The organism is Mycobacterium nebraskense, from assembly GCF_002102255.1.
GTDB lineage: Bacteria > Actinomycetota > Actinomycetes > Mycobacteriales > Mycobacteriaceae > Mycobacterium > Mycobacterium nebraskense.
The window spans coordinates 1-56,343 of sequence record NZ_LQPH01000122.1; the positions used below are offsets into that span (position 1 = coordinate 1).

Genomic DNA, 56,343 nt, shown 5'->3' on the forward strand with positions numbered 1-56,343 from the left:
CCCCTGACCCAGCAACCACGACCGTAAGCCCCCACCCACCCCCACGCACAACAATCACACGAATCAGGCTGGGCGGCTGGGTACGCTCTTCCAGCACGATGAACCCCGGCCGATCGCCTAGCCCTCGGTGTCCGCGGCGATCTGAAACGTGAACTCGTGGTCGCAAATGCGGACGTGATCGCCGTCGCGCAGCGTGGCGGCGGAGCGGATCCGCTCGTCCTGGACATGGACCCCGTTGGACGACCGGAGGTCGTTGATGATGAAGCTGGTGCCCGTGTCGACGATGACGGCATGGTGGCGGCTGACTTTTGGGCTGTCGAGGACGATGTCGTTGTCGGGAAGGCGCCCAATTCGGGTCGCCGCCGCCCGTAGCGGGTAGCTGCGCCCGCTGGTCTCATGCAGATAAGCGATGGCTTTTTGCCCGGACACCATGGTGTGCTGTTCGAGCACTGTGACCGTGTCGACGGCGGCGGTCTTAGCAGTTCGCTTGACGTCCAGCGGTTCCTGCCGCAGGATCCGCTCGTTGAGCGACCGCAGGGTCGGGCCCGGGTCGATCCCCAGTTCATCGGCGAGTGTTGTTTTCACGCGGCGGTAGGCGGCCAATGCGTCGGACTGACGGTCGGTGAGGTAGTAGGCCGTGATCAACTGAGCCCATAGCGGTTCGCGATAGGGGTGTTCGGCGGTCAGCGCCTCCAGCTCCGTGATGACGGCAGACGCACGCCCGCAAGCGATTTCGGCCTCCGCCTTGGCGCCGTGGACCAGGATCTTCTCCTCGACAAGGGAAGTCGCGAAGGTGTCGACGAACTGGAACTCTCGCAAGTCCTCGAGCACCGGCCCGCGCCATTCCGCCAATGCGGACGCCAGGTGCCGGCTGGCCTCTTCGAATTTTCCCGAAGCTGCCGCGTGCACGCCCGCGGTCTTTTCTGCGATGAACCGCCCGAGATCGTAAGCGTTTTCGGCAATGGTGAGCCGGTATCCCGGTGGTGCCGCGGCTAACACCACTCGCGGGTCGATGCCGGCGCCGCTGAGCAGCTTACGAAGATTGGACACGTAAGAATGGATGCTGGCCCGCGCGCCCGACGGGGGCTCGTCGTCCCATAGCGCCGTGATAAGCCTGTCGACGCCCACCGGACTGTTGCGGTTCATCAGCAGCATGGCCAGCACCGCCCGCTGTTTGGGGGTGCCCAAGGCCACCAGGGTGCCGTCGACACTCATCTCCAACGGTCCGAGCAGACCGAGTTCGAGACGTTTGTCCACCATCGCTTGTCGGTCCTTCCGGTCCTGCGCAGCGCACCAAAGAAATGTCCTCACTTGTCATTGTGATATCAATCCCGGCGATTTCGGTAGTAATGCGCGAATAGTGCGCGGTTGATGTCACGAGATTGGCTGTCCCGCGCGGATGAATGAAATGCCTTCCCCGCCAGAATGACGTGTGGTACCTGGCGTGAACAGGATTGGCGCTCAGGCGAACACGCACACGGCGGACAGCCCGTGGCTGCCCGCCGCGAAATGGGAATTCAGTTGCGCCTTACATGGTGGCGACAATCAGCTCGTGGCTGGCTTCCCAGGCTCGCATGAAGAGCGCCATCGGGATTTGCGAGTCGCGGCCGTTGGGGTCACCGCTGTCGTTCAGGTGGACGATGTTGTAGGCGGCGTCCACACCGGTCACCACCACGGCGTGGTCACCGATCGGGTTGCCGTTCTCGTCCTTTGTGTCGACCGGGATGTTCCAGATCAGTTCGGCGTTGACGCTGACCATCACCTTGTGACCGGTGCCCAGTAGCTGCTCGATTCCTTCGATGCCCGAGGGGACGCCTGTCTTTGCCGCGTGGGCCTCGTCACTGACTACTCCGTAGACGTTGTACAGCTTCAGCAGCGTCGGGACGTCGCCGAACATGGTGCCCTGGCCCGAATTCAGGTCCTTGGTGTCGGACGGCTTGATGTAAATCGAGCCGGGGTGGATCGTGCTGGGGGTGGACTGCGCCTTTTTGATGATGGCGTCCTCCGAGGGCTCCTTGCCGGTCATCTGGCCGATCACGTCGGCGGCGGCCATCAGCACGCAGTCGTCGTACTTTTGGTGGCGCCACCACTTGGCGGCGGCGCCGGGGTCGCCGTAGGTGGTGCCCGAGGCCGCTTCGGCCGGGCCGGCCAATCCCAGCGGGATGGCAGCGGCTGCCACTGCGAAGATGACGGTCTTCGCGATGCTGCCGATCTTGATGGTTTTCATGGTTTGTCCTTCTCTCGTCGCGTCCCGTGGCGGCTTTGGCTTGTCTGAGAGAAGGTTCCGATGTTGGCCTTTTCGTTACCTCAATGAATTCTCAAAGTGATCTGGATAGCGATGCCCGGATAACGCGACGCACGCGCGCCAGCGACAGATCGGCCCGCCCTGGTATCTCGGGTTACGCCCGAGTCATGGCGTAGTAGGCGCCTCGGCGGGCCAGCAGCTCGGCGTGACTGCCTTGTTCAACGATCCGGCCTTCCTCGACCACAACGATGCGATCCGCGTCCCTGATCGTCGAAAGGCGATGCGCGATAATGAAACTCGTGCGATCCCGGCGGAGCTCGGACATGGCGCGGGCAATGAGCGCCTCGGTGCGGGTGTCGACCGAGCTGGTCGCCTCGTCCAGGATCAGCAGCCGCGGCCTGGCAAGGAATGCGCGCGCGATGGTGATGAGTTGCTTCTCGCCGGCGCTGATGTTGCCGCCACCGCCGCTGACCAGCGTCTCGTACCCGGCGGGCAGGGTGTGCACAAACCGGTCGACGTAAGCCGCCTTGGCGGCCTCCACCACCTCGTCCGCACTGGCCCCGGGCCGCCCGTAGGCGATGTTCTCCGCGATCGTCCCGTCGAAGAGCCAGGCGTCCTGCAAGACCATGCCGATTCGCGACCGCAGCGACTGCCTGCTCACCGTGGTGATATCGACCCCGTCGACCAGAATCCGGCCGGAGTCAACGTCATAGAACCGCATGAGCAGGTTCACCAATGTGGTTTTGCCAGCCCCGGTGGGCCCGACGATCGCTACCGTGCTCCCCGGCTCGGCCACCATCGACAGGTCGTGGATCACCGGAATATTCGGGCGATATCCGAAGCTCACGTGCTGGAACTCGACTCGTCCGGCCGGCTGCGGGACCCCGCCGCGGGGCCGCGGCGGGATGGGCTCGGGGTCCGGCGATTCCTCGGGTTCGTCGAGCAGATCGAACACCCGCTCCGCGCTGGCCACGCCGGACTGCAGCGTGTTGTACATACCGGCCACCTGGCTCAGCGGGGCGTTGAACTGGCGTACGTACTGGATGAAAGCCTGGATATTCCCCAGGGTGATATGCCCGGTGGCCACCTGCAGACCGCCCACCACGGCGACGGCCACATAGCCGAGGTTGCCGATGAACGCCGTCGCCGGTGCCACGAGGCCGGAGAAGAACTGGGCGCCGAAACTGGCCTGGTAAACGCCATCGTTGCAATCGCGGAACTGCGCCCGCGCCGCGGCCTGGTGACCGAACGTTTTGACCACCGTGAAGCCGCTGTAGGTCTCCTCGATATGGGCGTTGAGGCGACCGATGCTCGTCCACTGCGCCACAAACAGGCGCTGGGCCCGTCGCGCGATCGCGCGCGTCGCCACCAGTGACAGCGGCACCGTCGCCACGGTGATCAGAGCCAACAGCGGCGAGATGGACACCATCATCGCCAGCACCGCGACCACCGTCAGCATCGACGTCACCAGCTGGCTAATGGTCATCGACACCGACGACTGAACGTTGTCGATGTCGTTGGTCACCCGGCTCAGCAGCTCACCGCGTAGGCGTCCATCGAAGTACGACAGCGGCAGCCGGTGGATCTTGTTCTCGACATCGGCACGCAGCGCGACCATGGTGCGCTGCACGGTGACGTTGAGCAGCCGAGCCTGGGCCCAAATCAGCAGCGCCGAAACCAGATACAAGCCCAACGCCAGCGTCAGGGTTCGCACCACCGCGCCGAAGTCCACGCCTTTGCCCGGCACCACACTCATCCCCGACAGCAGGTCAGCGAAGGTGCTGTCACCCCGAGCGCGGGCCGCGGCGACGGCCTGCGCCTTGGTGATGCCCGCGGGGAGCTGTCGCCCGATGACGCCATTGAACAGCAGATCTGTGGCGTGCCCGAGGATGCGCGGGACGACGACGCCGATCGCCGTCCCGGTGATGCCCAGGCCGATCACCGCGATGCTCAGCCGGCGCTGCGGCGCAAGCCGTTTCACCAGCCGGGCGGCCGAGCCCCAGAAGTCGCGGGACCGCCCGGCCGGGGCCGGGGTCAAGCCGCGGGTGGCCGCCACGGTCATGGCGCGCCCCCGATTTGACTCGATCGCAAGGCGCTCACCGACTGCGAGTCGGCGAACTCCGCGTAGGTGGCGCAGTCGGTCAGCAGCGATTCGTGCGTGCCGGTGCCCACCAATTTCCCGTCATCGATGACGATCACCTCGTCGGCCTGGGCGGCGGTCGAAACCCGTTGCGTGACAATGATGACCGTGGCCTCGCCCGATATCTGTTTCAGCGATGCGCGCACCCGTGCGTCGGTGTGCACGTCGAGCGCGCCGAACGAGTCGTCGAAGAGATAGATGGCCGGGCGACGGATGACCGCGCGCGCGATCGCCAGTCGTTGCCGCTGACCGCCGGAGAAGTTGATTCCGCCCTGGCCCACGCGCATCCGCAACCCGTCGTCGTGTGCGCGCACGAATCCGTCGGCGTCGGCCACTCGCAACGCTTCCCACATCTCGTCGTCGGTCGCATCCGCCTTGCCGTAGCGCAGGTTGTCGGCCACCGTCCCGGAGAACAGATAGCCGCGCTGGGGAACCAGCCCGATCGAGGACCAGAGCTGCTCGGTGTGGTAATCGCGGACATCGACATCGTCGATGAGGACGGCGCCGCCGGTCACGTCGTAGAGCCGGCAGATCAGCGACACCAGCGTCGATTTGCCCGAACCGGTGCTGCCGACGATGGCCGTGGTGGTGCCCGGGTGTGCCGTCAGCGAAATGTCCTGCAGCACTGGGCGGTCGGCGCCCGGATAGGTAAACGTCGCGTGGTCCAAGCGCACCGTCCCGGTGATCCCGCCGGGCGGGAACACCGGCATCTGCGGGTTGTTCACCGCGGCTTGGGTGGCGAGCACCTCGGTGATCCGTTCGGCGCAGACGGACGCTCGCGGCAGCACCACCAGCGTCATGGTCGCCATCAGCACCGCCATGAGAATCTGGGTGAAGTAGGCCAGAAAGGCGGTCAGCGAGCCGACCTGCATTTGGCCGCGATCGATGCGCAACCCGCCGAACCAGATCAGCGCGACGCTGGACACGTTGACGGTCAGCGTGGTCACCGGCAACATCACCGCTTGCCAGTTGCCGGCGGTGAGTGCGGTGTTCGACAGCGCGGCGTTGGCGCGGGCGAATCGGTCGCGCTCGTAGCTTTCGCGGGCGAACGCCCGGACGACCCGCACGCCGGACAGCTGGTCGCGCATGACCCGATTGATGCTGTCAATGAGGCCCTGCATTCTGCGGAACAGGGGCAGCATGTGCGACATCACCCAGTAATTGGCCACGGCCATGATGGGAACGCTCACCAGCAGCAACCAGGTCAGCGCGGCCTCCTGGTGGATGGCCATGAAAATCCCGCCGACGCACATGATCGGCGCGGTGACCAGCACGGTGCTCGATATCTGAACCAGGTACTGGATCTGGCGGACGTCGTTGGTGCTGCGCGTCAACAGTGTGGGCGCGCCGAAGCGGGCGGTCTCATGCTCGGAGAAGGTGGTGATGTGGTCGAACATCGCCGCGCGCAGGTCGCGGCCGAAGCCCATCCCGGTCCGCGAGCCGAAATACACCGCCGCGACCGCGCACAAGGCCTGCAACCCAGTGACCGAAAGCATCACGACGCCGAACCTGACGATGGTGGCCGTGTCGCCCTTGGCGACGCCCTCGTCGATGATCGCCGCGTTGACCGTCGGCAGGTACAGCGATGCCAGCGTGCTGATCAGCTGGAGCACCATCAGCACCCCAACCAGCCGCCGGTACGGCCGGATGTACTGGCGCAGCAGTGCCAGGAGCATTTCGTAAGGGTCGCATACGGGGCGTCCCGCAGCGGCCAGCAACCGCCGGATCGCCAAACGACGCACGGTATGCGGCAGCGCGACTGAAACGCCTGCTCAGGCGCGTCGGTGGTTGACCCGCTGAGCTGCCGCTACAGTGCATCGTGTGGACCTGGAGCAAAAGCAGGGTAGCGGTGCGGCGTAACTCGAGGGCGCTGGCCGTTGCGGTGTCAGCCTTGATGATCCTGATCCCCACCGTTGCGGCGTGCTCCGATTCGGGCAGCAACAAACCGGGAGCGACGTCCTCGTCGACACCGGGGAACTCAGAGGGCCACCACGGGCCGATGTTCCCCCAATGCGGCGGCATCAGCGATCAGACGGTGGCGGAGCTGACCAAGGTGACGGGCCTGATCAACACCGCCCGCAACTCCGTCGGCTGCCAATGGTTGGCGGGCGGCGGCATCCTCGGCCCGCACTTTTCCTTTTCCTGGTACCGCGGCAGCCCGATCGGACGTGAACGCAAGACCGAGGAGTTGTCGCGCGCCAGCGTCGATGACATCAACATCAACGGCCACAGCGGATTCATCGCCATCGGAAACGAGCCCAACCTGGGTGACTCGCTGTGCGAGGTGGGCATCCAATTTCAGGACGACTTCATCGAATGGTCGATCAGCTTCAGTCAAAAGCCGTTTCCGCCACCATGCGACATAGCCAAAGAATTGGCGCGTCAGTCGATTGCGAACTCGAAATGAGCAGAAGAAGCGTCCGCGCCGTTGTAGCCGTCTTGATCACTGCGCTGGTGGTGATGACGGGTTGTTCGAGGTCGGTCGGGGGTACCGCCGTCAAGGCGGGGGGCCCGACGCGCAACAACAATTCCCAGCAGCAGTATCCAAACCTGCTGAAGGAATGTGAGGTGCTCACCAGCGACATCCTGGCCAAGACCGTGGGTGCCGACCCGCTCGACATTCAGAGCACGTTCGTCGGCGCCATCTGCCGGTGGCAGGCGGCCAACCCGGCCGGGCTGATCGACATCACCCGGTTCTGGTTCGAGCAGGGCAGCCTCAGCAACGAACGCAAGGTCGCCGAATTCCTGAAGTACAAGGTCGAGACACGCAACATCGCCGGGATCGACTCGATCGTGATGCGCCCCGATGACCCGAACGGCGCGTGCGGAGTGGCCAGCGACGCGGCCGGAGTGGTCGGATGGTGGGTCAACCCCCAGGCGCCCGGCATCGACGCGTGCAGTCAGGCCCTCAAGCTGATGGAGCTGACGCTGGCCACCAACTCGTAAGTCAGCGCGGCACCTCGAAGGCGATTAGGGCGGCGCGGCCGAGTTCGAGGCCCTTCCATTCGGTCGGCACGGTCAGCACCACGATCGCCGACGTCGGGAACTTGGCCGAGATTCGTTCGGCTGCAACGGCATCGGTGCCAGTGCCGGCCAGACCGAGCGCAAGCGCAGACATCGTCGGCTCATGACCGACGACGAGCAGGGTTTCTACTTCGTCGCCGACCGCGTTGATCTCCTCGATCATGGTGCCGGGTGTGGCGCCGTAGAGCCGCTCGCTATAGCGCACTGGGGCGTCGATGCGCGTGTTGGCTAACGTCTGCCGCGCACGGGTCGCGGTGGAGCACAAGACGGCGTCGATGGCGAGCACGTTGGCGCGCAGCCAATCACCGGCGAGTCCGGCTTGCTTGATGCCGCGGGGTGCCAGCGGCCGGTCGTGGTCGGCGACCCCGGGCGGGTAGTCGGATTTCGCATGACGCATCAACAGCAACGTGCGCTGATCTTTCACGGGAGTCACGCTAACCAATCCGAAACCGGGACCCTATGCCGCGTCGTCGTCATCGTCGCCGTCCCGTAGCAGTTTTTCTCCGGTGGTGGAAGGTGTTGGTGCGGGGTTGGCCGCGGTCGAGATGGGGTGGGGGTATCCATTCGGTGTCGCGTCGGCGGAGCCGCCAAAAACGGCCGCAAAATAGCCGCTCGGAGACCTGCCGGTCGAGGTCCCGCGTCTTGTCGGTGCGCGGACTTAAGCTCGCGATGCCCTGATAACCACGCAGTCCGAAAGGGGGCCGCCGCCATGCGATTCCTGCACACCGCCGACTGGCAGCTCGGCATGACCCGGCACTTCCTCGCCGGTGACGCCCAGCCGCGGTACTCCGCGGCCCGGCGCGACGCGGTGGCCGGTCTGGGAGCGTTGGCGGCGGAGGTCGGTGCGGAGTTCGTCGTGGTGTCCGGTGATGTCTTCGAACACAACCAGCTTCCCCCGCAGGTTGTCGGGCAGTCCCTGGAAGCCATGCGAGCCATCGGGATTCCGGTCTACCTGCTGCCGGGTAACCACGATCCGCTGGACGCCTCCTCGGTATATACCAGCGCCCTGTTCACCGCCGAACGTCCAGACAACGTGGTGGTGCTCGACCGGGCGGGCGTCCATCACGTAAGGCCCGGGCTGGAGATCGTCGCCGCGCCGTGGCGGTCGAAGGCCCCGACCACCGACCTGGTCGTTGAAGTCCTCGAAGGCCTGGCGCCGGAACCGGTCACCCGGATCCTCGTCGCGCACGGCGGGGTCGACGTCCTGGACCCCGATCGCGACAAACCCTCCCTGATCCGGCTTGCCGCGCTCGAGAACGCGCTATCGACCGGCACGGTGCACTATGTGGCACTGGGGGACAAGCATTCGCGCACCGACGTCGGCGGCAGCGGCCGGGTCTGGTACTCCGGGGCACCCGAAGTCACCAACTTCGACGACGTCGAATCGGACCCAGGTCATGTGCTGATCGTCGAGATCGACGAAACCGACCCGCGCCGCGCCGTCACGGTGGAATCGCGCCACGTCGGCCGCTGGCGGTTCGTCACCATGCACCGACATGTCGACACCCGGCGCGACATCGCCGACCTGGATCTGAACCTTGACTTGATGACGGAAAAGGACCGCACGGTGGTGCGGTTGGCGCTCACCGGGTCACTGACGGTCACCGACCGTGCCGCGCTGGATGCCTGCCTGGACAAGTACGCGCGATTGTATGCCTGGCTCGGGCTGTGGGAACGCCGCACCGATCTGGCGGTCATTCCGGCCGACGGCGAATTCAGCGATCTCGGTATCGGGGGATTCGCAGCCGCGGCGGTCGACGAGTTGGTCGCAACCGCGCGCGAGGAGCATTCCGAGACCGCGGTCGACGCGCAGGCGGCGCTGGCACTGTTGCTCCGCCTCACCGATCGGGGCGCCGCATGAAGTTGCACCGCCTGATCCTGACGAACTACCGCGGCATCTCCCACCGGGAGATCGAGTTTCCCGACCATGGCGTTGTCGTGGTGTGCGGCGCCAACGAGATGGGCAAGTCGTCGATGATCGAGGCCCTGGATCTGCTGCTGGAGTCCAGGGACCGCTCGACGAAGAAGGAAGTCAAGCAGGTCAAACCCACCAACAGCGATGTCGGCTCCGAGGTCAGCGCCGAATTGAGCTGTGGCCCTTACCGATTCATCTACCGCAAGCGGTTCCACAAGAAATGCGAAACCGAGCTGACAATTCAGGCGCCGCACCGCGAACAGCTGACCGGCGACGAGGCACACGAACGGGTCCGCGCGATGCTGGCCGAGACGGTGGACAGCGATCTGTGGCATGCCCAGCGGGTGCTGCAGTCCGCGTCGACCACCGCCGTGGATCTGTCGGGCTGTGACGCACTGTCGCGCGCGCTCGACGTGGCGGCCGGCGACACCGGGGCGCTGTCCGGCACCGAGCCGTTGCTCATCGAACGAATCGACGCGGAATATGGACGCTATTTCACTCCCACCGGGCGTCCCACGGGCGAATGGGCCGCGGCGATCGCCCGGCTGGCCGACGCTGAGGCCGCGGTCGCGGAGTGCGCGGCGGCGGTCGCCGAGGTCGACGAACGGGTGTGTCGGCACGCCGTCTTGACGGAGCAGGTCGCCGAGTTGTCGCAGCAGCGCATCGCCGCTCGCCCCCGGCTCGCCGCCGCGCAGGAGGCCGCGGAACAGATCGCCGAACGGGCCGGCCAGGCGCGCGAGGCAGAGTTGATCGCCGCCGCGGCGGCGGCGACGAGCACCGCGGCGGCAACCGCCCACTACTCGCGCCTGCACCTACTCGCCGAAATCGACACCCGCACGGCCGCTGTCGCAGCCGCCGAGGCCGAAGCGCAACAAGCCGCCGACGCACGCTCGGCGGCGCGCGTCGAAGCCGAGGCCGCCGACGCCGCTGCGCAGGAAGCCACCGAGACCCTTGCCGATCTGCAACGCCGCGCCGAATCCGCCCAGCGCACCGTCGTCCAGCTCGCCGATCGCGAGGAGGCAGACCGGCTGAACGCCCGATTGGCCAAAATCGAGGCCATCCAGCGGGACCACGACCAAGTGTGTGCAGCACTCGGCGAAATCGCCATCACCGAGCAGCTGCTGCGACGTATCGAAGACGCCGCCGCCGCGGTCGATCGCATCGGCGACCAGTTGGCGTCGACGTCCGCGGCCGTCGAGTTCACCGCCGCCACAGACATCGAACTCTGCATCGGAGACCAACGAGTCTCGTTGTTCGCGGGCCAAACCTGGTCCAGCACGACCACCGGACCCACCGAGGTCCAAGTCCCGGGCGTCCTGACCGCGCGGATCACCCCAGGGGCGACGACGCTCGATGTCAAGGCGAAACACGCTGCGGCACAAGAAGAGCTCGCCGCGGCGTTAGCCGCGGGCCGGGTGGCTGACCTCGCTGCGGCTCGGTCTGCCGGTCAGCATCGCCGCGAACTGCAGGGCAGCCGCGACCAGCTGAGCGCCACCCTGGCCGGGCTGTGCGGTGACGGGGAGATCGACGAGTTGCGCTCGCGGCTCGCGCAGCTGCGGGCCGGGCAGCCGGCCGGGGCGGACCTCCCCGCGGCGGACATCGGCGCCGCCCGCGCCGAATTCGAAGCGCTCGAGACGACTCGTCTAGCCGCGATGGCCGATTGCGACGACCGCCGCCGGAACGCCACCGCCGTTACCGCCCGGCTCACCGAGTTGACCACCCGCGCAACGGTTCTGCAGAACGCGTTGGAGACGCAACGCGGTGAGCTCAACGCGGCCACCGACCGGCTGGCCGAGGAGCGGGCGTCGGCCGGTGATGACGATCTCGCGACCTCGGCGGACACGGCGCTGCAAGCGGCGCGGGCCGCTGAACGTCGGCGCATCGAGCTGGCCGAGGGGCTGGCAGCGGCGAATCCGGACGCCGTTCAGGCCGAATTAGCCGCTGCCACAAAGGAAACAGAGGAACTGCGTGAGCGCTACGAAGAGACCGCCCGCGCGTTGCGAGAGATCACCATCGAACTCTCGGTGTTCGGCAGCGAGGGGCGCCAGGGCAAGCTCGACGCCGCGGAAACCGAACGTGAGCACGCCACCAGCGAGCACATCCGGGTCGGCGGCCGGGCCCGGGCGGCGCGGCTGCTGCGCTCGGTCATGACGCGCCACCGCGATACCACCCGGCAACGGTACGTCGAGCCCTACCGTGCAGAACTGCAACGACTCGGCCGGCCGGTGTTCGGTCCCACGTTCGAGGTCGACATCGACAGCGACCTATGCATTCGCAGCCGCACGCTCAACGGCGTCACGGTGCCCTACGAATCGTTGTCGGGCGGGGCCAAGGAGCAACTCGGCATCCTGGCGCGGCTGGCCGGCGCCGCCCTGGTGGCCAAGGAGGACGCCGTTCCGGTGGTTGTCGACGACGCGCTGGGCTTCACCGATCCCGATCGCCTGGCGAAGATGGGGGAGGTCTTCGACACGGTGGGCACCCACGGGCAGGTGATCGTGCTCACCTGCAGTCCCGACCGGTACGACGGCGTCAAGGGCGCGCACCGCATCGATCTCAGCGCCTAAGCTGAGCTGCGCCAAATCCCAACTGTGGACCGGTGCGGTGCTGACCGCCGGTCGTCCCGGCAGAATGGAATCATGGCGGGCCGACACCGATGACGATGAATGCGAAGCGGCGCCGGGTGCAGGAGAAGCTTGCGGCATTGCCCGGTGTGCGGCCAGTGCGCCGGCCGGTCTCGCCGGATAACCCGGAAGAGTTCGATCTCTACTACGTGCGCACCGGCCGAAAGTCGGCGCATCCGGTGGTCATCATCCCGGGAGGTCCCGGGGTGGCGTCGGTGCAGATGTACACGGGGCTGCGGCGCCGCGCGGCCGCGGCCGGCCTGGACGTCATCATGATCGAACACCGCGGGGTGGGCATGTCGCGTCATGACGACGCCGGAGCGGATCTGCCACCCGAGGCGATCACCGTGAACCAGGTCGTCGACGACATCGCCGCCGTGCTCGACGACGCCCACGTCGACTCGGCCGTCATCTATGGCGCGTCGTACGGCACGTACATCGCCTCCGGGTTCGGTGTGTGCCATCCGACCCGGGTGCGGGCGATGATCCTCGATTCGCCGCTGCTGTCGCGGCACGACATTGTGATCGTGCGCCGCGCGATCCGTCGGCTGTTGCTCAGGGGCGACAGCCCCGAAACCGCCGCGCTGGCGCCCAAAATGCGCAAACTCGTCGACACGGGGGTGATGACCGCGGCCGCCACCCAGGTCGTGGCGACGATCTACGGCTATGGCGGCGCCGACCTGCTGGAGCGCCAACTCGACCTGCTGCTTGATGGTCGAAAGCTGCTGTGGTGGGCGCTGTCCCGGTTCGCCACCCTGAGTCACCTACCGTATCGGTACGAGGAAGACCTGGTGAGCCGCATCGCGTTCCGCGAACTGAACTACGCCGCCGAGCCCGACGGACTACCGCTCGACCCTGCCGTGGCAGAACGCGAGGTGCGCACGCAGACAGTAGCCTTCGAGGACGAGCCCTACGACCTGGTGGCCGAGATGCCGCATTTCGGCTGGCCTACCGCGGTGGTCTCCGGCGGCCGGGACCTCATCACTCCGTCGGCGGTCGCCGAGCGCATCGCCTCGCTGCTGCCCAACGCGGTGCTCTTGAAACTGCCCACCATGGCGCACAGCGCGCTGGACTTTCGCGAGCCCGCCGCGATCGCCATCGCCCGAGCGGTGTGGCGGGGCGACCTTGACGGGCTCGCCGCGAAAGCCCCTGCGCTGGACGCGCTTCCGGCGCGCCCCGAGCTGCGCCTGCTGTGGAAAATGATCGCGATGGCCGCCGCCGTGGAGGGCGCCCTGCCGATTCCGGCGCGGCTGCGCCGGATCAGCCGCGCATGAACCCTATAGCGGTGTAGCGCAGGTCGCCGAGACCGGCCGCGCCGAAATTGGCCAGCGTGCTGCGGACCGCGATGTCGCCGGGCGATTGCGTCAGCGGCAGACTGAACCCCTCGGCCCAGATGAGTTTGTCGAGATCGTTGGCCAACGCCCGCGCCTTGCCGGGATCGAGTTCTTCCAGGGTCCGCTCGATCGCCGCGTCGACCTGCGGGCTGCCGATCTTGCCGAAATTGCTCTCCCCGCCCGACAGGTAGATCTGAGTCAGTGCCGACAGTGGGAACGCGTCGCCGAGCCAACCGAATTGGGCGATGTCGAAGTTCCCGACGTTGATGTAGTTGGTGAAGAATCCGTTGCCGGCCCTCGCGACGAGTTCGAGCTTGACGCCGATCTGCGCGAGGCTGTGCTGCGCGATCTGGGCGAACTGCCGGTTGCCTTGGGCGTCATAGAACAGATCGCGAATGACCAGCTGGCGACCGTCCTTCTCGCGGAATTGGCCGTTCAGCTTCCAGCCCAAGGCGTCGAGTTCTCGTTTGGCCTCGTCCGGGTCATAGAGGGCGACGGCACTGTTGTCCTGGTAGCCCTTCTGCCCGGCGATATAGATGTGGTTCCCTAACGCCAGCGGATCACTCGTGAGCCCGTACTGGACGACCCTGGCGATGGTGCGCCGGTCGATGCCCTTGGCTACCGCGAGGCGCAGCGCCTTATCGGCCAGGATCGACCCGGGCGCACCGTTGAACGTGAAGTGAGACCACGAGGGGGCCGGGGCGCGCCGGATCGAGATTCCCTTCGTGCGCTGCGCGATGGTCAGTTGGTCGACGGTACCGACGCCGGACGCGTCGATGGTGTTGTTCTGCAGCGCCGGCAGCCGCGCGGCGTCGTCGAGTACCAGGTAGGTGATGTTGTCCAGGCGCGGTCGGACGCCCCACCATTTCGGGTTGCGGGACAACACGATCCGCTGTGTTGTCCGGTCCAGCGACGTGACGATGAAGGGGCCGGCCGAGGGGCCGGGCCCGTCGAGTTGGCCCTTGTTGAACGCCTCCGGCGTGGCGGTCATGCTCCTGGGCAGCAGCATGCCGTTACCGGCGAACATGCCGCGCCACTCGGCGTACGGCTTGGCGAAGGTCATGACGGCCTGCCGGTCGTCGACACCCCGGGTGACCGACGCGACGCGGTCGGCGCCGCTGGGTCCGGCGATCTCGAACGTCTTGTCGGTGCCGCTCAAGGCGTGGATTTGACTGGCGATGTCTTCCCACGTGATCGGTGTGCCGTCAGACCACACTGCCTGGGGGTTGATGGTGTACGTCACCACTTGGGGTGCGGTGCCGGTGAGTTCGACGCTGGTGAAGTAGTCGGTGTCGACCGTGGTCGAGCCGTCCGCGCCGAGGATGAATGCCCGCGGCAACGTGGCCTTCATCATCGCGGCGACTTCGGCCGAATTACCGTCGATGTGCAGGATATTGAAGTTGGGTGGGAAGTCGCTGAGCGCCAGCCGCAGGCTGCCGCCGTCTTGCAACGTGGCTGGGTCCTGCGGGTTGATATCGCTGGTCGTGCCGATCTCGGCGTTGTGGCCGGTTTCCGGTGCCAGGTTGATGGCCGGCGAGCATCCGGAGGCCACAAGCGCCACAACAAGAAGCGCCGTCGTGACCCGCCTAAGCCTAAACACGTTTAGTCGGATCCGGTTGTGGCACGGCGGCCAGGAGCCGCCGGGTGTAGTCGTGTTGCGGGTTGCTGAAGACCTGCTGGCTGTCGCCGTGCTCTACGATCGAGCCCGCATACATCACGACCACCTGGTGCGCGAGGTGTCTGACCACCGAAAGATCATGCGAAACAAAAAGGTATGACAAACCGAACCGCTCTTGCAGGTCTAGCAGCAGGTTGATGATCCCGGCCTGGATGGAGACATCGAGGGCGGATACCGGTTCGTCGAGGGCCAGGATTTTGGGCTGCAATGCCAGCGCCCGCGCGATGCCGATGCGCTGCTTCTGTCCGCCCGAGAACTCAGCGGGGTAGCGGGTCGCGTCCGCGCGGCGCAACCCCACGATGTCGAGCAACTCGGCGACCCGCTCGTTGGTCTCGCTCTTACCGAAGCCGTTGGCCAGCAACGGTTCGGCGAGTAGGTCGAACACGGGCAACCGCGGATCCAGCGACGCCACCGGATCTTGGAACACGACCTGAATGTCGCGTCGCAGCGAGCGTCGGCTCGCGGGGCTCAGGGCGGCGACATCGTTGCCCAGCACCTCGATCGAGCCCGATTGCGGCGCAACCAGTTCCAGGATCTCGTGCAGAGTGGTCGACTTGCCGGAACCGGACTCACCGACGATGGCCAGGGTGCGGCCCCGCTGCAGCTCGAAACTGACGCCGTCGACGGCGCGGACCTCGCCGACGGCGCGGCGTAACACCACGCCCTTCGTCAGCCGGTAGGTCTTGGCCAGATTACGCACCCGCACGACGACCGATGAGTCGCCGGCCGCTGCTGCATGGGCGGAGGTGTTGACCCCGTAGATATCCGCGGCGCTGCGTCCGCCGACCTGGTCGGTACGGATGCAGGCTGCCCGGTGATCAACGCCGACCTCGATCAATTCTGGTTCGCCCACGCGGCATTCGTCGATGACGAGTGGGCAGCGCGCCGCGAAGGGACATCCGGGCTCGAGGCCGACCAAGGACGGGGGTGCGCCGGGTATGGGCACCAGTCGGGTGCCTTGCGCGGCGTCCAACCGCGGAACCGAGCCCAACAGACCCACGGTGTAAGGCATCTGGCGGCGGTGGTAAAGGTCGTGCACTCCGGCGGACTCGACGACGCGGCCGGCGTACATGACGAGCACGCGGTCGGCGAATTCGGCGACCACCCTGAGGTCGTGGGTGATGATGAGCACCCCGGCGCCGGTGACGTCGCGCGCCGTCTTGAGCACCTCGAGGATCTGTGCCTGCACGGTGACATCCAGTGCGGTGGTGGGTTCGTCGCAGATCAGCAAGTCGGGATCGTTCGCGATCGCGATCGCGATGACCACCCGCTGCCGTTCACCACCAGACAGCTCATGCGGAAACGCGCGGGCGCGTCGCGCTGGCTGCGCGATGCCGACCAGCTCTAGCAGTTCCACCGCGCGTCGTCGGGCGGCCTTCTTGCCAACGCGCGGCTGGTGGACTTCGATCGCCTCCGCGATCTGGTCGCCGACGGTGTAGACCGGTGTCAGCGCAGACATAGGATCCTGGAACACAGTGCCGATCGCCTTGCCGCGGAACCGCGACATCGCGTCGTCGGCGAGCCCCAGCAGCTCGGTGTCGCGCAACCGGACCGAGCCGCGCACCTTCGCGTACTCCGGTAGCAGGCCAACCACCGCCATCGCCGCCGCGGACTTTCCCGATCCCGATTCGCCGACCATGGCCACCACTTCCCCGGGGTCGACGCAGTAGCTAATGCCGCGCAACGCGGTCAGCGGTTGGCCGTCCGCCGGGAAGGTGACGGCCAGGTCGGTCACTTCCAGCAGCGCGCTCACCGGGCGCCACCTCGCAACATGCCACTGCCGGGGTCCAGTGCGTCGCGCAGACCATCGCCGGTCACGTTGGCGCACACCAGGATCAGCACCAGCACGCCCGCCGGAAACAAGAACACCCACGGGAAGGTGGTCGCCGACTGGGTGCCATTGGCGATCAACGTGCCCAGCGACACATCCGGCGGCTGGATGCCGAAACCGAGGAAGCTCAGCCCGGTCTCGGCCAAAATGGCAGAGGCGACGTTGAGGGCGGCGTCGATGATCAAGATGGAAGCCACATTGGGCACCACATGGCCGAGGATGATCCGACGGCTGGACACGCCCATATACCTTGCGGCCCGGACGAAGTCGCGTTCCCGCAGGCTCATGGTCATGCCGCGCACCATACGCGAGCTGACCATCCAGCCAAATCCGGCCAGCAGCAGAACGAGCATCAGGATGTTGGCCGAGCTCTTGGTTCGCGGTGACACGATGGCGATCAGGATGAAGCTGGGCACCACCAACAGCAGGTCGACCACCCCCATCAGCACCCGGTCTCGCCAACCACCGAAGTAGCCCGAGATCGATCCGACGGTAGCGGCGATGCCGGTCGAGATGACCGCCACACAGACACCGATCAGCATCGACTTCTGCATACCCCGCAGGATCTGTGCCAACAAGTCCTGCCCTAGTGCGTTGGTGCCCAACCAGTGCCGGGTGTTCGGCGGCTGCAACAGCGCGTCGAAATCGAGGTCGTCATAGGAGTACGGCAGCACCGCCGGCAGCGTATAGCAGCCGACGAACAGCAGCACCAGCAGCGTCAGCGACGCGACCGCCAATCGGTTGCGCACGAACCTGCGCAGCACCAGGGTGCGGCGTGAGGTGAACTCCGATGCCTTCGGGGTCGGAATCCCCTGAGCGCCATCCACTTTGGGCTCGGGCGTCATGACACCCTAACCCTCGGATCAAGAGCTGCGTAGAATACGTCGGAGAGCAGGCCGGCCAGCAACACCACCGCGCCGGAAAACAGCGTGATAACCGCGATGATGTTGGTGTCCTGAGTCGCGATACCCTGCACCAGCCATTCACCCATGCCGTGCCAGCCGAATATCTTCTCCACGAATACTGCGCCAGTGACCAACCCGGCCACCCCGTAGGCGAACAACGTGGCCAACGGTATTAATGCGGTGCGCAGCCCATGTTTCACCAGCGCGCGCCGACGGGTGAGTCCTTTGGCGCGGGCGGTGCGAATGAAATCCTGGCCGAGGACGTCGAGCATCGCGTTACGCTGATAACGGCTGTACCCGGCGGCAGCAACCAATGCCAGGGTCAGCGAGGGCAGGATCAAATGTCGCAGCCGGTCGAGTAGCTGGTGCCAGGTCCCATTGACTACACCCGGTGACGTCTCTCCGATGTAGTCGAAAAGGTGGACGCCAACGGCCCAATTCACTCGCAGGGCACCAAGGATTAAGAGGCTGGCGATGACGAAAGTCGGCGTGCTGAGGATGAGCAGCGCCACCATCGTGACGACGCGGTCACTGATCCGGTACTGGCGGATGGCGCCCCACGCCCCGGCCGCGATGCCCAGCACCGTCCCCACCACCGAGCCGATGACCAGGAGTCGCAGGGTGACACCGACGCGGCGCCAGAGCGTGGTGCCGACGGGCTGTCCGGTGATGGTCGTTCCGAAATCGCCGCGAACGGCGTGTGAGACCCAGTGCGCGTAGCGGATCGGAATGGGCATGTCCAAGCCGAGCGCGTGGGCCTTGGCGTCGATCACCTCTTGTGGTGGCCGCGGATTACGCTGTAACAGGCTGTCCAGTGGTGAGAAGGCCAACGATGTCAGGCAATACGTCAGAAACGAGGCCAGCGCCAGCAGCAGCACGTAGTTGAGCAACCGGCGCGCCAGAAACCGGGTCATGCCCGACCACCGAGTTGCATTGGGATAGGGTAGCGAGCCACGGGCGATCGTGGCGCCACCACCGTCATCCCGATGATCAGCGGGGCACGCATCCGCTGCCACCAGGCCAGTTCATGATTTCTGAACGTTTGCCAAAGGCCTGCCCGCAGAGTTTGCGCAGATTCGGGCAGGGATCGCCCGGTTGGCCTACGAGTACAGACTCGAGTACGCAGATGTCGGTGGTCTGCAACGGCGGCGCGCGGTTCAGGCGGATCGCTACGGTTCCGCCAGAAACAGCAACGGTGTCCACGGCAACGGCGCTACCGGGTTGCCAATTTCGGCGGAACGGTTCCGCGTGGATTCGTAGCGCTTAACTAACGGTGCGGTCTACCGACCGCGGGTTGCGTGGCGAGTGGCGACCATAAGCAAGCATTCCCATCCGGGAACTGCACGGGATCAACAGCTTCCGGCACCACGGTTGGCGGCCGCCCGGCTCATTCCGATCGCGCCGATTCTGATGCGTGAAATCCGGGTAGCCGGTTGTTAATATCCGCCGTAGCATCGGTCTGCGTAGCAAATTTGATTTTGCGATACCCGAGGAGGCTCGCGTGACAGCCACCGATGACTACCTGGCCCACAACGCGGAGTACGCGAGTACCTTCAAGGGGCCGCTACCTATGCCTCCGAGTAAACACGCCGCGATCGTCGCTTGCATGGATGCCCGACTCGACGTCTACCGCATGCTGGGCATCAATGACGGGGAGGCTCACGTCATTCGGAACGCCGGCGGGGTCGTCACCGACGACGTCATCCGCTCGCTCGCTATCAGCCAGAGATTGCTGGGGACTCGCGAGATCATCCTTATTCATCACACTGACTGCGGGATGCTCACCTTCACCGACGTCGACTTCAAACGCGGCATCCAGGACGAGGCCGGCATCAAGCCGCCGTGGGCGGCCGAGGCGTTCGTTGATCCCTTGGAGGAGGAGGTCCGGCAGTCGTTGCGCCGGATCGAGAAAAGCCCGTTCATCACCAAGCACGAGTCGCTGCGCGGATTCGTCTTCGACGTCGCCACCGGCGAGCTCAACGAGGTGACCCCCTAGCGTGGGCGGCCCGTACCGGCATCAGCCGATCTTTTAGGTGGCGATCGCCTTCGCGATCAATGTTTCCTGCAGGTCGACGATCTCTCGCAATTTGACGAGCGACTGCCGCGCCGCAGCACGCAACCCACCCCCTGGCCCGGGTTGGGCGCGGGAGGTCATGCGGCGTAGAGGCGTACAACGGCGGATATGGCGGCAGAGAGTTCCCGCAAGTAGTCGGCCAGCAAATTCCGATGGGTTCAAATCCGAGTGATCGACTGTTAGAATCACCTACCCGAGTCGCCTGGGTCAGCTAATGACATATTCGCATAAAAATGGGGAATGGTATGACGGTTATTGATGAATACCTGGCCAACAACGCCGAGTATGCGCGTACCTTCAAGGGCCGGCTGCCGATGCCGCCGAGCAAACGTATCACGATTGTCGCATGCATGGACGCCCGGCTGGACGTCTACCGTCTTCTCGGGATCAAGGAGGGCGAGGCGCACGTGATCCGGAACGCCGGCGGTGCGATCACCGACGACGCGATCCGCTCGCTCACCATCAGCCGACGGTTGCTGGGAACCAACGAGGTCATGCTGATTCATCACACCGACTGCGGGATGCTCACGTTCACCGATGATGACTTCAAGCGCGCCATCGAGGAGGAGAGTGGTGTCAGGCCGTCGTGGGCAGCCGAGGCCTTCCGTGATCCCGCTGAGGACGTCCGGCAGTCGTTGCGTCGCATAGCGAGTAGCCCGTTCGTGGAGATGTGTCCGTGCGTGCGCGGGTTTGTCTTCGACGTCGCCACGGGCAAACTGGACGAGGTCACCCTCTAGCGTGTGCGAGCAGGTCTCGGGAGAGCTGCTCGCCGCCGTTATGGTGGAAAGCTTCCAGGCTGCACCGGCTAGTGCGAAGAGCCGCAACACGTCGTAGGAGATGCGAGTGCTTGCGCGTCTACTCGGTGTGGAGGGAAGCGGCGCTCGGCATCATTGACAATCCGCGGTGAGAGCTGGTTCCATAGTTGGATTATGCTTGCAAATACGATCAGTTTTACCTACTTTATGGGAAAACCGTGACCAGCCAGGTGACACCCCGTCCAGTGGCCGGGCAGTATGAACTCAGCCATCTGCGCTCGCTGGAGGCAGAAGCGATCCACATCATCCGGGAGGTGGCCGCCGAGTTCGAGCGGCCCGTGCTGCTGTTCTCGGGCGGCAAGGACTCCATCGTCATGCTGCACCTGGCGCTGAGGGCATTCCGGCCCGGGCGGTTGCCTTTCCCGGTGATGCACGTCGACACCGGCCACAACTTCGACGAGGTGATCGCCACCCGCGATGAGTTGGTCGCCGAGCACGGGGTGCGCCTGATGGTCGCCTCGGTCCAGGAGGACATCGACGCCGGCCGCGTCGTCGAGCCACGGCAGGGGCGCAACTCCATCCAGACCGTGACGCTGCTCCGCGCCATCCGGGAGAACAAGTTCGACGCGGCGTTCGGCGGAGCGCGCCGCGACGAGGAGAAGGCCCGCGCCAAAGAGCGGGTGTTCAGCTTCCGCGACGAGTTCGGCCAATGGGACCCGAAAGCACAGCGGCCCGAGCTGTGGAATCTCTACAACGGCCGGCACCACAAGGGCGAGCACATCCGGGCCTTCCCGCTGTCCAACTGGACAGAGTTCGACATCTGGTCCTACATCGGTGCGGAGAACATCGCGCTGCCCTCGATCTATTACGCCCACCGGCGCAAGGTGTTTCGCCGTGACGGCATGCTGCTGGCGGTCGACCGGCACATGCACCCGCGCGACGACGAGCCGGTGTTCGAAGCAACGGTGCGTTTCCGCACGGTCGGGGACGTCACCTGCACCGGATGCGTGGAATCGGAGGCCGTGACGGTGGAGGAGGTCATCGCCGAGACCGCGGTGTCCCGGCTGACCGAACGAGGCGCGACCAGGGCCGACGACCGAATCTCGGAAGCCGGGATGGAAGACCGCAAACGGCAGGGGTATTTCTGATGGCCACACCCACCACGCTGCTTCGCCTCGCAACCGCGGGTTCCGTCGACGACGGCAAGTCCACGCTGATCGGGCGCCTGCTCTACGACTCCAAGGCCGTCATGGAAGACCAGTGGGCGGCGGTGGAGCAGACGTCCAAAGAGCGCGGCCACGACTACACCGACCTGGCGCTGGTGACCGACGGCCTGCGTGCCGAACGCGAGCAGGGCATCACGATCGACGTCGCCTACCGCTACTTCGCCACTCCCAAGCGGAAATTCATCATCGCCGACACCCCGGGCCACATCCAGTACACCCGCAACATGGTGACCGGCGCGTCGACCGCCCAACTGGTCATCGTGCTCGTCGATGCCCGGCACGGCCTGCTGGAGCAGTCCCGCCGGCACGCCTTCCTGGCCTCGCTGCTGGGCATCCAACACATCGTTCTCGCCATCAACAAGATGGACCTGATCGGCTGGGACAGAGACAAATTCGAGGCCATCCGGGACGAATTCCACGCGTTCGCCGCGCGTTTGGACGTGCACGACGTGGCCACCATCCCGATCTCCGCGCTGCACGGCGACAACGTGGTAACCAAGTCGGACCAGACGCCCTGGTACGAGGGCCCGGCGCTGCTCTCACACCTGGAGGAGGTGTACATCGCCGGTGACCGCAACCTGGTCGACGTGCGGTTCCCGGTCCAGTACGTCATCCGGCCGCACACGCGCGAGCATCAAGACCACCGCAGCTACGCCGGCACCGTGGCCAGCGGGGTCATGCGTGCGGGAGACGAAGTCGTTGTTCTGCCGATCGGCAAAACCACCCGGATCACCGCGATCGAAGGGCCCAACGGTCCAGTGGAAGAAGCGTTTCCGCCGATGGCCGTGTCGGTGCGCCTGGCCGACGAGATCGACATCTCGCGCGGCGATCTGATCGCCCGCACCAACAACCATCCCCGGGTTACGCAGGAATTCGACGCGACCGTGTGCTGGATGGCCGACGACGCGGCGCTGGAGCCCGGCCGCGACTACGTCATCAAGCACACCACCCGCACCACGCGGGCGAGGGTGACTGGGCTGGACTACCGGCTCGACGTCAATACCCTGCATCGCGACAAGTCCGCAACCGCGTTGCAGCTCAACGAACTTGGCCGCATCTCGCTGCGCACCCAGGTGCCGCTGCTGCTCGACGAGTACACCCGCAACGCCAGCACCGGATCGTTCATCCTCATCGACCCGCACACCAACGGCACCGTTGCGGCGGGCATGGTGCTGCGTGATGTCTCGGTGCAGACGGCGAGCTCGAACACCGTGCGGCACAAGTCGTCGGCCGTCGCCGAAGCCCGGCCTCGGGGCAAGACCGTCTGGTTCACCGGCTTGTCCGGTTCCGGCAAGTCGTCGGTGGCCATGCTGGTCGAGCAGATGCTGCTCGAAAGGGGCACTCCTGCTTACGTTCTCGACGGTGACAACCTGCGGCACGGTTTGAACGCCGACTTGGGCTTCAGCATGGCCGACCGTGCCGAGAATCTGCGCCGGCTGGCGCACGTGGCGGCCCTGCTCGCCGACTGTGGCAACGTGGTGTTGGTTCCGGCGATCAGCCCGCTGACCGAGCAACGCGAGATGGCCCGTAATGTGCACGCCGCCGCGGGATTCGACTTCGTCGAGGTATTCTGCGACACCCCGATCGAAGAATGCGAGCAGCGTGATCCGAAGGGGCTGTACGCCAAGGCCCGCGCGGGCGAGATCGCACACTTCACCGGCATCGACAGCCCATATCAACCGCCGGCCAACCCCGACCTGCGGCTGACGCCGGACCGCACCATCGAGGAGCAGGCGCAGAGCATCGTCGATCTGCTCGAATCCCGGTCTTAGCGCACCTACACGGTGGGCCGGATCTGATTCGCGGACCGCGTCGTCGCCGAGCTACGTCGAAATTCGTACAACGAGTGGCACAATCCTGAGAGTGCGCATGTCGGCGAAGGCGGAATACGCGGTGCGGGCCATGGTCCAGCTCGCCACGGTCCCCCATGGGACGTTGGTGAAAACCGACGACTTGGCCCAGGTGCAGGGCATACCGCCGCAGTTCCTCGTCGACATTCTGACCAACCTGCGCACCGACCGGCTGGTGAGAAGTCATCGAGGCCGCGAGGGTGGCTACGAACTGGCCCGTCCGGGACACGAAATCAGCATCGCCGACGTCCTGCGCTGCATCGACGGACCACTGGCCAGTGTGCGCGACATCGGTCTGGGGGACCTGCCCTATTCCGGGCCCACCGCTGCGCTCACCGACGTCTGGCGGGCGCTGCGCGCCAGCATGCGGTCGGTGCTGGAGGAAACAACCCTGGCCGACGTCGCCGCCAACGCCCTGCCCCAGCATGTCGCCAAGTTTGCCGATGACTACCGCACGCAGGAGAGCGTGCGGCACGGCACACCGCGCGCCGGCGAGTAGGCGCTACCGCCCCCGGAGACTCAGCCCCCCGACCCGTAGGGGCGGGTGAGAATCTCCATGGCATGTCCCGAGGGATCGCGGAAGTACACCCCGCGCCCGCCGTCGTTGTGGTTGATCTCGCCGGGCCGTTTGGCGCCGGGGTCTGCCCAGTGCTGCAGGCCGCGTGACTGGATCTTGCCGTAGATCGCGTCGAAATCCTCTTCGGAGACCAGGAAGGCATAGTGCTGCCGCGGGATCTCCGCGCCGTCGGGCGCGTCCGCATAGTCCAGATTGGCGCCGTGCTCGAGTTGGACGACCATGAAGTGGCCGAACGGCTTTGGGCTGGGCAGGCCGAACAATTCGGCGAGGAACTCCGCCGACTCGTGCTTGTCGCGGGAGGCGACGATGGTGTGGTTGAAACTGATGGCCATAGTTCTTCTTTACTCCTCGACGAGCGCGCGTGTTCGCACGCCGACACGCCGCATCCACTGTCATTTTGCGCGCGTCGCCACAACACGCCGCCCTTACTTCGGTGCCGTGAGCTCCAGGGCGATGTTGTCAGGGTCGCGAAACTGAAGGATGTAGGACGGCCCGATGTCTTTCACCGGCTCGTGCGCGACGCTGAGCTCGTCGAGATGCGCTGCCGCGGAGTCTAATTCGTCCTTGTTGGCCATCCGGAATGCGATGTGGTCGAGCCCGGCGCGATCCTCGTGGAACCGGTCGGTGGCTACCGGCCGCAGCCCGAGCAGCGTGCCGCCGAGGTCATAGATGACGCCGCCGAACAGGAAGCTCAGCTGTTTGCGGGTGGCCTCGTCGGCGTTGTCGGGCACCTCCAGCAGGACCGGCCAACCGAACACGCTCTCGTAAAACTGCCGGGATCGCTCGATATCGGTGACGGTGAGGCGGACGTGCGCGATGGAACTGCTGGTGAAACCCATCTGCTCCATGCTGCCACTCCAGGCAGCCGATGTTGACTCCCATGCCAGAATCGCCGTCGTGCGGATTGCGATGACGCTGCCGGTGATGGAGCCGGACTTGGATGCGGGAGTTTTGGAGAGCTGGGCGCGCGCGATTGACGACGGCCCATTCTCGTCACTGTGCTGGGGCGAGCGCATCGCGTTCGAAAACCCGGACAACCTCACCCTGCTGGGCGCGCTGGCCGCCTGGACGAGTCGGGTGCGGCTGCTGACGACCGTGATCGTGCCGCAGCTGCACGACCCGGTGATGCTGGCCAAGTCGCTGGCCACCGGAGACATGCTCTGTGGCGGGCGGCTGAGCGTGGGCATTGGCGTGGGCGGCAGACACGAGGATTACCACGCCGTGGGTGCCGACCCGGCGACGCAGACCATGCGAGACATGGCCGAGCGGGTGGCCGTGATGAAGCGGGTGTGGGCCGGGGAAAAGCTCACCGACTCGGTCCTCCCGGTTGGGCCGGCGCCGGTGCAGCCCGGCGGACCGCCGCTGTTCGTGGGCAGCATCGGCCCGAAGACCATCCGCAGCGCCGCGGCCTGGGCCGCCGGACTGGCCGGGACCACCCTGGACCTGGACGTCGCCAAGCAGAACGAGCTGTTCGACGTCGCGCGCGACGCGTGGGCGCAGGCGGGCAGGGGCAAGCCCCACCTGGTGACGTCGTTCTGGTTCGCGTTCGGGCCGCCCGAACAGGCGCGAGCCCAGGTGCATCGTCATCTAAGGCGCTACATGAACTGGATACCGGCGGAATACGTCGACGCCATGGCGCCGACGACCGGGTGGTCCGGCACCGAGGACGAGCTGCTGGCGGTGCTGCGCAAGTTCGAGGCCATCGGCACCGACGAGGTACAGCTCATCCCGACGAGCTCGGACGTCGACCAGCTGAGCCGCGCGGCGGACGTGGCAGGCCGGCTCTAACCCGATGGTGGCGACCCGCCGCGCCCGGCTACGCCGCGCTTGCGATCGCCACTAACCCGATGGTGGCGACCCGCCGCGCCCGGCTACGCCGCGCTTGCGATCGCCACTAGGCAGACGCGCGCTCGTCGCCGGCCGCCGGCTGCTGGGGAGGCTGCCCCTTGCGCAGCGTCGCCAACAACTCGCGGTACGGGCCGACGAGGTAGACGGTGTCGCCGCCACGCAGCCAGGCATCACGTCGCGGGTGTAGCTCGACGGGCGCGTCCTGCCGGGTGATCGCGATGACGCGGGTGTGGGTGGACAGTTCGAACATCTTCAGTCCGTCGAGTTCGCTGCCGGACGCCACATGCATTCCGCCGACCATGAAGGAGCGCTGGCCGACGGAAAATGTGCCCAGCACTTGCAGGCCCATCGCAGCGCCGATGAACCATGGCGCGGCGAGTTCGACGGTGGACCGGACGTTTTCGAATCCGAACCGCTGCGCCACCGCGGCCCCCAGCGCGCGGTCGTAGACGCGCAGTACCAGGGGAACGTCGGTCCGGACGACTTCGGGCATCACCCGGGGGCCCAGCATCTCGCGCAGCACTATCCCGGTTTCGATATTCACCATGTCGTCCTGGGTCAGCACCGCCACCGCGCGGGCGTGCTCGACGCGGGCGACTTCCAGCGTCTGGCGCAGCGTCGCGTCTCCGAAGATCACTGGCACGTCGAGGTCGTCCGCCGCCGACAGAAAGCGGTTGTTTTCGTCCCGCTCGATCACGGCGACGTCGTATCCGGCTGACCTGAGGTCGGCGACGACGCGGCTGCCGAACGAACCGAGCCCGACGACGATGACGTGATTGCGCAGATGGCGCGCCCGGCGGCGGCCGACCGAGTGGGCGAAACGCCGCGATATCAGCAGGTCGGCGATGAAAGCGACGAGGAGCGCGGTGGTTGTCACGCCGGCGAACATCAACATGATGCTGAACAGCCGCAGCCAGGTGGGCTGATGGAGGAAGCTGAAATCGCCGTAACCGACCGTCGCGATCGTCTCGGTGCTGAAATACAGCGCGTCGAGCCACGTCATCTTCGGACCCGGCTGGTAGCTGAAGCGCAGGACCACCGTCGACCCGACCAGCAGGCACGCCGCGGCCAGCAACGCTCGGGCGAACATCGGATTGACGTCGTCACGCAGGGCGCGCGCACTGTCGAGCATGCGCCGCAGCCGGGGCAGGCGATAACGGGTCACGGTTGGCCGCGGCACCTTGATGCCGCGGGCCGCCAACTCGTCGGCGGTGCCGATCATCGCCGTCCAGTCACCGGCATGCACCGACAGATCACGGCCCGGACAGGACACCACCTCTCCCGGGGTGGCGCAGTTCTCGCCGTGAATGACCGCCACCGGTGCCAGATCGCCGTAGATCTCGCGCAGCGTCGCGTCACGCGGCGCCTCGGCGCCGGAGACGACGAATTCGATGCCCGCCGCCTCGAACGGGTGCACGGTGTGCGCCAGACACGCTTCGACGACTGAGGGCGCCGCAAGGTCGGCGACGTCCAGGATCGCTCCGGGGCGCTTGTCCGCGGCCATCGCCGTCCGCAGGACGTCATTGGCCAGCCGTGCCACCACGCGCACACGGGGGTTGGCTTTCCTTGCCAGCAGCGCGATTTCGAGATTTGTCGCGTCGTCATCTCCCACACAGATCACGGCGCGAGCGCGGGCGACTCCAGCGGTGTCGAGCTCGCCGGCGGTTCTGAGCTTGACGATGTGCACACCGGCGTTGTTGAGCTCCTCGACGATCGTGGTCGCCAGCGCGTCATCACCGCTGACGATGATGTGGCCGCGCATGGTCACGCACCCTTCCGGGCGTCGGGCATAACCCCCACCTCTGCTGACGTTGGCGTTTTGTTCCTATGACTATCGAACACCGTGCCGATTCATGCCAGCGCCACACCGGACGCTGGGGAGACGAGTGAATTGCCACGGGGCCGCGCGCGAGATTCGATAGCGATATGACGCAGCCGGAACTGCCTGGGCCGCTCGCCGCCTTGACCCGGCTCATCTCGGAGCGCATCGCCGCGGCCGATTTCGCCGGGGCGTTGCCACTCATGAACGAGCTGGTCGCGGTCTGCCGCCCGATCTTGGGGGAGCGCCACCCCAACGTCTTGGACATGAAGCTCGCGCTGGTGCACCTGCAGCTCCAAATGGGAGACCAGGCCGGGGCCTACGCCGTTCTCGAGCAGCTGGTGCCCGAGTTCGAGGAGGTGCTGGGCCGGGATCACATCACCACGTTGACGGCGCGCCACATGTTCGCCGACCGGCCGCAGCAGGAAGCGCGCGCCGCGTTGGCCGAATGGTCGCAGCTGCTGGCTGACGAAGAACGCGTGCTGGGCGCCGAGCACCCCACCGTGTTGACGTCCAGGGACCGCGTGGCGCACAAGCGCAAGGAGCTCGGTGATTACCCGGGTGCCATCGCCGAGGGCGAGCGGGTCCTTGCCGCCCGGCGCCGGGTGCTCGGCGACGACCACGAGGACACGTTGGGGACGCGGTTGTCGCTGGCGCAGTGGCACGGCGAATCGGTGGATGGCGCCGGCGCCGTGGCTCTGCTCGAGTCGCTGGTCGAGGTGATGCGCGAGAAGCTGGGTCACGACCACCGCCACACGCTGATCGCGCGGCACACCATCGCGCTGTGGGAGCCAGAACCGGAGGACTGCGAAGACAAGGTCGCTACCTGGCAAGCCCTGGTCGACGACGAAGCCCGGGTCTTCGGCGACGACAATCCCATCACCGTCGCGGCCCGGGAGGAACTGGCGAAGTGGCGCGACCGCATCGAGGACTATCGGTGGGTGGCCGAGATGCGCAACCGCGTCGAAGAAGCCACCAAGCGGCGGCTGCATACCAAAAGCCAAGCGACACAGCGATTTTCGGATGAGGAATACCTGCGGTGCTGGCTTGCCGAGCGCGGGGCTCAATTCCCGGTCTGGGCAGGCCATTACGGCGGCGAGGCCGTGTGGGACTTCTCCCCGGAATCGCTTGACGCGTTGGAAGAGCTCGCCATTCAGAAGGCCCCGACACCCGAGCAGCTCCTGGACGAGGAGCGGAATGCGGCGTTCGTCGACGGCGCTGTGTGGTATCTCGGGGAAGTGCTGCGCCGCGGACGGTCCATGCCGTGGCAATACACCCGTGGCGATACGGCGGATCCCACCGTCGGGCACGTCGACGTGTTCGAAGTCCTCACCCGTGTGCTGCACTCCGTCGACCGCGGCACCCTGCGCCGCACGTACGACCGCTTCACGGCATCCCAGTAGGAGCACGCACCCGCGGACCGGTGGTGATACTGGGTTGGTGCCTTTCATCGAATGCATCGCGTCCCGCGAGATCTATCGGAGCCAATGGATGGTGCTCCGCGAAGACGACATCCGTCGCCCGGACGGCAGCCCCGGCATCTACGGCGTGGTGGACAAACCGGACTATGCGCTGGTGATGCCATTCGATGGGCACCGCTTCCGGCTGGTCGAGCAGTTCCGGTACCCGCTCGGGGAGCGGCGGTGGGAATTCCCGCAAGGCACCGCCCCCGGCTTGGCGGACACCGACCCGTCCGAGTTGGCTGAGCGTGAGCTGCGTGAGGAAACGGGATTGATTGCCAGGTCATTTGAGGTGCTCGGCCAGCTTGATGTCGCTCCGGGCATGACCAGCCAGCGCGGGTGGGTGTTCTTGGCCACCGGGATCGCCGAAGGGGAACCGGATCTGGAGCACGAGGAACAGGACATGCGCAGTGCCTGGTTCGACCGCGAGGACGTCGAGCAGATGATCCGTTCGGGAGTGATCGCCGACGCGCAGTCCGTCGCCGCCTACAGCCTGTTTCTGCTGCGGCGACCATGAACAATGCGGGGACCCGCCGGGGTCCCCGCATTGTGGTGGTTGGCGTCAGGTCGAGGTGACGTACTGCGGGCAGTAGGCCGAAGCGGCGTCGACGGCGAACGTCTTGGAGCCCTTGGTGCTTAAGCCAGTCGACTGGGCCACGGCGCTGATGACCTCCTTGCTCGAGTGGCCCTGGTCGAGCGCGTTGCAGACGGCGTGTGCGTCCTTGATGGCGACCGAGGCGCTCGGCGGGGTGATGCCGTCCGACGCCAGCTGGGCGAGGAACGCGTCATCGACCGAACTCGCGCCCGCGGTGCCGGCGAGGCCGAGCGCGGCCAGGCCCAGAGCGGCGGTGCCGACGACTGAGGCGGTGAAACGGCGAGAAAACATTGGGGTCTCCTTGTGCTGATGTGGGTTTTCTGGTGGACGCTGGGTGCGTTGATCACAGAATCAGCACGGGGCCTTAACGGCTTCTCAACGAATTCTTGGCGGGCTATCAGCGGAGGGTCGCCGAACCCCCACCATGGACCTGATGTTTGCGCGGTGGCGGTTGCGACGCGTTATGGCACTTAGCGCCGTCCCGATCGCGGGCCTCACGATGCCCGCGGTTCCGGCACACGCGGCGATGCCGTCGTGGAACGGAAAGTATTCGCTGGTGAGATACGCCGTCAGCAAGTCGGGTACGAGCGCGGCGGCCAGTCAATCCGAACCCACATTCAGCGCCGACTACGTCTTCGTCACCACGTGCTCGTCAGGCAACTGCGTGGCGACCGCCACCAACGGCCCAGCCCCTAAGAACCCGACGCTGCCCCAGCCGTCTCATTACATCTGGGACGGCACCCGGTGGGTCGAGCACTTCGGCTTCCAGTGGGATTGCTACATGGGCGAAGGCGTCCCGAAGGTGTGGGCGCCCGCCAAGTCATGGGCGTTCTACATGCCGCAGGCAGACGGATCGTTGCGCGGCACCTGGCACACCGACATCACCGGGGGCCCGTGCGGTGGAACCGTCGAAATGCCCGTGGCGGCGTTTCCCGCCGTGTCTGGATGAAAGTCCTTATTACCCAACTTGAGTCACTGCCGCGGCGCGGGCGTCATCGAGGCGATGTAGTAGACCTCGTGCCCGGTCGGGTACCCGCCGCCATTGGTGGCGATATGAACGTGGTCGTAGTGGTTGAGGGTTTCCGAGCCGAGGTCGGCGGTCCAGCTGCCCCCGCCGACGCCCGGATAGATCTTCTGACGCCAGATCACGTGGTTGATTCCCCAGCGCTTCGCATTCGCCAGGGCGTAGCCGGCGATCTGGTTGCCGAGCTCGATGCCCTCGGGGCTGTTGTGGTTGGGGATCATTACGTCGATCGCCAACCCGTTGGGGTGCCAAGGCAGGGGATCTTCCCGGTACCCGAAGATGGTCGTGATCTGCGGAAACAGCACGCTGATGGCGCGCTCCGCCCAGATCGTCTTGATCTGCAGCCTGTCCTCCGAGGCGATGCCACGGGGCAACGCGACCTGGAATTGCTGAGCGGCGGCGGGCGCGCTGGCGGCCAACATTTCCACTTCCGCGGGACTCGCCGTGTGCGGCGCGCTGGTCGGTGCGGCGGCTGCGCTGGTGGGTGCCGCCGCCAGCGCGTTTGGCGCGCAGCATCGCGGCTTTGTGTCTTGGGCGTAGATCATGCCGGCCGCAAGCGCGAGCGAGCCCACGATCGCTAGCCAGCGCCCCCGGCCGTTGGCAAACACGTTCTTGCCCACGAGCTGCAGCTTAGTGCCGGGTGGGCACCTGTGGCCCGTTTTCATTTGGATTTCCAGGTCGGGCGAATATGCCCTCAGCGGCCCCAGGTCGGGCCACAATGACACCATGCCCGGCCAGTCCTTCGCCGATACCAATGCGTTCCACCGGATGATGCGTCGCTTCGCGTCCACGACGGTGGGTGCGGCGCTCCTTCGCCCCACGGCGCACCACCTCGACCGATTCATCACCAGGATCACCGGTGGTAGAAGCAGCTTCGCCGGGGTCGCAACCGGCATCCCCGTGGTCATGCTCACCACGACCGGCGCCAAGTCCGGCGAGCCCCGCACCGTCGCCGTGTACGGAATCCCGCATCCGGATGGCTTGGCCCTCATCGCGTCCAACTTTGGCGGCGCTAACCATCCCGCCTGGTACCACAACCTCAAGGCGCACCCCGAAGCGACGGTGGCCATCGGCCGTGACACCTGGCGTGCGAACGCGCGGCTCGCAACGCCCAGCGAGCGCGACGAGATCTGGGCGAAGGGCCTCGAGCTGTACCCCGGCTGGCGGAAGTACGAAGTGCGAGCCGGAAAGCGCCACATCGAGGCGTTCGTGCTGGTGCGAGGTTGAGGTGGCTGCGCGGGATTAATGCGCTGATCAGAGAGTGCCCCCGGCAGGATTCGAAAATGCCGCCCTGTTGGTTGCCCGCATCAGCAACTAGCTGCGATTACCGCCGCTGAGCTGCTGATAAGCTTAGGCTAGCGACGTGCACTAGTTAGCGCAAGCGTGCATGAGCTAGCACGTTGACAACAGGCAGATAACAGAGCGGAGCAAAAGTGGCCGGTAAGAAGGGCCGCCGCGGCTGGGGCTGGCTGCGCAAGTCAGGCAAGACAACCTGGCAGGCGTCCTACGTCGGCCCCGACCTACTACGCCACCGGGCGGCCAAGACCTTCTCCGCGAAAATGGACGGGGAAGAATGGCTCGCCAAGGAACGGCGACTCATCGAGCTGGGCATCTGGACACCACCCGCGCAGCGCGAGGCCGAGAAGCGTGCCGGCGCCCTCACCGTTGCCGAATACGCCGCCAAGTGGGTTGAGCAGCGCCCACTGAAAGGCCGCACGAAAGCCGGATACGAGAGCATCGTCGAGCGCCGGATCAAAGATTCGATACTCGGCCAGGTGCAGCTGTCCAATCTGACCGCGGAGGCCGTTCGGTCGTGGTACGCCGCCATGAACGCCGAGAAGCCGACCGCGAAGGCACACTCCTACCAGCTTTTGCACGCCGTGTGCGCCACCGCCGTGGGGGATGGCCTGTTGCCGGCGAACCCGTGCCAGATTCCGAAGGCGATGGCCGCCAAGACTCAACGCGCGGCCGTCGTCCTGACTCCCGCCGAGATCGCCGCCCTCGCCGATGCGATCGAGCCGCAGCGCCTGCGGACACTGGTGCTGGTCGCCGCATGGTGCGGCCCCCGCTGGGGAGAACTCATGGAACTGCGCCGCCGCGACGTGGCCGCCGACGGCTCGACGATCACCATTGCGCGCGGCGCCACACACCGGCAAGGCGTGTGCCGCATTGATACGCCGAAGTCGGGCAAGGGCCGCACGGTGGTGGTGCCCCCGCACATTCGCCCCGACCTAATGGCTCACCTGGCCGCTATCGCTGACGGGGCCGATACGCTGCTGTGGCCGCCGGCGCGGGGCGGCTGCCACATGGACGGGAAAGTGTTCCGCGACAGCTATTTCAACCCCGCGCTAGACACAATTGGCCGCGACGGCGTGAACAAGCCGAGACCGACTGTGCACGGGCTGCGGCATTTCAGCGGTACGCAGACAGCGCGCGTGGCCAACCTCGCCGAATCGATGCAGCGGTTGGGCCACTCCACCGCCCGCGCAAGCCTGATCTACCAGCAGGCCGTCAGCGGCCGCGACGCCGAGGTGGCCGATGCGCTGTCGAAACTCGCTGAGAAGCAAGCAAATTAGCCCAGTCAACACTAGACGTTTCGAAAGCCCAGACCTGCTGATTTTTCGACTAGCGTAACGTGCGCAAACGTCACTAGTGGGCCCAAACGTTCAGTCGACACTATTTGCCGTCAGCAACCCCGATTTGGCCAAAAGCCCTGTTAATCGTCTAGTAAACACACCTACGCCGTTTGCTACATACCGGCACTCGGCATAACTTTGAGGTATGTCACAGCAACACCTCACGATCAACCAAGCCGCCGAACGGTTGGGTGTGCACCCCGTCACCGTCAGGCGCTACTTGGCCCGAAACATACTGCGCGGCTATCGCATTGGCCCGCGCATGATTCGCATCCGCGCCGACGACATCGACGCAATGAGCAAGCCCATCGGCTGGCGCCGCATGAGTCCGCCCGCGGCGCCAGCCGCACCTCGCCCCGGCGTTAGTACTCCGCCGACCACTATGTTGAGCACCGACAAATGGAAAACCGATTGGGAGCGCCGCGCCCAGCGCGCAGCCGTCGATCCTCGCTACTTCGACATGATGCCCCGCGGCGTCCGTGAACGCGCGAAACAGCTCCAGGCGCAAGCGGGTGAATCCGCATGAGCGCCAAGAAGTCCAACAAGCCGGCCAGCGGTGACAGCGACCAGAAGCCTGACCGTGCCGCCGTCAGAGCGGCGAACCTTGCGAAGTTCGATTGGTCGCGCGATGTCAGCGCCGACCCGCATCTGTCGCAGGCGGCTAAGCATCTGGCGTCGCGGATGGCGATCGACAAGTTCGGCCCCAACGGCACAGCCAGGGCCACCCAAAAGGAACTCGCCAGGATCTGCGGCACGACGATACGCACCATTCGCCGCGCCACCACTGAATTGGGGTACGGCAACTATTGGGATGTCGTCCAATTGGGCGGGGCGAACCGTTACACGCTGGTTCCGCCGGATGAACGCGTTGAGCGGTGGTATGCCGCCTGCCGACAGTGGGATTCAATCTGCCGTAAATGGGACAGGTGGAAATTTGAAGATAATCGCCGGTTGGAAAAGGAAGCACAGGCCTCGTGGCTCGACGCCGAAGCCCGCGCAAAAGACGAATTCACGATGCCGATATTCGAGGCGGCCGCGCGACGGGCGAGCGAAAACAAGGTGACGGACCCGTACGGTTTTGCGATCCACATGTCAGAACAATGGTGGGACTGGAAGGTCAGGATCAAATGCCCGGGCTCGCCCAAGATCGTCGGGCGGATCAACGCGGCGACCGACGAGCAGATCGTGGAGCTAGCCACGCGGCGGGGCTACCACACACCGGCGCCGCGCTGCACCGAATGCGCTACCGAACTTCCGGCCGACCGCGCCGAACTGGCCGTCTGCATCGACTGCTCGTGGACCGTCGCCGAAATGCCCGAGGCGGACAATATGTCCGCACAGGCGGACAAGATCGACACCCTAGGCGGACAAAACCGGCACCCTAGGCGGACAGAATCGGTACCCCAGGCGGACAAGGCCGGCGCGCTGAACTGCGGAAACGGCAACTCTACAAGTACTTCAAGTACTCCCAAGTACGTAGAAGTACTACAAGACGCGTCCCCTACCGGGCGCGCGCCTACGGGCGCGCCGTCCGGGGCCGCTCAAAACATCCCATCACCCCAACCCGTCGCGGGTGGGCAAGCCATGGGCGGCACTGGGCGGCCGGATTGCCAGCTCTGCGACGACAACGGCCACGCGCTGCGCCTGGACAACGGCGAGCCGATCGCGGTGACGCTGTCCCTCGATTCCGACGATTGGGACGACTACGACCTGGATAACAACGAACGGCCGTTTATGTGCACCCATTCACTGGCCGGAAATAGGTGTGAACTGAAACGGCTTGCAGATGATGCCGATGCCGATTGGGCGCCCACATGGACTGGGTACGGTGAGGAAATCGACGGACCCGATTATGATTATGACGAGGAAGAAATTCACGCGGAAATGACCGGCGCGGCATCGCAATTCACAGACCAGAGGGTAGGGCAATAATGTCTCACGTTGAGAAACAATTCTGCATCGACAGGACATTTCAGGTTGGCAGTGGATGTGTGCTGGCCGTGCTCATCGACCAGGATGGCGCGCAGTCGTTCCACGCTTTCACGCCCGAATGGTTCGACGGGTCGGTTCCTGGCGAACGCCGCCGCACCCGGTACCGGCTGCCCGCCCATGAGCGGACTGGGCCGCTCCCGCCCGCATGGCAGCGCCGCGTTGAGGGCCGCCCGCTACCAAGCGGCCAATATAACCGGGCGACGTAAACCCGGCGGCCGGGCCGCGGACAACGCCGACCGCGACCGCTGCATATGGGGCCACGACCTCACGCCCGGCCACCCAAACACTTTCACCTACCGAGACAAACACGGCTACTGGCACCGGGTCTGCCGGCCATGCCGCAACCGCCGATCCCGACAGCTTTACCACCGCGAAAGGAACACCCAACCATCATGACCGAAGCGACGATGGAGCCGTTCACCCGGCCCGACGACGAAATCACCATCATCCCCAAGGACTTCAAGTTCGGCTATCTGGGCCACAGTGACAGCGAGGACGCGATCTCGATTCATGTGACCGATGCGCGCGTGGGCAGCGTCGCGCTGGTGATGAACGCGGCCAGCGCCCACCATGTCGCGCAGCATCTTGCGGCGATGGTGGCCGGCATCGACCAGTTACGCGAGGAGCACGACCGCCGAATCGGGAAGGGCGACAACTGATGACCGACACCACCGCCACCGAATCCGCTGTCCCGGCGCCCACGTCAACGGACGCGGCCGAAACCCCCGCCGTGGGCACCGATACCCCCGGAGAAGCGGAGAGCGGCTCTCAGGGCGAGAACGGCGAGGCCAGCGAGGAGCCGAAAGGCCGGGCCGCCCAATACCGCAAACGAGCCCAGGACGCCGAGGCGAAAGTCGCTGAAGTTGAGGCACAGTCGGCGGAACTGGCCGCCACGGTCGAGCGGCTGCAGCGGCTGCACGTCGAGCAGTCGATCGCCGCCACCGGACTGAAGCCGGCCGCCGTGTTCGCCGTCGCCCAGCTCTCCGAGCTTATCGGCGAGGATGGCCTGCCGGACAAGTCGAAACTCGATGCGGCCGTGCACGCAGCGCAGGAGCAGCTCGGTGCGGCACCCAAACCCGCTGCCGTGCAACGCCAGCGCGGCATGGTCAGCGGCGCATCGGGGTATCCGGCCGGGCCGAAGTCAAACGGCTGGGCGGCCGCGTTCAGCCCGCCAGACGATTAACGGTACCCCGGCACGGTATGCTGATGGGGACGCGCAGTACCGGCGCCCGAGCAGACCGTCGCCCGGCCGGAACCGTAGCGGGAACCCAACCTGTTACCTCTTGCGCGCTGCTGGCTGCCGGTGCGCCCCAGCAATTTAGGAGCCAACCATGGCCACGACCACTACCACCACAAGCGAATGGGGCTGGCGGCCCGATACCGTCTCGTTCCTCGCGACCGACGTGGTTCCAACCGCGTTGATCATGCAGACGTCCGCGATCGCCGGCGATGTCGACGGGGACGCACCATCCGTGCATGTCCCGTACCTTGTCGACGCCGGCCAGGCCGGCACCGGAGCGCTGATCAAAGCCGAAGGCGCCGCGCTCGCCGATGAGGAACCCGGCCTCGACGAGGTTGAGCTGAAAACCGCCAAGATCACTCGCTTGGCGACCATCAGCAACGAGCAGTTCATGAAGGCGCCCACGGCCGGGCAAATCAGCGCGTCCTTCGCGCGGGATCTGGTGCGCAAAGCTGACGCCCTGTACTTGGACGCGAACTCGGCGCCGCTGACAGGGCTGTTGCACGTGTCAGGCGTGGTGGACGCGCCGGCGCCGGTGACCGACTCGTTGGACGTGCTAGTTGACCTGCTGGCCGAACTCGAGGTCAACGGCGCGGAGCCCACACACATCATCCTGGACCCCCTGAGCTGGGCAGCTCTGCGGAAGTTCAAGACCGCCGATACGTTCAACTCCACGCTGCTGGGGGCCGGCACCGAGGACGCCGTGCCGAGGATTCTGTCGCTGCCGGTACTGCGGTCGCGGTTCATCCCGGCCAACAGCGGCATCGTGGTCGACCGCTCACAGATCCCGACCGCGGTTGGCCGGATCAAGGTCGCGCAGTCCGACCACGCCGCGTTCGCATCGGATTCTGTTGTGCTGCGCGCGACTTGGCGTATCGGTTTCGGTGCGGTGCCCCGCCCGGAGCGGATCGGCCGGTTCGTCGTCGGCGAAGCCGGCAGCTAAAGCGTGGCCTCGGCGCCCACCCCGCGTTCGTCATGGCCCGCGGGGTGGTGCAGCCGGGCCGCAACCGCCGCCGGCCGTGTTGGACCTCGCATAGCCAACGCGGCCGGCGGCACCCACAACAGAAAGCAGGACTTATGGAAACCGCGGGAGCGAATCGGATCCGCTCACAAGTCGTCGAACAGTTCGGCTACTTCTGCGTGTTCTGCGGAAACCGCAAGTGCCGCTTAAAGATGGACCGGATCAACCGCAGCCGCCCCGAGTCTGTCGTCAACGTGCTGCTCGTCTGTGAGGGATGCGCGGAACACGAACGGCCTGGGCTGTTTGACCGCGGCGAGGATGAGAGCAGGCGCAGGTGAACCACGATGACCTGCTCGATGACGTCAACCTCGACAGGTTGGCGCAAGCGTTCGACGCCGGATGGTCTGACGATGACGAGGCGGCGCGGGCGGCCCGCTACGACCCGACCGTGCGCAGCGTCAACGGTGTGGTGTGCGGCATGTGCGATCGTCACCGCCATTCCCCGTGCTCGCGGTGGTGCTGGGAATGACCGAGTCGTTGCGCACCAGCCTCATTGGGCAGTTCGGACGGCAATGCGGATTGTGTGGTCGATGCTTCTGCCGGTTGACCGTTGAACCGATTGCGGCGTCGTCTCCGGTCACGTTCACGAACTGCACACTGATGTGTCAGCAGTGTGTCGACAGGCGCGACCGATGAAGTTTGCTAGGACGGCTACCGCCGGGGCTGAAAGTTTGCTGGCGGCGCAGCCTCGGCGGGTGTTGCCTGCGTCAGCATCGCCGCAGGTTCAACGCGTCAGCGTTGCGTTTGCGCAGCTCAAAGCCCCGATGGGGTGGGCGGGGGACCCATGGTGGCAGCGGGCGCCCACGGCCATACTTAGCGTCTGCCTGTGCGTTGAGAGCTGCCAGAACTTCCGGACCCGCTAGAAAAGTTTGCTAGAGAGGTGACTATGACCGCAGGGGATTTGCTGAGAGCGGCACTCGATGCCGCGTTGGACCGGGAACGCGCCCAGCTCGGCGAGCCCGGCCTCGAATGGGATGAACGGGAGAGCCAGCACATCGCCGCCGCGTGCAGGGCTGCTGATGCGGTGGAATTGCTCGACGAGCAGATCGCGGCTGAGCGCGCCGGTGAGGACCGTCCGAGCATCATCGTGAAGTGCCTCGCTGAGCGTCGGTTGCAGGACGACAAGACGGCCGAGCATCTGAAATACCTTCAGCTCGACCAGTTCACGCCGTTGAAGAACCCGCACCGTGTTGCCGGTGGGCATGCCCGCTGGGCTGGCGTGCAGCGCGGCCGGAAGGGGACGGCCTAATGCCCCGGGTTCGCGCGGAGGCCGCGGCCCGTGCGCAGGCGGGCCTGTACCAGTTCCTCACGGACCGCGAGGAGTCGGCGCACCAGGACTGGGTGGGCAGCGTGCATGGTGGCAACGGCAGCTATCCGCGGTCGCGGAGGCTTGCGGCGTTGCGCGCCGGCCGGCCGGTGGCGTGCGCGGTGTATGAGCTGCCGATGTGGGCGCGCCCGGCTGGTACGCCGCCGCCGCCGCGGTCGCGCGCGGAGTGGAGCCGCGAATGTGACGTCGCCGTGGGCCGTTTCGTGACGGTGTTCGCGGATGACCGGGTGGTGCTCAAGGCGGTGGACGGTGCCCCGACGCCGCTCGACGAGTTTTTGGACTTGTGATGCGGCGGTTGTGGCGGTGGTGGTCGGTGCGGCGCCGGATCACCGAACTGGAGCGGCGGGTCGAAGCGCTGGAAGCCGGGCGGCCGCAGATCATTCGCGTCGGAGGCGATGGGCAATGACGGCGGCCGTGACCGTGGACAGCCTGGCGGCCGACGACTATGTGGACCTCGCCGCCGGCCGCGTTCGGGCGATATTGGCCCGCCACGGCTGCGATGAGCTGACGACCCCAGCGCGCTACAACTCCACCATGGTGCTGACCGCGGAGCTGCCGCTGTGCCCGCTCGATGAGGACCGCGAGGGCTGGCGGGTGTTCCGCTACAGCCATGACGGCCGGCTGATGGCGCCGTTCGAGCGGCGGCGCGCCCTGTGGGCGGACGGCGACACCGTCATCGCGTTATGTCCCCACGGCGACCGCACCCGGCTTGAGCGCTGCACATGCGGTGTTCGGTTCGTCCCCGATCCGGCGGTATTTCCGCACACCGTCGAGATGGCGAAGGCGACCTTCAGGGACGGACTTGCGTTGCCGCCCGGGTATCGGATCGTGGCGGCGACGGGGGCGGCTGAGGGTGCGGTGCATCGCGACGTGACGGCGCTGGGCGACGGCTACGTGTCCTTCCTGGAATATCGGCGGGCGCAGCGGTTCCGCGTCACCGAGCTGTTCCACACCGACTGAACGCGGGTAGGCCAGGCCCGCCGCGCCGCCCAGCCACGTCAGTTCGACCGCATAGGCTCGGGGCCGTGGCGCGCGACCATCTGATCCCAGCGGTCCTTCTCGGGCAATTCGCCATCCCCGACGATTTCGCGAAGAAGCCCCGCGACAGGGGCATATACGCCAGCACGAAACATAATCGCGCTACCGAACGCAGACGCGTCGAGAAGATTGGTTATGGAAGGCGCTTCTACGACCATGCGCCGTTGCCGAGCGGCATCGTGGCCGGCGCAACCTGGAACGCGTACGAGGACCGGATACCCGCTGCGATCGAGGAGCTGGCCGGGGCCGGCGCAATCCCTTTGATTGATTCATGGAGTTGGTTGAAGGTTCTGCTTCCATTGGTCGCCGGGTTGTACGTTCGCGGCCCCGATTTCGTACCCTCAAAACATGTCACCGAATTGGATGATAAGCACCGAAAGCTGATGCCAATATCGGACTCCGACAATATGGCCGCCGCGCGCGTCCCGGAACATGTTCGCCTCATGGCACCACTTATGGGTGCAGACTGGACTATTGTCACGCGTGCGGCTAATACCAGGCCCTTCCTAATCTCGGATCTCGGATACCAGTTGACGGCGAATGGATATCGCCCGGATGGATCTATGAACGTAAACGGGATTACGGTTCCACTCACCCCTGACTTGGCGTTGAGGGTCGATCGACGGCCTCCGGGTGCCCGCGCGATCGCCGTTGCCCTAAATGGTCGGTGGGTGACGCCGATGAATACTCAGATGCTATCGGCGGACCAGGTCGACACTTTCAACCAGTCAGTGTGCCGCAACGCACTCAGCTTCGTTGCAGGATCAACGCCAGATCTTTCGGGCATCGACATATCGCAATTCGCAGCTGGCCGTCACCCTCCCGATAACTCCTCACACAAGATGTGGGGCACAGACGCTGAACTTACGCTTAACGGAATCGAATGGTTCAACGCTCGCAAAGAGCTGAGCCATCCACCAGACGACGTGGTGTGCGTTGGACTCGTCAGGTCGAGAAAATACAACGCATCATGTGTCGAGCCACCCGGCTGGGAGCCAGCAGTGGTGCCGATGCCCGGCGCCCATATGGGCTCACTGGGGCACAGCGGAATCGAACGATGGGGCTGCGTCATCAAATACGATCCCTATGCGCGAATATTCGGCCGTCTTGCAGGAGATTGGCTTTTCGGCCCGCGCCAGCTTCCCGAGTCGTTGCGGACACTCAAGTTGAGCCAGATTCTCTGCAACCGGACCTGAACGGCTCGACGACCGGGGGGCAAACGACAGCGGCCGCCACCCCGGTGGTAGGCGGCGGCCGCCGCATTCGCGGAACTTTCAGCGTGACGGCGCCCCGCACATCGCGTTGAGGAACGCCTCATACATCAGCGTCCCGAACGGGTTCTGCACCGAGACCCGCGGATCCATCGGCACCGCCTGGCCGTTGCAGTAGACCACCGTGCCGGGAACGAACGGCGGCACAGGCGACGGCTCGGGGCCGGCTGCCGCCGGTGGAGCCGCGACGACGGCCCACACGGCTACGGCTACAGCGGCGGCCGCCCGCGCGGCGGCGTTCACGGCAAGGTCCTGGCCGGGTGGCCCTGCGCCCCGTCGGCGTAGCCGTCGAGGTGGTCGAGCAGATTAGCGCAGGCGCGGGCGGCGGCGGAGACGTCGGCGCACAGTTCGGCGCCGCGCAGGGCGGCTGGTGTGCATTCGCCGAGGTCAGGGAGGGCGCGGCCGGCGCACCGCAAAGCGTGCCGCAGGTGCTCGAGCGCGTGCGTCAGTGCGGTGTGCGGCCCGATGGTGGTGGTGGTCGTAGGATTTGGTGCGGACATGTTGCTCCATTTCGATGGTTGTATCCCGTCGCGGGCAAACCATGGGAGCGGAACCGAATCACAGCTAGATAGCACCGAGGCTGTCTGCTAAGGTCAAAAACTGCGCTTGACCTGCAAGAACATGAGTGCCCCCGGCAGGATTCGAACCTGCGGCCTTCTGCTCCGGAGGCAGACGCTCTATCCCCTGAGCTACGGGGGCGCTACGACTTTGGTGTTGCGCCATTGGGCCCCGCCAGACTAGCGCATGTTGGTAGCCGCTTTGCCACCGCAATGGATTCGAGGCGCGGGCACCTCAGCCAATAGGATGGACGCTCGTGACCCCCGCTGACCTCGCAGAGCTGCTCAAAAACACCGCGTCCGCGGTGCTGGCCGAGCACGGGCTGGATGCTGCCGCGTTGCCGGCGACGGTCACCGTGGAGCGGCCCCGCAATCCCGAGCACGGCGACTACGCCAGCAACCTGGCGTTGCAGCTCGGCAAGAAGGTCGGCGTCAACCCCCGTGAGCTGGCCGGATGGCTGGCCGAGGCGCTGTCCCAGGCCGACGGCGTCGCCTCGGCGGAGGTGGCCGGGCCCGGCTTCATCAACATGCGCCTCGAAGCCTCGGCGCAGGCCGTGGTCGTCAACAACGTCATCGACGCCGGCGATGCGTACGGTCACTCCGACGCGCTGGGCGGCCACAAGATCAACCTGGAGTTCGTCTCGGCCAACCCCACCGGACCGATCCACATCGGCGGCACCCGCTGGGCCGCCGTCGGCGACGCGCTGGGCCGGCTGCTGGCCACCCAGGGCGCCGACGTCCTGCGCGAGTACTACTTCAACGACCACGGCGTCCAGATCGACCGGTTCGCCAGCTCGCTGATCGCCGCCGCCAAGGGCGAACCCACCCCTGCCGACGGCTACGCGGGCGCCTACATCAACGACATCGCCGCGCAGGTGCTGCAGAAAGCACCCGACGCGCTGAGCCTGCCCGACGCCGAAATGCGCGAGACCTTCCGCGAAATCGGCGTCGACCTGATGTTCACCCACATCAAAGAGTCGTTGCACGAGTTCGGCACCGACTTCGACGTGTACACCCACGAAGACTCGATGCACACCAGCGGCCGGGTCGACCAGGCCATCGCCCGGCTGCGCCAGACAGGCAACATCTACGAGAAGGACGGCGCAACCTGGTTGCGCACCAGCGCTTTTGGTGACGACAAGGACCGCGTCGTGATCAAGAGCGACGGCAAGCCGGCATACATCGCCGGTGACATCGCCTACTACCTGGACAAGCGGCAGCGGGGCTTCGACCTGTGCATCTACATGCTCGGCGCCGACCACCACGGATACATCGCCCGGCTCAAGGCCGTGGCCGCCGCGTTCGGTGATGACCCGGCGAGAGTCGAGGTGCTCATCGGGCAGATGGTCAACCTGGTCCGCGACGGCGCGCCGGTCCGGATGAGCAAGCGGGCCGGAACCGTGATCACGCTCGACGACCTGGTCGAGGCGATCGGCGTCGATGCGGCGCGCTACAGCCTGATCCGTTCCTCGGTCGACACCCCGATCGACATCGACCTGGCGCTGTGGTCGTCGGCGTCGAATGAAAACCCGGTCTACTACGTGCAATACGCGCATGCCCGGCTGTCGGCGCTGGCCCGCAACGCCGCCGAACTCGGCCTGATCCCCGACAGCGGTCACCTCGAGCTGCTCAGCCACGACAAGGAGCGGACGCTCCTGCGCACTATCGGGGAATTCCCTCGCGTGCTGAAAACGGCTGCATCCCTGCGGGAGCCGCACCGGGTCTGCCGTTACCTGGAAGACCTGGCCGGCGACTACCACCGGTTCTACGATTCGTGCCGGGTTCTGCCCCAGGGCGACGAACAGCCCACCGGCCTGCACACCGCGCGTTTGGCGCTGTGCCAGGCCACCCGCCAGGTCATCGCCAACGGGCTGACGATCCTCGGTGTCACCGCTCCGGAGCGAATGTGAACGTACATCCCGCCGGTCCTCGGCACGCCGAAGAGACCAGGCACCCTGATAGCACGCCGCGACCGCAATCTCCCGACGAGCTGCTGCGGCTTGCGCCGAACGTGTGGCCCCGCAACATCGTTCGCGATGACACCGGTGTGGTCAGCCTGGCCGGGATCCCGCTCACCCAGCTCGCCCAGGAGTACGGCACCCCGCTGTTCGTCATCGACGAGGACGACTTCCGTTCCCGGTGCCGGGAACTCGCGACGGCCTTCGGCGGCGGGCGAAACGTGTGCTACGCGGCGAAAGCCTTCCTGTGCACCGAGATCGCCCGCTGGGTCGATGAGGAAGGTCTCGCGCTCGACGTGTCCACCGGCGGCGAGCTCGCCGTCGCGCTGCACGCCGACTTCCCGCCGGAGCGGATCACCTTCCACGGCAACAACAAATCCGTCGCGGAACTGACCGCGGCGGTCAAAGTGGGCATCGGGCACATCGTCTTGGACTCGATGACCGAAATCGAGCGCCTCGATGCCATCGCGGGGGAGGCGGGCGTCGTCCAAGACGTCTACGTCCGTCTCACCGTCGGGGTCGAGGCCCACACGCACGAGTTCATCTCCACCGCACACGAAGACCAGAAGTTCGGGCTGTCGGTGGCCAGCGGCGCGGCGATAGCCGCGGTGCGCCGGGTGTTCGCCACCGATCACCTGCGACTGGTCGGGCTGCACAGCCACATCGGCTCACAGATCTTCGACGTCGACGGCTTCGAGGTCGCCGCGCACCGCGTCATCGGGCTGCTGCACCAGATCGCCGACGAATTCGGCATCGACAAGACGGGGCAGATTTCGACCGTGGATCTCGGTGGCGGACTGGGCATTTCATACCTGGGAACCGACGACCCACCGCCGGTGTCCGAGTTGGCGGCCAAGCTGACGGCCATCGTCGGCAACGAGTCGGCGGCCGTGGGACTGCCCACCCCGAGACTGGTGGTAGAGCCCGGGCGCGCCATCGCCGGGCCCGGCACCATCACGCTGTATGAGGTGGGCACCGTCAAGGATGTCGACGTGAGCAGCAAGGCCCAGCGCCGCTATGTCAGCGTCGACGGCGGCATGAGCGACAACATCCGCACCGCGCTCTATGACGCGCAGTACGACGCCCGGCTGGTCTCGCGGGCCAGCGACGCGCCGGCAACGCTGGCGCGGATCGTCGGAAAGCATTGCGAAACCGGTGACATCGTCGTGCGCGACGCGTGGGTGCCCGACGACCTGCGGCCCGGTGACCTGCTCGGGATCGCCGCGACCGGTGCGTACTGCTATTCGCTGTCGAGCCGCTACAACATGATCTGCCGGCCGGCCGTGGTGGCGGTGCGTGCGGGGCGGTCCCGCCTGATCCTGCGCCGCGAGACGGTTGACGATCTACTGAGTCTGGAAGTGAGGTGAACTGTGCCCCGTGACGAAAAGCCGGTCGGCGTAGCGGTACTCGGGTTTGGCAACGTCGGGAGCGAAGTTGTGCGAATCATCGAGAACAGCGCCGACGACCTCGCGGCTCGCGTCGGCGCGCCCCTGGTGTTGCGCGGCGTCGGGGTGCGGCGGGTCGCCGCCGACCGCGGCGTTCCGATCGAGTTGCTCACCGACAACGTCGAGGAACTCGTGTCCCGCGAAGACGTCGACATCGTCGTGGAGTTGATGGGGCCGGTGGAACCGGCGCGGAAGGCGATCCTGCGCGCGCTCGAGCACGGTAAATCCGTCGTCACGGCGAACAAGGCGCTGTTGGCCACTTCCACTGGGGAATTGGCGCAGGCGGCCGAAAACGCCCACGTCGACCTGTATTTCGAGGCGGCGGTTGCCGGTGCTATCCCGGTCATTCGCCCGCTCACGCAGTCGCTGGCAGGCGACACGGTGCTGCGGGTTGCCGGCATCGTCAACGGCACCACCAACTACATCCTGTCCGCGATGGACAGCACCGGCGCCGATTACGCCACCGCGCTGGCCGAGGCGAGCGCGCTGGGCTACGCCGAGGCCGATCCCACGGCCGACGTCGAAGGCTACGACGCGGCGGCCAAGGCCGCGATCCTCGCATCGATCGCCTTTCACACCCGGGTGACCGCCGACGACGTCTATCGCGAGGGCATCACCAAAGTCACGCCCGCCGACTTCGCCTCCGCGCGGTCCCTGGGTTGCACCATCAAGCTGCTGTCCATCTGCGAGCGCATCACGACCGACGACGGTCAGGAACGGGTGTCGGCCCGCGTCTACCCGGCGCTGGTGCCGCTGTCGCATCCGTTGGCCACGGTCAGCGGGGCGTTCAACGCGGTCGTGGTCGAGGCCAAGGCCGCCGGCCGGCTCATGTTCTACGGCCAGGGCGCCGGCGGCGCGCCCACCGCATCCGCGGTCACCGGTGACCTGGTGATGGCCGCCCGCAACCGGGTATTGGGCAGCCGCGGGCCGAGAGAATCCAAGTACGCCCAGCTTCCCATCGCGCCAATGGGTTTCATCTCCACTCGCTACTACGTCAGCATGAACGTCGCCGACAAACCGGGTGTGTTGTCCACGGTGGCGGCCGAATTCGCCAAGCGCGAGGTGAGCATCGCCGAGGTCCGCCAGGAGGGCGTGTCTGACGAAGGCGGGCGACGGGTGGGAGCCCGTGTCGTGGTGGTCACCCACAGCGCCACCGACGCCGCGCTCTCCGAAACCGTCGATGCGCTGGCGGATCTGGATGTCGTGCAGGGCGTCACCAGTGTGCTGCGACTGGAAGAGACCGGCTCATGAGCGTCCCGCATACCGCCGTGCACCAACCGTGGCCCGGGTTGATCGCGGCGTACCGCGACCGGCTCCCGGTGGGCGACGACTGGACCCCGGTCACCCTGCTCGAGGGCGGCACCCCGCTGATCGAGGCGACGCGCCTCTCGGAGAAGACCGGCTGCACAGTGCACCTCAAGGTCGAGGGCCTCAACCCGACCGGCTCGTTCAAGGACCGGGGCATGACCATGGCGGTCACCGACGCCCTGGCGCGCGGTCAGCAGGCCGTGTTGTGCGCATCGACCGGCAACACCTCGGCGTCGGCGGCGGCATACGCCGCCCGCGCCGGCATCACCTGCGCGGTGCTCATCCCGCAGGGCAAGATCGCGATGGGCAAGTTGGCGCAGGCGGTTATGCACGGCGCCAAGATCATCCAGATCGACGGCAACTTCGACGATTGCCTGGAACTGGCCCGCAAAATGGCCGCCGACTTCCCGACGATCGCGTTGGTCAACTCGGTCAACCCAGTGCGCATCGAGGGCCAGAAGACGGCGGCGTTCGAGATCGTCGACGCGCTGGGCACCGCGCCGGACGTGCACGCCCTCCCGGTGGGGAACGCGGGCAACATCACCGCGTACTGGAAGGGCTACACCGAATATCACCACGACGGCGTGATCGACAAGCTGCCCCGCATGCTGGGCACCCAGGCGGCCGGCGCGGCACCACTGGTGCACGGCGCCCCGGTCAGCCATCCCGAGACGATCGCGACCGCGATACGCATCGGCGCTCCCGCCTCGTGGGCGGCCGCTGTCAACGCGCAGCAGCAGTCCAACGGGCGCTTCTTGGCCGCTACCGACGAGGAGATCCTGGCCGCGTACCACTTGGTGGCCGAGAGCGAAGGTGTCTTCGTCGAGCCCGCGTCGGCAGCCAGCATCGCGGGTCTGCTCAAGGCCGTCGACGACGGTTGGGTGGCGCGCGGCTCGACGGTGGTGTGTACGGTGACCGGCAATGGCCTCAAAGACCCCGACACGGCGCTGAGGGATATGCCGACCGTGTCCCCGCTGCCGGTTGATCCGGTGCTCGTCGTCGAGAAGTTGGGGCTCTCCTCGTGACGATCGCAAGCGCGGCGAAGCCGGGCGCAACGGGGCGGCACGCATCGGAAATGAAAGCCTGTCGGTGACCCAGATGCTGCCCGCCGGGCTGGTGGCAAGCGCCGTCGTGTCGGCGTCCAGCGCTAACCTCGGTCCCGGTTTCGACAGCATCGGCCTGGCATTGAGTCTGAGCGACGAGATCGTCGTGGAGACAACGGATTCCGGCCTGGTGGTGCTGGTCGAGGGGGAGAGTGCCGAGCAGGTGCCGCGGGGCCCCGACCATCTGGTGGTGCGCGCGGTCGAATGCGGGCTGCGGGCTGTGGGCGTCCGCGCCGCGGGCATGGTGGTCCGGTGCCGCAACGCCATCCCGCACTCCCGCGGCCTCGGCTCGTCCGCGGCTGCCGTGGTCGGCGGCCTGGCAGCGGCGAACGGCCTTGTAGCACAGGCAGATTCGAAACCGCTGAGCGATACCCAGCTGATCCAGCTGTCCTCGGAGTTCGAGGGTCACCCCGACAACGCCGCGGCGGCCGTGCTGGGGGGTGCGGTGGTTTCCTGGATCGACCGCTCCGGTGATCGGCCCCGGTATTCGGCGGTGTCGGTCCGGCTTCACCCCGACATCCGTCTGTACTGCGCGATACCCCAAGAGCGCTCCCTGACCGCGGAGACCCGGGTGCTACTACCCGCCCAGGTGAGCCACGACGACGCCCGGTTCAACGTCAGCCGTGCCGCCTTGCTGGTGGTAGCGCTGAGCGAACGCCCGGACCTGCTCATGCCGGCCACCGAGGATGTGCTCCATCAACCGCAGCGTGCTCCGGCGATGCCCGCCTCCGCGGAATATTTGCGACTGTTGCGGCGTCATAACGTGGCAGCGACACTTTCGGGGGCTGGTCCGGCACTGATTGCCCTGAGCACAGCGCCGGAGTTGCCCACGGGAGTGGTGGAGTACGGGGCCGCGAACGGATTTGCCCTCACTGAGATGACCGCCGGCGAAAGAGTTCGCTGGAGCCCGGGAGTCACAGTCCCCGGTTGATCCACAGCGTGGCCGGAGGGTTTGCTTGCTTCCAGGGAGGATGCGGGCTATCCTCGGACCCGTCCAGCAATCGCAGCATCTGCATCTGCATCCATACTGCCTTGCCGCTAGGACAACACCAATTCTTCTCGTGGACGAGGTTCGCCGCTTACTCCGCCGATTAAGGCGATCACCGTTGCAGAGTCGATATTTGGGTGCACTCGGCGATTTGGCTGAATGCAACGAACCCCCCGGATGACCTGATCAGCGGGGGAAGAAAGGAAATCCGTGACCGATACGGACCTGTTCACGGCTGGCGCGAGCGCCGACAGCAATGAGGTGCCGAACGCCGTGACCCCGGACACATCCGACGTCGAAACCACAGCCCCGGTTGGCTCTCTGTCGACCATGGTGCTTCCCGAACTGCGCGCGCTGGCTAACCAAGTCGGCGTCAAGGGGACGTCGGGCATGCGCAAGAACGAACTCATCGCCGCCATAAAGGAAATCAGGGGGCAGTCCAACGGGACTGCCGCCCCTGCCGCCTCCGAGGACAGCGGCAAGTCCGACACCGCCAGTGCTGACGCACCGGCCGCCGAGGACCACCAAAACGGTTCAACGACCGAGGCGCCCCGCCGCGAACGGCGCAGCGCTTCGCGCGAGCCGGGATCGGCCCGCACCGGCGACGAGGCGGATGGCGAGCGCTCACGCAACCGCGAAGGCGCGGCCACCGGCGAGGACGACACCCGCCAGGGCGGCAAGCGGGACTCCCAGAGTGACGAGCGCGGCCAAGATGGCGGTGGCGAAAGAGGTGATCAGCAAGGCTCGGGCGGCCAGCAATCGCGTGGCGGCTCGAACCAGCAGGACGACGACGGCGAGGGCCGTCAGGGCAGGCGTGGCCGCCGCTTCCGTGACCGCGATCGCAGGCGCCGCGGGGAGCGGTCCGGCGAGGGCGGCGACACCGAACTGCGTGAGGACGACGTCGTGCAGCCGGTCGCCGGCATCCTTGACGTTCTCGACAATTACGCGTTCGTCCGCACCTCCGGCTACCTGGCCGGTCCGCACGACGTCTACGTGTCCATGAACATGGTGCGTAAGAACGGCCTGCGCCGTGGCGACGCGGTGACCGGCGCGGTTCGTGTGCCGAAAGAGGGCGAGCAGCCCAACCAGCGCCAGAAGTTCAACCCACTGGTGCGCCTGGACAGCGTCAATGGCGGTCCGGTCGAGGACGCGAAAAAGCGGCCCGATTTCAGCAAGCTGACGCCGCTCTACCCCAACCAGCGCCTTCGCCTGGAAACCACCCCCGACCGGCTGACCACCCGGGTCATCGACCTGATCATGCCGATCGGTAAGGGCCAGCGCGCCCTGATCGTGTCGCCGCCCAAGGCCGGTAAGACCACGATCCTGCAGGACATCGCCAACGCGATCACCAAGAACAACCCGGAATGCCACCTCATGGTCGTGCTCGTCGACGAGCGGCCCGAGGAGGTCACGGACATGACTCGCTCCGTCAAGGGCGAAGTCATCGCCTCGACGTTCGACCGGCCGCCTACGGACCACACGGCGGTCGCCGAGCTGGCCATCGAACGCGCCAAGCGGCTCGTCGAGCAGGGCAAGGACGTTGTGGTGCTGCTCGACTCGATCACCCGCCTGGGCCGCGCGTACAACAACGCGTCACCCGCGTCGGGCCGGATCCTGTCCGGTGGTGTCGACTCCACCGCGCTGTATCCGCCGAAGCGGTTCCTGGGTGCCGCACGAAACATCGAAGAAGGCGGATCGCTGACGATCATCGCCACTGCGATGGTCGAGACCGGATCCACCGGCGACACGGTCATCTTCGAGGAGTTCAAGGGCACCGGTAACGCCGAGCTCAAACTGGACCGCAAGATCTCCGAACGGCGGGTCTTCCCGGCGGTCGACGTGAACCCCTCCGGCACCCGTAAGGACGAGCTGCTGCTGTCGCCCGACGAGTTCGGCGTCGTGCACAAGCTGCGCCGCGTGCTGTCGGGTCTGGACTCGCATCAGGCCATCGACCTGCTGATGTCGCAGCTGCGCAAGACGAAGACCAACTACGAGTTCCTGGTGCAGGTCTCCAAGACCACGCCGGGATCGATGGACAACGACTGACCGAACCCAGTTCCTCGGCGGACCGTCACCGCGACACTTAAACCACGTACACGACACGCCGGCTGACGTCGCCATGGTTTAAGTTTCGGCGCAACCCATGCGCCGGGAATGCCGAGAGGCACCCCGTTGTTTTGGGAGAACAATGGTTGACCTGGCATAATCGGTGCTCGACAAGATCGAAGAGGACAGCATGAAATCTGACATTCACCCCGCCTACGGGGAGACCACCGTGCACTGCGGGTGCGGTAACACCTTCCAGACGCGCAGCACCAAGCCTGGCGGCAACATCGTCGTCGAGGTGTGCTCGCAGTGCCACCCGTTCTACACCGGCAAGCAGAAGATTCTTGACAGCGGCGGCCGGGTGGCCCGCTTCGAGAAGCGCTACGGCAAGCGCAAAGGCGCCGCGACGGACAACACCGACAAATAGCTGCGTTGCCGACGCCCGAACTGTGCGAGGAGCACAGGCCGGGCGTCGGTTTGCGTTTACGGCAATCACAACGCGGGCTGAACGGGCAGGAGGTGACACATGACGCAGCCGGTGCAGACGATTGACGTGCTGCTGGCCGAACACGCCGAGCTCGAGCAACGGCTGGCGGATCCCGAATTGCACAGCAATCCCGCCGAGGCGCGCAAAGCCGGCCGCCGGTTCGCCCGATTGGCCCCGATCGTTGCCACGTACCGCAAGTTGGAGTCGGCGCGCGGCGACCTGGAGACCGCGCGTGAGCTGGCCGCCGACGACGAGTCGTTCGCCGATGAGGTGACCGAACTGGAGTCACGGGTCACCGAACTGGACACCCAGCTGACCGACATGCTGGCCCCGCGCGACCCGCATGATGCCGACGACATCGTGCTCGAAGTCAAATCCGGTGAGGGCGGCGAGGAATCGGCGCTGTTCGCGGCTGATCTGGCCAGGATGTACATCCGCTACGCCGAGCGGCACGGCTGGAACGTGACCGTATTGGACGAAACCACATCGGATCTCGGTGGCTACAAGGATGCGACGCTCAGCATCGCCAGCAAGGGCGACGCGGCCGACGGAGTGTGGTCCCGAATGAAGTTCGAGGGCGGGGTGCACCGGGTGCAGCGCGTCCCCGTGACGGAATCCCAAGGCAGGGTGCATACTTCGGCGGCGGGCGTCCTGGTCTATCCCGAACCCGAGGAAGTGGGCGAGGTGCAGATTGACGAGTCGGATCTGCGCATCGACGTCTACCGTTCGTCCGGCAAGGGTGGGCAAGGGGTGAACACCACCGACTCCGCGGTGCGGATCACGCATCTGCCCACCGGCATCGTGGTCACCTGCCAGAACGAACGCTCGCAGCTGCAGAACAAGGCGCGTGCGCTGCAGGTGCTGGCCGCCCGCCTCCAAGCACTGGCCGAAGAACAGGCGCTGGCCGACGCGTCGGCCGACCGGGCCAGCCAGATCCGGACCGTGGACCGCAGCGAACGGATTCGCACCTACAACTTCCCGGAGAACCGGATCACCGATCACCGAATCGGTTACAAGGCACACAATCTCGATCAAGTGCTCGACGGCGACCTCGACGCGATGTTCGACGCGCTGGGCGCCGCCGACAAACAGTCCCGGCTGCAACAGGCATGAGTGCCCTGCGGCGCGCGATCGACTCCGCTGCGGCCACGCTCGCCGAAGCGGGGATCGACTCCGCGCGTTGGGATGCCGAGGAGCTGGCCGCTCACCTGATGGGCACCGAGCGCGGTCGGCTCGCCTTGCTCGAGTCGACCGACGACGACTTCCTCGGTCGTTACCGCGACGTCGTGGCCGCGCGTTCGCGGCGGGTGCCGTTGCAGCATCTCACCGGCACGGCCGCGTTCGGACCGCTGATGCTGCATGTCGGCCCCGGCGTCTTCGTCCCGCGTCCGGAAACCGAAGCCCTCTTGGCGTGGGTCACCGAACAGCGCCTCCCGGCGCGGCCCGTCATCGTCGATCTGTGCACCGGTTCGGGCGCATTGGCGGTGGCCCTGGCCCAGCACCGGGCCAACCGCGGACTTCAGGCCCGGATCATCGGCGTCGACGACTCCGAAGCGGCCCTCGAGTATGCGCGCCGCAACGCGGCGGGCACCGCCGTGGAACTCCTGCAGGCCGACGTCACGGAGCCCGGCCTGCTGCCCGACCTCGACGGCGGCGTCGACGTGGTGGTGGCCAACCCGCCCTACGTCCCCGACGCTGCCATCGTGGAACCCGAAGTCGCCCAACATGATCCACACCACGCGGTGTTCGGCGGTCCGGACGGGATGGCGGTGATCGCCCCCATCGTCCGCCTGGCCGGGCGCTGGCTGCGCACCGGCGGCATCTTCGCCGTCGAGCATGACGACACCACTTCCTCACAGACGGTCGAATTGATCCGCAAGACAGGACTTTTCGAAGACATCGAGGCGCGCCACGACCTGGCCGGCCGGCCGCGATTTGTGACGGCACGCAAAAAGGGCGGCGCCCGTGACTGAGGTCTTCGACTGCGCCGATCCCGGCCAGCGTTCGCGCGGAATCGCCTCGGCGGCAGGGGCGCTCAAGGGCGGCCGGCTGGTCGTCATGCCGACGGACACCGTCTACGGCATCGGCGCCGACGCCTTCAACAGCGCCGCGGTGGCCGCCCTGCTATCGGCGAAGGGGCGCGGCCGCGACATGCCGGTCGGCGTGCTGGTCGGCTCCTGGCACACCATCGAGGGCCTGGTTTACACCATGCCGGGCGGGGCCCGCGACCTGATCCGCGCGTTCTGGCCGGGCGCGCTGAGCCTGGTGGTGACGCAGGCACCGTCGCTGCAATGGGACCTCGGCGACGCCCGCGGCACGGTGATGCTGCGGATGCCGCTGCACCCGGTAGCCATCGAACTGTTGCGTGAAGTGGGGCCGATGGCGGTATCCAGCGCGAATGTGTCCGGCCGTCCCCCCGCGGTGGACGCCAACGAGGCCCGAAATCAACTCGGCGATCTCGTCGACGTCTATCTCGACGCGGGGACGGCCGAGCAGCAGGCCGCCTCCACGATCGTCGACCTCACCGGGCCCGCCCCGCGCATCCTGCGACCCGGTCCGGTGAGCGCCGAACGGATCGCGGAAGTGCTCGCGGTCGACCCCGAAAGCCTGACCGCCCAGGCCTAACCGGAGCGGTTCTCTGGTTGCCAGGTTTGTGCAGTACGGTCTCGACGTGTCCAGCGACCCGGTCAGCCAGGTAGCCAACCTTGCCGGTGGTTTCCTTGCCCTGTCTGACCGCGGCACCGGTGTCCCACTGCGTGAACTCGCGCTCGTGGGACTGACCGCGGCGATCATCACCTACTTCGCCACCGGACCCGTGCGCGTGCTCGCCACCCGGCTGGGCGCGGTTGCCTATCCGCGGGAACGCGACGTACACGTAACCCCGACGCCGCGCATGGGCGGGCTGGCGATGTTTCTCGGCGTCATCTCGGCCGTCTTCCTGGCCTCCCAGCTTCCGGCGCTCACCCGCGGGTTCGTCTACTCGTCGGGTATGCCCGCGGTGTTGGTGGCCGGCGCGGTGATCATGGGCATCGGCCTCATCGACGATCGCTGGGGGCTCGACGCCCTGACGAAGTTCGCCGGCCAGATCACCGCGGCCAGCGTGCTGGTCACCATGGGCGTGGCCTGGAGCGTCCTCTACATCCCGATCGGCGGTGTCGGCACCATCGTGCTCGACCAGGCCTCGTCGATCCTGCTCACCCTGGCGCTGACAGTGTCCATCGTGAACGCGATGAACTTCGTCGACGGGCTCGACGGACTGGCCGCCGGGCTCGGGCTGATCACCGCGCTGGCGATCTGCATGTTCTCGGTCGGCCTGCTGCGCGACCACGGGGGCGATGTCCTCTTCTATCCGCCCGCCGTGATCTCCGTGGTGCTCGCGGGGGCATGTCTGGGCTTCCTGCCGCACAACTTCCATCGCGCCAAGATCTTCATGGGTGATTCCGGCTCGATGCTGATCGGGTTGATGCTCGCCGCGGCCTCCACCACCGCCGCCGGCCCCGTCTCGCAAAACGCCTACGGCGCGCGCGACGTGTTCGCCCTACTGTCGCCGTTCCTGCTGGTGGTGGCGGTCATGTTCGTGCCGATGCTCGATTTGCTGCTGGCCATCGTGCGCCGCACCCGCGCGGGCCGCAGCGCGTTCAGCCCCGACAAGATGCACCTGCACCACCGGTTGCTGCAGATCGGTCATTCCCACCGCCGGGTGGTGTTGCTGATCTACCTCTGGGTGGGCATCGTCGCGTTCGGTGCTGCGAGCACGATTTTCTTCAATCCCCGCGACACCGCCGCGGTGATGTTGGGCGCCATTGTGGTCGCCGGCATCGCGACGGCGATACCGCTCATGCGCCGCCGAGACGAGTACGACGACGAGGACTACGACAGCTAGTAGTAGTGGTGTCCGCCGTATGGTACGGTGCAGGTAGAACCCCAAAAAGCCGCACAGATTGCCGGTCCATCGGACGCAGATCCGGTTGGGTCGGCTGGGGAGTCGCGTCGGGAGATACCCCTTGGCCGATTCCGCTGTGACGTGCGATACGCTCGGCGGGCCACCGATCAGTCGGTCGGGGGACTCCCGCTTCACCAACCTGGGATTGAGGTGCTGCAGTGACGACACCAGCGCAGGACGCGCCGTTGGTGTTTCCCTCTGTTGCGTTCCGCCCGGTCCGCTTGTTCGTCCTCAGCATTGCCGTGACTGCGGTGGCAGTGGTCGTCGCCGGCTTGGCCGGTCACCCGATGGTCGGGGTGTTCTTCGGCGTCGGGTTGCTGCTCGGTTTGCTCAACGCCCTTCTGGTGCGTCGTTCGGTCGCGTCGATCACCGCGAAAGAGCATCCGCTGAAAAGCTCGATGGCGCTGAATTCGGCCACCCGGCTGGCCATCATCACCGTCATCGGGCTGATCATCGCCTACATCTTCCGGCCTGCCGGACTGGGCGTCGTGTTCGGATTGGCGCTCTTCCAGATCTTGTTGGTGGCATCGACGGCGCTTCCGGTGTGGAAGAAGCTGCGTGCCGGTGATTGGGCGGAGGCCCATCCCTCGGACGGTTCCGGAGGCGGCGTGATCGCGGGATCGGAAGGAACGGAAGGAAGAAGCAGCAGCGATGACTGACACTACGTTCCTGGCCGCCGCAATCGAGGTCGGCGAACACAGCCACGCGACATGGCTCGGGATGACCGTTAACACGGACACGATCCTGTCCACCGGGATCGCCGCGGTGATCGTGCTCGCGCTGGCCTTCTTCCTCCGCGCGAAGATCACCTCCACCGGCGTGCCCAGCGGCGTTCAGTTGTTCTGGGAGGCCATCACGGTCCAGATGCGCGACCAGATCGAGAGCGCGGTCGGAATGCGGATCGCGCCGTTCGTCTTGCCGCTGGCCGTCACCATCTTCGTGTTCATCCTGATCTCCAACTGGCTGTCGGTGCTGCCGCTGCAGTACACCGACAAGTCCGGGCACACCACAGAGCTGCTGAAGTCGGCGGCCGCGGACATCAATTACGTTCTGGCGCTCGCC

At 66.2% G+C, this 56,343-nt stretch carries 57 protein-coding genes, 1 tRNA gene and 1 pseudogene (1 of these 59 only partly in view); 40 read left to right on the top strand and 19 right to left on the bottom strand.

Annotation, left to right across the window (positions count from 1 at the left end):
- Positions 1–117: 117 nt before the first annotated feature.
- From embR to AWC17_RS14545, 4 genes are all read right to left on the bottom strand, one after another.
- Positions 118–1,260 carry an ATPase/transcriptional regulator EmbR gene (gene embR / locus AWC17_RS14530; protein WP_046186720.1) on the bottom strand — a complete coding sequence of 381 codons (1,143 nt, stop codon included), beginning with the start codon at positions 1,258–1,260 and terminating at the stop codon, positions 118–120.
- Positions 1,261–1,528: 268 nt separating this feature from the next.
- A complete protein-coding gene (locus tag AWC17_RS14535; protein WP_046186719.1) occupies positions 1,529–2,227 on the bottom strand; it encodes a cysteine peptidase family C39 domain-containing protein in 699 nt (232 codons plus the stop codon).
- 172 nt (positions 2,228–2,399) lie between these two features.
- Positions 2,400–4,307, bottom strand: coding sequence for an ABC transporter ATP-binding protein (locus tag AWC17_RS14540; protein WP_047322155.1), 1,908 nt, complete (start codon positions 4,305–4,307; stop codon positions 2,400–2,402).
- Positions 4,304–6,061 (bottom strand): ABC transporter ATP-binding protein, encoded by a 1,758-nt coding sequence (locus tag AWC17_RS14545; protein ID WP_046186419.1) that lies wholly within the window; start codon positions 6,059–6,061, stop codon positions 4,304–4,306. Before AWC17_RS14545 ends, AWC17_RS14540 begins: the two co-directional genes overlap by 4 nt.
- A gap of 218 nt (positions 6,062–6,279) precedes the next feature.
- On the opposite strand from AWC17_RS14545, the gene AWC17_RS14550 reads away from it, so the two are divergent.
- Positions 6,280–6,792: a DUF3558 domain-containing protein gene (locus AWC17_RS14550; RefSeq protein WP_276038813.1), complete on the top strand. Its 513-nt coding sequence runs from the start codon at positions 6,280–6,282 to the stop codon at positions 6,790–6,792.
- A complete protein-coding gene (locus tag AWC17_RS14555; RefSeq protein ID WP_046186421.1) occupies positions 6,789–7,331 on the top strand; it encodes a DUF3558 domain-containing protein in 543 nt (180 codons plus the stop codon). Before AWC17_RS14550 ends, AWC17_RS14555 begins: the two co-directional genes overlap by 4 nt.
- A 1-nt stretch (position 7,332) precedes the next feature.
- Here the strand turns inward: AWC17_RS14555 and AWC17_RS14560 are convergent, their stop codons facing one another.
- Entirely contained in the window at positions 7,333–7,833 is a 501-nt protein-coding gene (locus AWC17_RS14560; RefSeq protein WP_141224634.1) for a SixA phosphatase family protein, read from the bottom strand.
- Between the two features lie 33 nt (positions 7,834–7,866).
- Positions 7,867–7,981 (bottom strand): annotated as a pseudogene (locus AWC17_RS33515) (HNH endonuclease signature motif containing protein); the annotation flags it as partial.
- A 137-nt stretch (positions 7,982–8,118) separates the two neighbouring features.
- On the opposite strand from AWC17_RS33515, the gene AWC17_RS14565 reads away from it, so the two are divergent.
- The 3 genes from AWC17_RS14565 to AWC17_RS14575 all read left to right on the top strand — a co-directional run bounded on the left by AWC17_RS14565 (position 8,119) and on the right by AWC17_RS14575 (position 13,219).
- Positions 8,119–9,270 carry a metallophosphoesterase family protein gene (locus AWC17_RS14565; protein WP_046186422.1) on the top strand — a complete coding sequence of 384 codons (1,152 nt, stop codon included), beginning with the start codon at positions 8,119–8,121 and terminating at the stop codon, positions 9,268–9,270.
- Complete coding sequence (locus tag AWC17_RS14570; RefSeq protein WP_047322154.1) at positions 9,267–11,888, top strand: AAA family ATPase; 2,622 nt, start codon at positions 9,267–9,269, stop codon at positions 11,886–11,888. The genes AWC17_RS14565 and AWC17_RS14570 overlap by 4 nt, the downstream gene beginning before the upstream one ends.
- Before the next feature lie 89 nt (positions 11,889–11,977).
- Positions 11,978–13,219 (top strand): alpha/beta hydrolase, encoded by a 1,242-nt coding sequence (locus tag AWC17_RS14575; RefSeq protein ID WP_046187183.1) that lies wholly within the window; start codon positions 11,978–11,980, stop codon positions 13,217–13,219.
- On the opposite strand, the gene AWC17_RS14580 is transcribed toward AWC17_RS14575, so the two are convergent.
- The 4 genes from AWC17_RS14580 to AWC17_RS14595 are packed head-to-tail and all read right to left on the bottom strand — an operon-like array spanning position 13,206 to position 18,607.
- The gene (locus AWC17_RS14580; protein WP_047322153.1) at positions 13,206–14,879 is read right to left on the bottom strand and encodes an ABC transporter family substrate-binding protein; all 1,674 of its coding nucleotides are present in this window, start codon (positions 14,877–14,879) and stop codon (positions 13,206–13,208) included. The two genes, AWC17_RS14575 and AWC17_RS14580, sit on opposite strands and share 14 nt — an antisense overlap.
- The gene (locus tag AWC17_RS14585) at positions 14,872–16,710 is read right to left on the bottom strand and encodes a dipeptide ABC transporter ATP-binding protein (protein ID WP_046184779.1); all 1,839 of its coding nucleotides are present in this window, start codon (positions 16,708–16,710) and stop codon (positions 14,872–14,874) included. The genes AWC17_RS14580 and AWC17_RS14585 overlap by 8 nt, the downstream gene beginning before the upstream one ends.
- Positions 16,707–17,633, bottom strand: coding sequence for an ABC transporter permease (locus tag AWC17_RS14590; protein WP_046184778.1), 927 nt, complete (start codon positions 17,631–17,633; stop codon positions 16,707–16,709). The genes AWC17_RS14585 and AWC17_RS14590 overlap by 4 nt, the downstream gene beginning before the upstream one ends.
- Positions 17,630–18,607, bottom strand: a complete 978-nt coding sequence (locus AWC17_RS14595; protein ID WP_046184777.1) for an ABC transporter permease — start codon at positions 18,605–18,607, stop codon at positions 17,630–17,632. Before AWC17_RS14595 ends, AWC17_RS14590 begins: the two co-directional genes overlap by 4 nt.
- Positions 18,608–19,194: 587 nt before the next feature.
- On the opposite strand from AWC17_RS14595, the gene AWC17_RS14600 reads away from it, so the two are divergent.
- The gene (locus AWC17_RS14600) at positions 19,195–19,689 is read left to right on the top strand and encodes a beta-class carbonic anhydrase (protein ID WP_046184776.1); all 495 of its coding nucleotides are present in this window, start codon (positions 19,195–19,197) and stop codon (positions 19,687–19,689) included.
- Positions 19,690–19,722: 33 nt separating this feature from the next.
- On the opposite strand, the gene AWC17_RS33850 is transcribed toward AWC17_RS14600, so the two are convergent.
- Positions 19,723–19,848 carry a hypothetical protein gene (locus AWC17_RS33850; RefSeq protein WP_269432126.1) on the bottom strand — a complete coding sequence of 42 codons (126 nt, stop codon included), beginning with the start codon at positions 19,846–19,848 and terminating at the stop codon, positions 19,723–19,725.
- 164 nt (positions 19,849–20,012) lie between these two features.
- Here AWC17_RS33850 and AWC17_RS14605 point away from each other — a divergent pair, with 164 nt between their 5' ends.
- From AWC17_RS14605 to AWC17_RS14620, 4 genes are all read left to right on the top strand, one after another.
- Positions 20,013–20,504, top strand: a complete 492-nt coding sequence (locus AWC17_RS14605; RefSeq protein ID WP_046184775.1) for a beta-class carbonic anhydrase — start codon at positions 20,013–20,015, stop codon at positions 20,502–20,504.
- A gap of 185 nt (positions 20,505–20,689) precedes the next feature.
- Positions 20,690–21,670 carry a sulfate adenylyltransferase subunit CysD gene (gene cysD, locus AWC17_RS14610; RefSeq protein ID WP_276038812.1) on the top strand — a complete coding sequence of 327 codons (981 nt, stop codon included), beginning with the start codon at positions 20,690–20,692 and terminating at the stop codon, positions 21,668–21,670.
- Positions 21,670–23,520: an adenylyl-sulfate kinase gene (gene cysC, locus AWC17_RS14615; RefSeq protein WP_046184774.1), complete on the top strand. Its 1,851-nt coding sequence runs from the start codon at positions 21,670–21,672 to the stop codon at positions 23,518–23,520. Before cysD ends, cysC begins: the two co-directional genes overlap by 1 nt.
- Before the next feature lie 91 nt (positions 23,521–23,611).
- On the top strand, positions 23,612–24,097 hold the full coding sequence (locus tag AWC17_RS14620; protein WP_046184773.1) for an Rrf2 family transcriptional regulator: 486 nt from the start codon (positions 23,612–23,614) through the stop codon (positions 24,095–24,097).
- A 20-nt stretch (positions 24,098–24,117) separates the two neighbouring features.
- Here AWC17_RS14620 and AWC17_RS14625 read toward each other — a convergent pair whose 3' ends face one another.
- Together AWC17_RS14625 and AWC17_RS14630 are read right to left on the bottom strand one after the other, a co-directional pair.
- Positions 24,118–24,507, bottom strand: a complete 390-nt coding sequence (locus AWC17_RS14625) for a VOC family protein (RefSeq protein ID WP_046184772.1) — start codon at positions 24,505–24,507, stop codon at positions 24,118–24,120.
- 93 nt (positions 24,508–24,600) lie between these two features.
- Positions 24,601–25,014, bottom strand: a complete 414-nt coding sequence (locus tag AWC17_RS14630) for a VOC family protein (protein ID WP_046184781.1) — start codon at positions 25,012–25,014, stop codon at positions 24,601–24,603.
- A 70-nt stretch (positions 25,015–25,084) separates the two neighbouring features.
- On the opposite strand from AWC17_RS14630, the gene AWC17_RS14635 reads away from it, so the two are divergent.
- Positions 25,085–25,963, top strand: a complete 879-nt coding sequence (locus AWC17_RS14635) for an LLM class flavin-dependent oxidoreductase (protein ID WP_046184780.1) — start codon at positions 25,085–25,087, stop codon at positions 25,961–25,963.
- 106 nt (positions 25,964–26,069) lie between these two features.
- Here AWC17_RS14635 and AWC17_RS14640 read toward each other — a convergent pair whose 3' ends face one another.
- Positions 26,070–27,785: an NAD-binding protein gene (locus AWC17_RS14640; protein WP_046185222.1), complete on the bottom strand. Its 1,716-nt coding sequence runs from the start codon at positions 27,783–27,785 to the stop codon at positions 26,070–26,072.
- 164 nt (positions 27,786–27,949) lie between these two features.
- Between AWC17_RS14640 and AWC17_RS14645 the strand changes: the two genes are divergently transcribed.
- On the top strand, positions 27,950–29,245 hold the full coding sequence (locus AWC17_RS14645; protein WP_082123096.1) for a tetratricopeptide repeat protein: 1,296 nt from the start codon (positions 27,950–27,952) through the stop codon (positions 29,243–29,245).
- Between the two features lie 88 nt (positions 29,246–29,333).
- Positions 29,334–29,819, top strand: a complete 486-nt coding sequence (locus AWC17_RS14650; protein WP_231588620.1) for an NUDIX domain-containing protein — start codon at positions 29,334–29,336, stop codon at positions 29,817–29,819.
- A gap of 45 nt (positions 29,820–29,864) precedes the next feature.
- Here the strand turns inward: AWC17_RS14650 and AWC17_RS14655 are convergent, their stop codons facing one another.
- Positions 29,865–30,188, bottom strand: coding sequence for a DUF732 domain-containing protein (locus tag AWC17_RS14655; RefSeq protein WP_046185220.1), 324 nt, complete (start codon positions 30,186–30,188; stop codon positions 29,865–29,867).
- Positions 30,189–30,321: 133 nt separating this feature from the next.
- Here AWC17_RS14655 and AWC17_RS14660 point away from each other — a divergent pair, with 133 nt between their 5' ends.
- Positions 30,322–30,846, top strand: a complete 525-nt coding sequence (locus AWC17_RS14660; protein WP_462498402.1) for an Rv2253 family sensor-like surface protein — start codon at positions 30,322–30,324, stop codon at positions 30,844–30,846.
- A gap of 23 nt (positions 30,847–30,869) precedes the next feature.
- Here AWC17_RS14660 and AWC17_RS14665 read toward each other — a convergent pair whose 3' ends face one another.
- The gene (locus AWC17_RS14665) at positions 30,870–31,586 is read right to left on the bottom strand and encodes a VldE C-terminal domain-containing protein (protein ID WP_231588619.1); all 717 of its coding nucleotides are present in this window, start codon (positions 31,584–31,586) and stop codon (positions 30,870–30,872) included.
- A gap of 61 nt (positions 31,587–31,647) precedes the next feature.
- Between AWC17_RS14665 and AWC17_RS14670 the strand changes: the two genes are divergently transcribed.
- The 13 genes from AWC17_RS14670 (at position 31,648) to AWC17_RS14735 (ending at position 41,371) form a co-directional block, all read left to right on the top strand.
- Complete coding sequence (locus AWC17_RS14670; RefSeq protein WP_046185219.1) at positions 31,648–32,148, top strand: nitroreductase family deazaflavin-dependent oxidoreductase; 501 nt, start codon at positions 31,648–31,650, stop codon at positions 32,146–32,148.
- 206 nt (positions 32,149–32,354) lie between these two features.
- The gene (locus AWC17_RS14675) at positions 32,355–33,497 is read left to right on the top strand and encodes a tyrosine-type recombinase/integrase (protein WP_085164809.1); all 1,143 of its coding nucleotides are present in this window, start codon (positions 32,355–32,357) and stop codon (positions 33,495–33,497) included.
- A 205-nt stretch (positions 33,498–33,702) separates the two neighbouring features.
- Complete coding sequence (locus AWC17_RS14680; RefSeq protein ID WP_085164811.1) at positions 33,703–34,083, top strand: helix-turn-helix domain-containing protein; 381 nt, start codon at positions 33,703–33,705, stop codon at positions 34,081–34,083.
- Positions 34,080–35,489 (top strand): hypothetical protein, encoded by a 1,410-nt coding sequence (locus tag AWC17_RS14685; RefSeq protein WP_085164812.1) that lies wholly within the window; start codon positions 34,080–34,082, stop codon positions 35,487–35,489. Before AWC17_RS14680 ends, AWC17_RS14685 begins: the two co-directional genes overlap by 4 nt.
- Positions 35,490–35,941: 452 nt before the next feature.
- On the top strand, positions 35,942–36,208 hold the full coding sequence (locus tag AWC17_RS14695; RefSeq protein ID WP_085164816.1) for a hypothetical protein: 267 nt from the start codon (positions 35,942–35,944) through the stop codon (positions 36,206–36,208).
- Positions 36,208–36,732 (top strand): hypothetical protein, encoded by a 525-nt coding sequence (locus AWC17_RS14700; protein WP_085164818.1) that lies wholly within the window; start codon positions 36,208–36,210, stop codon positions 36,730–36,732. Before AWC17_RS14695 ends, AWC17_RS14700 begins: the two co-directional genes overlap by 1 nt.
- A 148-nt stretch (positions 36,733–36,880) precedes the next feature.
- Positions 36,881–37,732, top strand: a complete 852-nt coding sequence (locus AWC17_RS14705; RefSeq protein WP_085164820.1) for a phage major capsid protein — start codon at positions 36,881–36,883, stop codon at positions 37,730–37,732.
- Between the two features lie 134 nt (positions 37,733–37,866).
- Positions 37,867–38,088, top strand: a complete 222-nt coding sequence (locus AWC17_RS14710; protein WP_085164822.1) for a hypothetical protein — start codon at positions 37,867–37,869, stop codon at positions 38,086–38,088.
- On the top strand, positions 38,085–38,279 hold the full coding sequence (locus AWC17_RS14715) for a hypothetical protein (protein WP_085164824.1): 195 nt from the start codon (positions 38,085–38,087) through the stop codon (positions 38,277–38,279). The genes AWC17_RS14710 and AWC17_RS14715 overlap by 4 nt, the downstream gene beginning before the upstream one ends.
- A gap of 417 nt (positions 38,280–38,696) precedes the next feature.
- Positions 38,697–39,059: a hypothetical protein gene (locus tag AWC17_RS14720; protein ID WP_046184037.1), complete on the top strand. Its 363-nt coding sequence runs from the start codon at positions 38,697–38,699 to the stop codon at positions 39,057–39,059.
- Positions 39,059–39,424 (top strand): hypothetical protein, encoded by a 366-nt coding sequence (locus tag AWC17_RS14725; RefSeq protein ID WP_085164826.1) that lies wholly within the window; start codon positions 39,059–39,061, stop codon positions 39,422–39,424. Before AWC17_RS14720 ends, AWC17_RS14725 begins: the two co-directional genes overlap by 1 nt.
- 115 nt (positions 39,425–39,539) lie before the next feature.
- Positions 39,540–40,097: a hypothetical protein gene (locus tag AWC17_RS14730; RefSeq protein WP_085164828.1), complete on the top strand. Its 558-nt coding sequence runs from the start codon at positions 39,540–39,542 to the stop codon at positions 40,095–40,097.
- A gap of 65 nt (positions 40,098–40,162) precedes the next feature.
- Complete coding sequence (locus tag AWC17_RS14735; protein ID WP_167385588.1) at positions 40,163–41,371, top strand: DUF4238 domain-containing protein; 1,209 nt, start codon at positions 40,163–40,165, stop codon at positions 41,369–41,371.
- A gap of 78 nt (positions 41,372–41,449) precedes the next feature.
- Here AWC17_RS14735 and AWC17_RS14740 read toward each other — a convergent pair whose 3' ends face one another.
- The 3 genes from AWC17_RS14740 to AWC17_RS14750 all read right to left on the bottom strand — a co-directional run bounded on the left by AWC17_RS14740 (position 41,450) and on the right by AWC17_RS14750 (position 42,145).
- Positions 41,450–41,689 carry a hypothetical protein gene (locus AWC17_RS14740; protein WP_085164832.1) on the bottom strand — a complete coding sequence of 80 codons (240 nt, stop codon included), beginning with the start codon at positions 41,687–41,689 and terminating at the stop codon, positions 41,450–41,452.
- Positions 41,686–41,946 (bottom strand): hypothetical protein, encoded by a 261-nt coding sequence (locus tag AWC17_RS14745; protein WP_085164834.1) that lies wholly within the window; start codon positions 41,944–41,946, stop codon positions 41,686–41,688. The genes AWC17_RS14740 and AWC17_RS14745 overlap by 4 nt, the downstream gene beginning before the upstream one ends.
- Positions 41,947–42,072: 126 nt before the next feature.
- Positions 42,073–42,145, bottom strand: a tRNA-Arg gene (locus AWC17_RS14750).
- A 115-nt stretch (positions 42,146–42,260) separates the two neighbouring features.
- Here AWC17_RS14750 and argS point away from each other — a divergent pair.
- From argS to atpB, 13 genes are all read left to right on the top strand, one after another.
- Positions 42,261–43,913, top strand: a complete 1,653-nt coding sequence (gene argS, locus AWC17_RS14755) for an arginine--tRNA ligase (RefSeq protein ID WP_046185218.1) — start codon at positions 42,261–42,263, stop codon at positions 43,911–43,913.
- Positions 43,910–45,328, top strand: coding sequence for a diaminopimelate decarboxylase (gene lysA / locus AWC17_RS14760; RefSeq protein ID WP_046185217.1), 1,419 nt, complete (start codon positions 43,910–43,912; stop codon positions 45,326–45,328). Before argS ends, lysA begins: the two co-directional genes overlap by 4 nt.
- 3 nt (positions 45,329–45,331) lie before the next feature.
- Entirely contained in the window at positions 45,332–46,657 is a 1,326-nt protein-coding gene (locus AWC17_RS14765; RefSeq protein ID WP_047322152.1) for a homoserine dehydrogenase, read from the top strand.
- Positions 46,654–47,739: a threonine synthase gene (gene thrC / locus AWC17_RS14770; RefSeq protein WP_046186153.1), complete on the top strand. Its 1,086-nt coding sequence runs from the start codon at positions 46,654–46,656 to the stop codon at positions 47,737–47,739. Before AWC17_RS14765 ends, thrC begins: the two co-directional genes overlap by 4 nt.
- A 73-nt stretch (positions 47,740–47,812) precedes the next feature.
- Positions 47,813–48,748: a homoserine kinase gene (gene thrB / locus AWC17_RS14775; RefSeq protein WP_046186154.1), complete on the top strand. Its 936-nt coding sequence runs from the start codon at positions 47,813–47,815 to the stop codon at positions 48,746–48,748.
- A gap of 267 nt (positions 48,749–49,015) precedes the next feature.
- Complete coding sequence (gene rho, locus AWC17_RS14785) at positions 49,016–50,851, top strand: transcription termination factor Rho (protein ID WP_046186155.1); 1,836 nt, start codon at positions 49,016–49,018, stop codon at positions 50,849–50,851.
- Positions 50,852–51,041: 190 nt separating this feature from the next.
- Positions 51,042–51,278 (top strand): 50S ribosomal protein L31, encoded by a 237-nt coding sequence (gene rpmE / locus AWC17_RS14790; RefSeq protein WP_046186158.1) that lies wholly within the window; start codon positions 51,042–51,044, stop codon positions 51,276–51,278.
- Positions 51,279–51,377: 99 nt separating this feature from the next.
- Positions 51,378–52,451, top strand: a complete 1,074-nt coding sequence (prfA, locus tag AWC17_RS14795) for a peptide chain release factor 1 (protein WP_046186156.1) — start codon at positions 51,378–51,380, stop codon at positions 52,449–52,451.
- Positions 52,448–53,311 carry a peptide chain release factor N(5)-glutamine methyltransferase gene (gene prmC, locus AWC17_RS14800; RefSeq protein WP_047322150.1) on the top strand — a complete coding sequence of 288 codons (864 nt, stop codon included), beginning with the start codon at positions 52,448–52,450 and terminating at the stop codon, positions 53,309–53,311. Before prfA ends, prmC begins: the two co-directional genes overlap by 4 nt.
- Positions 53,304–53,963: an L-threonylcarbamoyladenylate synthase gene (locus tag AWC17_RS14805; RefSeq protein WP_046182638.1), complete on the top strand. Its 660-nt coding sequence runs from the start codon at positions 53,304–53,306 to the stop codon at positions 53,961–53,963. The genes prmC and AWC17_RS14805 overlap by 8 nt, the downstream gene beginning before the upstream one ends.
- A gap of 28 nt (positions 53,964–53,991) precedes the next feature.
- Positions 53,992–55,221 (top strand): glycosyltransferase family 4 protein, encoded by a 1,230-nt coding sequence (locus tag AWC17_RS14810; protein ID WP_141224635.1) that lies wholly within the window; start codon positions 53,992–53,994, stop codon positions 55,219–55,221.
- A 218-nt stretch (positions 55,222–55,439) separates the two neighbouring features.
- Positions 55,440–55,940, top strand: a complete 501-nt coding sequence (locus AWC17_RS14815; RefSeq protein WP_046182639.1) for an ATP synthase subunit I — start codon at positions 55,440–55,442, stop codon at positions 55,938–55,940.
- Positions 55,933–56,343 carry the 5' portion of a F0F1 ATP synthase subunit A gene (atpB, locus tag AWC17_RS14820; RefSeq protein ID WP_046182640.1) on the top strand. The gene runs 345 nt beyond the window's last position, so the window shows 411 of its 756 coding nt (coding positions 1–411); it begins with the start codon at positions 55,933–55,935; the stop codon falls past the right edge of the window. The genes AWC17_RS14815 and atpB overlap by 8 nt, the downstream gene beginning before the upstream one ends.

Excerpts from the sequence above, each read along its gene's own strand:
- AWC17_RS14680 (WP_085164811.1), top strand. The coding sequence starts at position 33,703 with ATGTCACAGCAACACCTCACGATCAACCAAGCCGCCGAACGGTTGGGT.
- thrC (WP_046186153.1), top strand. The coding sequence starts at position 46,654 with ATGAGCGTCCCGCATACCGCCGTGCACCAACCGTGGCCCGGGTTGATC.
- AWC17_RS14545 (WP_046186419.1), bottom strand. The coding sequence starts at position 6,061 with ATGCTCCTGGCACTGCTGCGCCAGTACATCCGGCCGTACCGGCGGCTG.
- AWC17_RS14575 (WP_046187183.1), top strand. The coding sequence starts at position 11,978 with ATGACGATGAATGCGAAGCGGCGCCGGGTGCAGGAGAAGCTTGCGGCA.
- AWC17_RS14540 (WP_047322155.1), bottom strand. The coding sequence starts at position 4,307 with ATGACCGTGGCGGCCACCCGCGGCTTGACCCCGGCCCCGGCCGGGCGG.
- AWC17_RS14565 (WP_046186422.1), top strand. The coding sequence starts at position 8,119 with ATGCGATTCCTGCACACCGCCGACTGGCAGCTCGGCATGACCCGGCAC.
- AWC17_RS14590 (WP_046184778.1), bottom strand. The coding sequence starts at position 17,633 with ATGACGCCCGAGCCCAAAGTGGATGGCGCTCAGGGGATTCCGACCCCG.
- AWC17_RS14700 (WP_085164818.1), top strand. The coding sequence starts at position 36,208 with ATGACCGACACCACCGCCACCGAATCCGCTGTCCCGGCGCCCACGTCA.
- prmC (WP_047322150.1), top strand. The coding sequence starts at position 52,448 with ATGAGTGCCCTGCGGCGCGCGATCGACTCCGCTGCGGCCACGCTCGCC.
- cysC (WP_046184774.1), top strand. The coding sequence starts at position 21,670 with ATGGCCACACCCACCACGCTGCTTCGCCTCGCAACCGCGGGTTCCGTC.
- AWC17_RS14665 (WP_231588619.1), bottom strand. The coding sequence starts at position 31,586 with ATGAAAACGGGCCACAGGTGCCCACCCGGCACTAAGCTGCAGCTCGTG.
- AWC17_RS14645 (WP_082123096.1), top strand. The coding sequence starts at position 27,950 with ATGACGCAGCCGGAACTGCCTGGGCCGCTCGCCGCCTTGACCCGGCTC.
- AWC17_RS14745 (WP_085164834.1), bottom strand. The coding sequence starts at position 41,946 with ATGTCCGCACCAAATCCTACGACCACCACCACCATCGGGCCGCACACC.
- AWC17_RS14695 (WP_085164816.1), top strand. The coding sequence starts at position 35,942 with ATGACCGAAGCGACGATGGAGCCGTTCACCCGGCCCGACGACGAAATC.
- AWC17_RS14625 (WP_046184772.1), bottom strand. The coding sequence starts at position 24,507 with ATGGCCATCAGTTTCAACCACACCATCGTCGCCTCCCGCGACAAGCAC.
- AWC17_RS14650 (WP_231588620.1), top strand. The coding sequence starts at position 29,334 with ATGGTGCTCCGCGAAGACGACATCCGTCGCCCGGACGGCAGCCCCGGC.
- prfA (WP_046186156.1), top strand. The coding sequence starts at position 51,378 with ATGACGCAGCCGGTGCAGACGATTGACGTGCTGCTGGCCGAACACGCC.
- AWC17_RS14670 (WP_046185219.1), top strand. The coding sequence starts at position 31,648 with ATGCCCGGCCAGTCCTTCGCCGATACCAATGCGTTCCACCGGATGATG.
- embR (WP_046186720.1), bottom strand. The coding sequence starts at position 1,260 with ATGGTGGACAAACGTCTCGAACTCGGTCTGCTCGGACCGTTGGAGATG.
- AWC17_RS14655 (WP_046185220.1), bottom strand. The coding sequence starts at position 30,188 with ATGTTTTCTCGCCGTTTCACCGCCTCAGTCGTCGGCACCGCCGCTCTG.
- AWC17_RS14725 (WP_085164826.1), top strand. The coding sequence starts at position 39,059 with ATGCCCCGGGTTCGCGCGGAGGCCGCGGCCCGTGCGCAGGCGGGCCTG.
- AWC17_RS14550 (WP_276038813.1), top strand. The coding sequence starts at position 6,280 with ATGATCCTGATCCCCACCGTTGCGGCGTGCTCCGATTCGGGCAGCAAC.
- AWC17_RS14730 (WP_085164828.1), top strand. The coding sequence starts at position 39,540 with ATGACGGCGGCCGTGACCGTGGACAGCCTGGCGGCCGACGACTATGTG.
- AWC17_RS14720 (WP_046184037.1), top strand. The coding sequence starts at position 38,697 with ATGACCGCAGGGGATTTGCTGAGAGCGGCACTCGATGCCGCGTTGGAC.
- AWC17_RS14555 (WP_046186421.1), top strand. The coding sequence starts at position 6,789 with ATGAGCAGAAGAAGCGTCCGCGCCGTTGTAGCCGTCTTGATCACTGCG.
- AWC17_RS14630 (WP_046184781.1), bottom strand. The coding sequence starts at position 25,014 with ATGGGTTTCACCAGCAGTTCCATCGCGCACGTCCGCCTCACCGTCACC.
- AWC17_RS14660 (WP_462498402.1), top strand. The coding sequence starts at position 30,322 with ATGGACCTGATGTTTGCGCGGTGGCGGTTGCGACGCGTTATGGCACTT.
- AWC17_RS14595 (WP_046184777.1), bottom strand. The coding sequence starts at position 18,607 with ATGACCCGGTTTCTGGCGCGCCGGTTGCTCAACTACGTGCTGCTGCTG.
- thrB (WP_046186154.1), top strand. The coding sequence starts at position 47,813 with ATGCTGCCCGCCGGGCTGGTGGCAAGCGCCGTCGTGTCGGCGTCCAGC.
- AWC17_RS33850 (WP_269432126.1), bottom strand. The coding sequence starts at position 19,848 with ATGACCTCCCGCGCCCAACCCGGGCCAGGGGGTGGGTTGCGTGCTGCG.
- rpmE (WP_046186158.1), top strand. The coding sequence starts at position 51,042 with ATGAAATCTGACATTCACCCCGCCTACGGGGAGACCACCGTGCACTGC.
- AWC17_RS14685 (WP_085164812.1), top strand. The coding sequence starts at position 34,080 with ATGAGCGCCAAGAAGTCCAACAAGCCGGCCAGCGGTGACAGCGACCAG.
- AWC17_RS14605 (WP_046184775.1), top strand. The coding sequence starts at position 20,013 with ATGACGGTTATTGATGAATACCTGGCCAACAACGCCGAGTATGCGCGT.
- AWC17_RS14710 (WP_085164822.1), top strand. The coding sequence starts at position 37,867 with ATGGAAACCGCGGGAGCGAATCGGATCCGCTCACAAGTCGTCGAACAG.
- AWC17_RS14640 (WP_046185222.1), bottom strand. The coding sequence starts at position 27,785 with ATGCGCGGCCACATCATCGTCAGCGGTGATGACGCGCTGGCGACCACG.
- AWC17_RS14635 (WP_046184780.1), top strand. The coding sequence starts at position 25,085 with ATGACGCTGCCGGTGATGGAGCCGGACTTGGATGCGGGAGTTTTGGAG.
- AWC17_RS14535 (WP_046186719.1), bottom strand. The coding sequence starts at position 2,227 with ATGAAAACCATCAAGATCGGCAGCATCGCGAAGACCGTCATCTTCGCA.
- AWC17_RS14570 (WP_047322154.1), top strand. The coding sequence starts at position 9,267 with ATGAAGTTGCACCGCCTGATCCTGACGAACTACCGCGGCATCTCCCAC.
- AWC17_RS14705 (WP_085164820.1), top strand. The coding sequence starts at position 36,881 with ATGGCCACGACCACTACCACCACAAGCGAATGGGGCTGGCGGCCCGAT.